General features: G+C 73.5%; 47 protein-coding genes and 1 other RNA gene (2 of these 48 only partly in view). 23 read left to right on the forward strand and 25 right to left on the reverse strand.

Features of this window, described 5'->3' with window-relative positions; all coding sequences use genetic code 11:
- On the reverse strand, nucleotides 1–840 hold the 5' portion of the coding sequence (locus CXR44_RS25175) for a copper resistance CopC family protein (protein WP_101788583.1). It extends 51 nt beyond the left edge of the window; 840 of the gene's 891 nt are visible here — the first part of the coding sequence; the start codon lies at nucleotides 838–840; its stop codon lies beyond the left edge, outside the window.
- Between the two features lie 133 nt (nucleotides 841–973).
- On the opposite strand from CXR44_RS25175, the gene CXR44_RS25180 reads away from it, so the two are divergent.
- A complete protein-coding gene (locus CXR44_RS25180; protein WP_101788584.1) occupies nucleotides 974–1,186 on the forward strand; it encodes a hypothetical protein in 213 nt (70 codons plus the stop codon).
- Between the two features lie 17 nt (nucleotides 1,187–1,203).
- Here the strand turns inward: CXR44_RS25180 and CXR44_RS25185 are convergent, their stop codons facing one another.
- Together CXR44_RS25185 and CXR44_RS25190 are read right to left on the reverse strand one after the other, a co-directional pair.
- Nucleotides 1,204–1,803 (reverse strand): TetR/AcrR family transcriptional regulator, encoded by a 600-nt coding sequence (locus CXR44_RS25185; RefSeq protein WP_101788585.1) that lies wholly within the window; start codon nucleotides 1,801–1,803, stop codon nucleotides 1,204–1,206.
- Between the two features lie 81 nt (nucleotides 1,804–1,884).
- On the reverse strand, nucleotides 1,885–3,225 hold the full coding sequence (locus CXR44_RS25190; protein ID WP_245899387.1) for a sensor histidine kinase: 1,341 nt from the start codon (nucleotides 3,223–3,225) through the stop codon (nucleotides 1,885–1,887).
- A gap of 160 nt (nucleotides 3,226–3,385) precedes the next feature.
- Between CXR44_RS25190 and CXR44_RS25195 the strand changes: the two genes are divergently transcribed.
- Genes CXR44_RS25195 through CXR44_RS25205 form a run of 3 tightly spaced genes read left to right on the forward strand, consistent with a single transcriptional unit; the run spans nucleotide 3,386 to nucleotide 7,162 of the window.
- A complete protein-coding gene (locus tag CXR44_RS25195) occupies nucleotides 3,386–4,552 on the forward strand; it encodes an acyl-CoA dehydrogenase family protein (RefSeq protein ID WP_101788586.1) in 1,167 nt (388 codons plus the stop codon).
- Nucleotides 4,553–4,595: 43 nt separating this feature from the next.
- Nucleotides 4,596–5,660 (forward strand): acyl-CoA dehydrogenase family protein, encoded by a 1,065-nt coding sequence (locus CXR44_RS25200; protein WP_245899388.1) that lies wholly within the window; start codon nucleotides 4,596–4,598, stop codon nucleotides 5,658–5,660.
- Nucleotides 5,660–7,162 (forward strand): AMP-binding protein, encoded by a 1,503-nt coding sequence (locus CXR44_RS25205; protein ID WP_101788587.1) that lies wholly within the window; start codon nucleotides 5,660–5,662, stop codon nucleotides 7,160–7,162. Before CXR44_RS25200 ends, CXR44_RS25205 begins: the two co-directional genes overlap by 1 nt.
- On the opposite strand, the gene CXR44_RS25210 is transcribed toward CXR44_RS25205, so the two are convergent.
- The 6 genes from CXR44_RS25210 to CXR44_RS25235 all read right to left on the reverse strand — a co-directional run bounded on the left by CXR44_RS25210 (nucleotide 7,148) and on the right by CXR44_RS25235 (nucleotide 14,010).
- Nucleotides 7,148–8,260, reverse strand: coding sequence for a C45 family autoproteolytic acyltransferase/hydrolase (locus tag CXR44_RS25210; protein ID WP_219601982.1), 1,113 nt, complete (start codon nucleotides 8,258–8,260; stop codon nucleotides 7,148–7,150). The genes CXR44_RS25205 and CXR44_RS25210 overlap by 15 nt on opposite strands.
- Nucleotides 8,261–8,295: 35 nt before the next feature.
- On the reverse strand, nucleotides 8,296–9,276 hold the full coding sequence (locus CXR44_RS25215; RefSeq protein ID WP_101788588.1) for a helix-turn-helix transcriptional regulator: 981 nt from the start codon (nucleotides 9,274–9,276) through the stop codon (nucleotides 8,296–8,298).
- Between the two features lie 143 nt (nucleotides 9,277–9,419).
- Nucleotides 9,420–10,211: a GNAT family N-acetyltransferase gene (locus tag CXR44_RS25220; protein ID WP_101788589.1), complete on the reverse strand. Its 792-nt coding sequence runs from the start codon at nucleotides 10,209–10,211 to the stop codon at nucleotides 9,420–9,422.
- Nucleotides 10,208–11,485, reverse strand: coding sequence for a helix-turn-helix domain-containing protein (locus tag CXR44_RS25225; protein ID WP_101788590.1), 1,278 nt, complete (start codon nucleotides 11,483–11,485; stop codon nucleotides 10,208–10,210). The genes CXR44_RS25220 and CXR44_RS25225 overlap by 4 nt, the downstream gene beginning before the upstream one ends.
- Nucleotides 11,486–11,507: 22 nt before the next feature.
- Nucleotides 11,508–12,536, reverse strand: coding sequence for a dipeptidase (locus CXR44_RS25230; protein ID WP_101788591.1), 1,029 nt, complete (start codon nucleotides 12,534–12,536; stop codon nucleotides 11,508–11,510).
- Between the two features lie 40 nt (nucleotides 12,537–12,576).
- Nucleotides 12,577–14,010: a flavin-containing monooxygenase gene (locus CXR44_RS25235; protein WP_101788677.1), complete on the reverse strand. Its 1,434-nt coding sequence runs from the start codon at nucleotides 14,008–14,010 to the stop codon at nucleotides 12,577–12,579.
- A gap of 111 nt (nucleotides 14,011–14,121) precedes the next feature.
- Here CXR44_RS25235 and CXR44_RS25240 point away from each other — a divergent pair, with 111 nt between their 5' ends.
- The 5 genes from CXR44_RS25240 to CXR44_RS25260 all read left to right on the forward strand — a co-directional run bounded on the left by CXR44_RS25240 (nucleotide 14,122) and on the right by CXR44_RS25260 (nucleotide 18,459).
- A complete protein-coding gene (locus tag CXR44_RS25240) occupies nucleotides 14,122–14,922 on the forward strand; it encodes a Nif3-like dinuclear metal center hexameric protein (protein ID WP_101788592.1) in 801 nt (266 codons plus the stop codon).
- A 2-nt stretch (nucleotides 14,923–14,924) separates the two neighbouring features.
- Nucleotides 14,925–15,665 (forward strand): zinc ribbon domain-containing protein, encoded by a 741-nt coding sequence (locus CXR44_RS25245; RefSeq protein ID WP_101788593.1) that lies wholly within the window; start codon nucleotides 14,925–14,927, stop codon nucleotides 15,663–15,665.
- Nucleotides 15,662–17,065, forward strand: coding sequence for a bifunctional RNase H/acid phosphatase (locus tag CXR44_RS25250; protein ID WP_101788594.1), 1,404 nt, complete (start codon nucleotides 15,662–15,664; stop codon nucleotides 17,063–17,065). The genes CXR44_RS25245 and CXR44_RS25250 overlap by 4 nt, the downstream gene beginning before the upstream one ends.
- Before the next feature lie 174 nt (nucleotides 17,066–17,239).
- Nucleotides 17,240–17,626: RNase P RNA component class A (gene rnpB, locus CXR44_RS25255), an RNA gene on the forward strand.
- A 134-nt stretch (nucleotides 17,627–17,760) separates the two neighbouring features.
- Nucleotides 17,761–18,459, forward strand: a complete 699-nt coding sequence (locus CXR44_RS25260) for a hypothetical protein (RefSeq protein ID WP_101788595.1) — start codon at nucleotides 17,761–17,763, stop codon at nucleotides 18,457–18,459.
- 77 nt (nucleotides 18,460–18,536) lie between these two features.
- Here the strand turns inward: CXR44_RS25260 and CXR44_RS25265 are convergent, their stop codons facing one another.
- From CXR44_RS25265 to CXR44_RS25275, 3 genes are all read right to left on the reverse strand, one after another.
- Nucleotides 18,537–20,756 (reverse strand): SulP family inorganic anion transporter, encoded by a 2,220-nt coding sequence (locus CXR44_RS25265; RefSeq protein WP_101788596.1) that lies wholly within the window; start codon nucleotides 20,754–20,756, stop codon nucleotides 18,537–18,539.
- 89 nt (nucleotides 20,757–20,845) lie between these two features.
- The gene (locus CXR44_RS25270) at nucleotides 20,846–22,372 is read right to left on the reverse strand and encodes a hypothetical protein (protein WP_101788597.1); all 1,527 of its coding nucleotides are present in this window, start codon (nucleotides 22,370–22,372) and stop codon (nucleotides 20,846–20,848) included.
- Between the two features lie 183 nt (nucleotides 22,373–22,555).
- Nucleotides 22,556–23,068: a YbhB/YbcL family Raf kinase inhibitor-like protein gene (locus tag CXR44_RS25275; RefSeq protein WP_245899389.1), complete on the reverse strand. Its 513-nt coding sequence runs from the start codon at nucleotides 23,066–23,068 to the stop codon at nucleotides 22,556–22,558.
- A gap of 606 nt (nucleotides 23,069–23,674) precedes the next feature.
- On the opposite strand from CXR44_RS25275, the gene CXR44_RS25280 reads away from it, so the two are divergent.
- Nucleotides 23,675–26,884: an AfsR/SARP family transcriptional regulator gene (locus CXR44_RS25280; RefSeq protein ID WP_245899390.1), complete on the forward strand. Its 3,210-nt coding sequence runs from the start codon at nucleotides 23,675–23,677 to the stop codon at nucleotides 26,882–26,884.
- 13 nt (nucleotides 26,885–26,897) lie between these two features.
- Here the strand turns inward: CXR44_RS25280 and CXR44_RS25285 are convergent, their stop codons facing one another.
- Both CXR44_RS25285 and CXR44_RS25290 read right to left on the reverse strand, forming a co-directional pair.
- Nucleotides 26,898–27,707: an ABC transporter permease gene (locus CXR44_RS25285; RefSeq protein WP_101788600.1), complete on the reverse strand. Its 810-nt coding sequence runs from the start codon at nucleotides 27,705–27,707 to the stop codon at nucleotides 26,898–26,900.
- Nucleotides 27,704–28,678, reverse strand: coding sequence for an ATP-binding cassette domain-containing protein (locus tag CXR44_RS25290; RefSeq protein WP_101788601.1), 975 nt, complete (start codon nucleotides 28,676–28,678; stop codon nucleotides 27,704–27,706). Before CXR44_RS25290 ends, CXR44_RS25285 begins: the two co-directional genes overlap by 4 nt.
- Nucleotides 28,679–28,796: 118 nt before the next feature.
- Between CXR44_RS25290 and CXR44_RS25295 the strand changes: the two genes are divergently transcribed.
- Together CXR44_RS25295 and CXR44_RS25300 are read left to right on the forward strand one after the other, a co-directional pair.
- Nucleotides 28,797–29,318 (forward strand): PH domain-containing protein, encoded by a 522-nt coding sequence (locus tag CXR44_RS25295; RefSeq protein ID WP_101788602.1) that lies wholly within the window; start codon nucleotides 28,797–28,799, stop codon nucleotides 29,316–29,318.
- Nucleotides 29,319–29,446: 128 nt separating this feature from the next.
- Nucleotides 29,447–31,357: a PH domain-containing protein gene (locus CXR44_RS25300; protein WP_245899391.1), complete on the forward strand. Its 1,911-nt coding sequence runs from the start codon at nucleotides 29,447–29,449 to the stop codon at nucleotides 31,355–31,357.
- Here the strand turns inward: CXR44_RS25300 and CXR44_RS25305 are convergent.
- Entirely contained in the window at nucleotides 31,349–33,442 is a 2,094-nt protein-coding gene (locus CXR44_RS25305; protein WP_101788603.1) for an MMPL family transporter, read from the reverse strand. The genes CXR44_RS25300 and CXR44_RS25305 overlap by 9 nt on opposite strands.
- 75 nt (nucleotides 33,443–33,517) lie before the next feature.
- On the opposite strand from CXR44_RS25305, the gene CXR44_RS25310 reads away from it, so the two are divergent.
- On the forward strand, nucleotides 33,518–33,988 hold the full coding sequence (locus tag CXR44_RS25310; RefSeq protein ID WP_101788604.1) for a MarR family winged helix-turn-helix transcriptional regulator: 471 nt from the start codon (nucleotides 33,518–33,520) through the stop codon (nucleotides 33,986–33,988).
- A 198-nt stretch (nucleotides 33,989–34,186) separates the two neighbouring features.
- Here CXR44_RS25310 and sepH read toward each other — a convergent pair whose 3' ends face one another.
- Together sepH and CXR44_RS25320 are read right to left on the reverse strand one after the other, a co-directional pair.
- Entirely contained in the window at nucleotides 34,187–36,790 is a 2,604-nt protein-coding gene (gene sepH, locus CXR44_RS40260) for a septation protein SepH (RefSeq protein ID WP_219601983.1), read from the reverse strand.
- A 161-nt stretch (nucleotides 36,791–36,951) separates the two neighbouring features.
- A complete protein-coding gene (locus CXR44_RS25320) occupies nucleotides 36,952–37,818 on the reverse strand; it encodes a S8 family serine peptidase (RefSeq protein ID WP_101788605.1) in 867 nt (288 codons plus the stop codon).
- Between the two features lie 152 nt (nucleotides 37,819–37,970).
- On the opposite strand from CXR44_RS25320, the gene CXR44_RS25325 reads away from it, so the two are divergent.
- Nucleotides 37,971–38,882: a hypothetical protein gene (locus tag CXR44_RS25325; protein WP_101788606.1), complete on the forward strand. Its 912-nt coding sequence runs from the start codon at nucleotides 37,971–37,973 to the stop codon at nucleotides 38,880–38,882.
- Between the two features lie 71 nt (nucleotides 38,883–38,953).
- Here CXR44_RS25325 and CXR44_RS25330 read toward each other — a convergent pair whose 3' ends face one another.
- From CXR44_RS25330 to CXR44_RS25340, 3 genes are read right to left on the reverse strand one after another with little or no spacing between them, the layout of a single operon-like run.
- Nucleotides 38,954–40,231: a D-arabinono-1,4-lactone oxidase gene (locus tag CXR44_RS25330; protein ID WP_101788607.1), complete on the reverse strand. Its 1,278-nt coding sequence runs from the start codon at nucleotides 40,229–40,231 to the stop codon at nucleotides 38,954–38,956.
- A gap of 39 nt (nucleotides 40,232–40,270) precedes the next feature.
- Entirely contained in the window at nucleotides 40,271–41,029 is a 759-nt protein-coding gene (locus CXR44_RS25335) for a polysaccharide deacetylase family protein (protein ID WP_101788608.1), read from the reverse strand.
- 54 nt (nucleotides 41,030–41,083) lie between these two features.
- Complete coding sequence (locus tag CXR44_RS25340; protein WP_245899392.1) at nucleotides 41,084–42,307, reverse strand: MFS transporter; 1,224 nt, start codon at nucleotides 42,305–42,307, stop codon at nucleotides 41,084–41,086.
- A gap of 76 nt (nucleotides 42,308–42,383) precedes the next feature.
- On the opposite strand from CXR44_RS25340, the gene CXR44_RS25345 reads away from it, so the two are divergent.
- Nucleotides 42,384–43,595 (forward strand): lytic transglycosylase domain-containing protein, encoded by a 1,212-nt coding sequence (locus tag CXR44_RS25345; protein ID WP_101788610.1) that lies wholly within the window; start codon nucleotides 42,384–42,386, stop codon nucleotides 43,593–43,595.
- Here CXR44_RS25345 and CXR44_RS25350 read toward each other — a convergent pair.
- Nucleotides 43,586–44,548: a ferrochelatase gene (locus CXR44_RS25350; protein WP_101788611.1), complete on the reverse strand. Its 963-nt coding sequence runs from the start codon at nucleotides 44,546–44,548 to the stop codon at nucleotides 43,586–43,588. The two genes, CXR44_RS25345 and CXR44_RS25350, sit on opposite strands and share 10 nt — an antisense overlap.
- 56 nt (nucleotides 44,549–44,604) lie before the next feature.
- On the opposite strand from CXR44_RS25350, the gene CXR44_RS25355 reads away from it, so the two are divergent.
- A complete protein-coding gene (locus tag CXR44_RS25355; protein WP_245899393.1) occupies nucleotides 44,605–46,599 on the forward strand; it encodes a S9 family peptidase in 1,995 nt (664 codons plus the stop codon).
- Nucleotides 46,599–47,438: an inositol monophosphatase family protein gene (locus CXR44_RS25360; RefSeq protein ID WP_101788613.1), complete on the forward strand. Its 840-nt coding sequence runs from the start codon at nucleotides 46,599–46,601 to the stop codon at nucleotides 47,436–47,438. Before CXR44_RS25355 ends, CXR44_RS25360 begins: the two co-directional genes overlap by 1 nt.
- Nucleotides 47,439–47,571: 133 nt before the next feature.
- Here CXR44_RS25360 and CXR44_RS39665 read toward each other — a convergent pair whose 3' ends face one another.
- The gene (locus CXR44_RS39665) at nucleotides 47,572–47,736 is read right to left on the reverse strand and encodes a hypothetical protein (protein ID WP_180903696.1); all 165 of its coding nucleotides are present in this window, start codon (nucleotides 47,734–47,736) and stop codon (nucleotides 47,572–47,574) included.
- 237 nt (nucleotides 47,737–47,973) lie between these two features.
- Between CXR44_RS39665 and CXR44_RS25365 the strand changes: the two genes are divergently transcribed.
- From CXR44_RS25365 to CXR44_RS25380, 4 genes are all read left to right on the forward strand, one after another.
- Nucleotides 47,974–48,627, forward strand: coding sequence for a response regulator transcription factor (locus CXR44_RS25365; protein ID WP_101788614.1), 654 nt, complete (start codon nucleotides 47,974–47,976; stop codon nucleotides 48,625–48,627).
- A gap of 97 nt (nucleotides 48,628–48,724) precedes the next feature.
- On the forward strand, nucleotides 48,725–49,996 hold the full coding sequence (locus CXR44_RS25370) for a sensor histidine kinase (protein ID WP_101788679.1): 1,272 nt from the start codon (nucleotides 48,725–48,727) through the stop codon (nucleotides 49,994–49,996).
- A 286-nt stretch (nucleotides 49,997–50,282) separates the two neighbouring features.
- Complete coding sequence (locus CXR44_RS25375) at nucleotides 50,283–50,582, forward strand: DUF4193 domain-containing protein (protein ID WP_020542847.1); 300 nt, start codon at nucleotides 50,283–50,285, stop codon at nucleotides 50,580–50,582.
- A gap of 91 nt (nucleotides 50,583–50,673) precedes the next feature.
- Nucleotides 50,674–51,465: a hypothetical protein gene (locus tag CXR44_RS25380; protein ID WP_180903697.1), complete on the forward strand. Its 792-nt coding sequence runs from the start codon at nucleotides 50,674–50,676 to the stop codon at nucleotides 51,463–51,465.
- A gap of 6 nt (nucleotides 51,466–51,471) precedes the next feature.
- Here the strand turns inward: CXR44_RS25380 and paaK are convergent, their stop codons facing one another.
- Together paaK and paaI are read right to left on the reverse strand one after the other, a co-directional pair.
- On the reverse strand, nucleotides 51,472–52,779 hold the full coding sequence (gene paaK, locus CXR44_RS25385) for a phenylacetate--CoA ligase PaaK (RefSeq protein ID WP_101788615.1): 1,308 nt from the start codon (nucleotides 52,777–52,779) through the stop codon (nucleotides 51,472–51,474).
- Complete coding sequence (gene paaI / locus CXR44_RS25390; protein ID WP_101788616.1) at nucleotides 52,766–53,149, reverse strand: hydroxyphenylacetyl-CoA thioesterase PaaI; 384 nt, start codon at nucleotides 53,147–53,149, stop codon at nucleotides 52,766–52,768. Before paaI ends, paaK begins: the two co-directional genes overlap by 14 nt.
- 462 nt (nucleotides 53,150–53,611) lie before the next feature.
- On the opposite strand from paaI, the gene CXR44_RS25395 reads away from it, so the two are divergent.
- Nucleotides 53,612–55,045 (forward strand): alpha,alpha-trehalose-phosphate synthase (UDP-forming), encoded by a 1,434-nt coding sequence (locus CXR44_RS25395; protein ID WP_101788617.1) that lies wholly within the window; start codon nucleotides 53,612–53,614, stop codon nucleotides 55,043–55,045.
- Here CXR44_RS25395 and CXR44_RS25400 read toward each other — a convergent pair.
- On the reverse strand, nucleotides 54,978–55,262 hold the full coding sequence (locus tag CXR44_RS25400) for a DUF4235 domain-containing protein (RefSeq protein ID WP_101788618.1): 285 nt from the start codon (nucleotides 55,260–55,262) through the stop codon (nucleotides 54,978–54,980). The two genes, CXR44_RS25395 and CXR44_RS25400, sit on opposite strands and share 68 nt — an antisense overlap.
- Before the next feature lie 78 nt (nucleotides 55,263–55,340).
- Here CXR44_RS25400 and valS point away from each other — a divergent pair, with 78 nt between their 5' ends.
- A protein-coding gene (valS, locus tag CXR44_RS25405; protein WP_245899395.1) for a valine--tRNA ligase crosses the window boundary here: on the forward strand, nucleotides 55,341–57,671 show its 5' portion. Its footprint extends 225 nt past the window's final position; only the first 2,331 of its 2,556 coding nucleotides appear in the window; it begins with the start codon at nucleotides 55,341–55,343; the stop codon falls past the right edge of the window.

The following is a 57,671-nucleotide window of genomic DNA, read 5'->3' on the forward strand; positions in this document are numbered from 1 at the left end:
CCGGACGGCTGCCGTGCCGTCTGCGGGTCGGGTGGCGCCCGTCCCCTCATCGGGCGGGGCGGCGGCCGTGCCGTCTCCGGGTCGGGTGGCGGTCGCTCCCTCATCCGGCGGGGTGGCGGCCGTGCCCTGCCCGGGCGGGGTGGCGGCCGTGTCCTCGCCGGGCAGGGTGGGGACGGCGTACGGGGCAGGGGAGGGGCGGGAGCGGCGCAGGGCGACGGCGGTGCCCGCGGCCAGCACCAGGAGCGCCCCGACGATCCAGACCACGGCCATCCCGGCCCCACCGTTGGCGGCGGCCTCGTAGGCCTCGGCCCGCTGCGCCTCGTCGGCCGGAAGGGCGTCGGACGCGGTGGCGCCGTCGGGTGCGGTGGTGGGCACCTGGGTCTCGGGCACCGGCTGCCCGCCGCTCGTGGGCGGCACCGGCTGCCCGGCCCCCGTGGACGGCGTCGGCCCGGGCACGGGCTGCCCTGTGGTGGCGGGCGCGACGGCCTTCAGGGTGAAGGTGATCTTGCCGGTGATCGGGTGGCCGTCGGCCGACAGGACGCGGTAGCCCACCGTGTACGCGCCGTTCGCCGGCAGCGGCTCGACCTTGACCGACACCTTCTCGGCCGCCACGACCGCCTCGCCGTCCACGTGCGACGCCCCGTCGGGGCCGGTGACGCTGACCTGCGCGTAGCCCTTCCGGGCCGGCTGGTCGAACACCAGGGTGATGCGGTCAGGCGCGGACGACAGCGTCGCCCCGTCCTTCGGGTCGCTGCCCACCAGCACGTTGTGCGCCAGGGCCGGGGCCGGGAGCCCCGCCACGGCGCATGCCAGCACCAGGACCGTGAGTAGCCGCCTCACCGATCACTACCTTCCGTCAACGCAGCACAAACCTGTATATGGTCGCATCCATGCGGCACCTGTTCGGCGGTGCGGCCCCCTACTACGCCCGCTACCGCACCGATCGCGGAGAGCGGGCTCGGCGTTCGGCCGGGTGAGCGCCGCGCGGTTCGAGCGGCGGCTCACCTGGCGGGTCGACGAGCTGGTCGGCCTCCAGCTGTCGTACTCGTACGCCTCTCCCGCCCGGCTCGGTGACCGGGTGGAGGAGTTCCCGCGGGCCGCTCGGCGGGCCCTGCCGGCCGACAACCCGTCGGGCGTCTGGAGCCACGTGGAGGTGACCGAGGTCCTCGTCGCCCGCCGTCCCTGACCCCGGGCGCCGGCGTGTCACAGGTCGGCCGGTGTCACCCCCAGCTCCACGGCCGCGGCCGTGCGGACCAGCTGGGCGGCGCGGCGGCGCGACAGCGCCTGCGGGTGCACGTGGATCTGGATCGCCAGGCCGTCGATCAGCGCGAAGATCCGCCAGCTCGACGCCTCGGGGTCGGCGCAGGCGAAGTCGCCGGTGCGCACCCCGTCCTCGATGATGGCCCGCAGCAGCAGCCTGCCCTGCTGGTCGAGACGGCGGGAGATCTGCTCCAGTTCGCGGCTGCGGATCGACTCGGCCCAGGCGTCGATCCACAGCCGCCAGCCGTCCGGCGCCGCGCCCGGCGAGCACCGGCGCAGCAGCGTGCGCAGGCGGTCGAGCGGCGGCCGTTCGAGCCGTTCGATGGACTCCAGCGCGGTGCGGTGGATCTGGGCCGCGTAGGCGAACGCCTGGGCGAACAGCTGTTCCTTCGTCTCGAAGTGGTAGAACAGCAGCGCCTGGCTGACGCCGGCGGCGCGGGCGATGTCCAGGGTCCTGGTGTGCCCGAACCCCCGCTCCGCGATCACCTCACAGGCCGTCTTGAGCAAGTCCTCACGCCGTAATCGACTGAAACCTGATGTCACAGCGGGCCACTTTAACCAGTGGCCGGAGCAGGAGTAAGGACAAACCGGGCGGGGCTATGGGAGCGTTACCAGGGAGTTCGGTCAGTCGGCCCTGGCCGGAAGCCGCAGCACGAACCGCGCGCCGCTGTCGCTGTCCTCCAGTGTGAGGGTTCCGTGGTGGGCCTGCGCGATGTCCCTGGCGATGGACAGGCCCAGCCCGGTGCCGCCGGCGTCGCGGCTGCGGGAGGCGTCGAGGCGGGTGAAGCGCTGGAAGACGACCTCGCGCTGCTCGGGCGCGATGCCGCCCCCGTCGTCGAGGACCTCCAGGAGAGCCTGGCCGTCGATGCGCCGGACCGTGACGATGATCGTGGACTCGGCGTGCCGTTCGGCGTTGTCGAGGAGGTTCGTCAGCAGCCGGGCGAGTTGGAGCCGGTCACCGGTGACGCGCACGCCGGGCTGCAACGTCGAGATGAGCTTCTTGGAGCGCTGCCTGGCCGTCTCGGCGGAGACGAGGTCGGCCAGGTCGAGGGGCTCGCGGCTCATCGGAGCGCCGGCGTCGAGCTTGGCCAGCGTCAGCAGATCGGTCACGATGGCCTGCAGCCGGTCCAGGCTCGCCAGCAGCGCCACGCCGATCTCCTCCCAGTCGGCGTCGCCGGGATGCAGCATGGCCTCCTCGACCTGGGCCCGCATCGCGGTGATGGGGCTGCGCAGGTCGTGCGAGGCGTCGGAGGCGAACCTGCGCTGCTGCTCCACCGCCGCCTCCAGCCGGTCGAGCGTCTGGTTGGCGGTCTCCGCGAGCGATCGGATCTCGTCGGCCTGCCCTGTCACGGGCAGCCGCATGCCGAGGTCGCTGCTGGTGATCTTGGCGAGCTTGTCGCGGATGTCCTCCACGGGGGCCAGGGTCCCGGCCACCACCCGCGACGTGCCGAACGCGGCCAGGGCCACGAGCAGCACCGACAGCCCGGCGAGGGCGGCGAGCACGCCCGGGTGGACGTACCAGGGCGCCAGGGGGTCGGCGGCGTACACCAGCCAGTCGCCGTCCTGCTCGTACACCCGGAAGACCGCCAGGAACTCGCACCTGCCGGGAAAGTGCGGCAGGTCGCAGTCCACGGTGGTGCGGTGGGCTCGGAACGCGTCGGGCAGCATCATGCTGATGCGCGGCCGTCCCTCGAGATTGGGGGTGGAGGCCACCACCTGGCCCGAGGCGTTCACGACCTGGACGATGTCCAGGCCGCTGTCGATCACGGTGGGCAGCTCGCCGCGCTTGACCCGGTGGACGATGTCCAGGCCGGTGTTGATCACTTGGGTCTTCCGGTAGTCGTCGGCCCCGCCGTGCAGGGAGTACAGCACGAGGCCGTTGACGACGAGGCTGAGCAGCGCCGCGCCGATCGCGGCGAGCAGCGTCAGCCTCGTCCGGATGGACCTGCCGAACCGTGCGATCACGCCTTTCCCCCTGGTAATCAGGTGATCACACTAGGTCGCTCCAGCTCTAATTAACGGAGATTCGCCGACAAATCCGGATAAAACGTGCAGGACATTCGGTGCTAGGCGTCTCCCGCGGGGCTGGTTATTGTAAGTGAACACTGATGCCCGAGGAGGCGACGTGAACCTCGACGCGTACCGGCGCGAAGCCCGCGCCTGGCTGCAGGCGAACACCCCCTCCGAGGTTCCCCCCGGCGACGACGGCGTCGCCCGGGCCAAGGAATTCATGGCCAAGCTTTACGACGCCGGATACTCGGGCATCACCTGGCCCGAACGCTGGGGCGGGCAGGGACTCACCCAGGCCGAGGAACGCGCGTTCGCCGCCGAGGCGCGGCACTACGCCCTCCCGACCTATGTCTTCTCCATCGGGCTCGGGATGACCGGCCCCACCCTCGTCGACCGGGGCACCGACGAGCAGCGCGCGCGCTTCGTCCGGCCGCTGCTGCGGGGCGAGGAGATCTGGTGCCAGCTCTTCTCCGAGCCGGGCGCGGGCAGCGACGTCGCCGCCCTGCAGACCAGGGCCGTACGCGACGGGCAGGGCTGGCTGATCAACGGCCAGAAGGTGTGGACGTCGGTCGCCCAGCACGCCGACTGGGGGTTGCTGCTGGCCCGCACCGACGTCGAGGCGCCCAAGCACAAGGGCCTGACCATGTTCGTCGTCGACATGCGCCATCCCGGCGTGACCGTCCGGCCGCTGCGCGACATGACCGGCCGGGCCCACTTCAACGAGGTCTTCTTCGACGACGTCCCGGTTCCCGACGAGCACCGCGTGGGGGACACGAACGACGGGTGGAGCGTCGCCGTCACGACCCTGCTGCACGAGCGGCTGTCGATCTCCGCCGGGGTCGGCATGAGCGGCGGCGAGGACGACCCGTCCGGGCTGGAGGCGCTGCGCCGGACGGCCGACACCACGGACCCGCTCGTCCGCGACGAACTGGTGGAGCTCCACATCCGCACCCGCGCCCTGGCGCTGTTCAACCAGCGCCTCGCGCAGGAGGCCGAGGCCGGCATCTTCCCCGGCGCGCGCGGCAGCGTCGCCAAGCTGCTGCTGGCCGAGCTGACCATGTACCGGGCGGACCTCGCGACCCGGCTGGCCGGACCGGCCTGCGTGGTCGGCGGCGACCCGCTCTCCCACGCGATCAGCTTCGCCCCGGCCATGTCACTGGGCGGCGGCACCAACGAGATCATGCGCAACATCATCGGGGAGCGCGTGCTGGGGCTGCCGCCCGGACCGCGCGTGGACAAGACCGTGCCGTTCAAGGACCTGAAGGTGGGGACGCAGGAATGACGCTCACACGCGGCGGGCCCGCGCCGGCGAGGACGGAGGCCCGATGGTGAAGCTCGTGCTCGGGGAGGAGCAGCGACAGCTCCGCCAGGCCGTCCGGTCGTTCCTGGCGGCGGCCTCGCCGCCGGCCAGGGCGCGCGACGGCTACGACCCGGCCGTCTACGCCCGCCTCAACGGCGAGCTGGGCCTGTCCGGCCTCATCGTGCCGGAGGAGTACGGCGGGGCCGGCGCGGGCTTCGCCGAGCTGGCCGTGGCGCTGGAGGAGACGGGCGCCGCGCTGCTGCCGGGCCCGTTCCTGGCCACCGTGTTCGCCACGGTCGCGCTCACCCGGGTGCCCGACAAGGACCTGCTGACCGGCATCGCCGAAGGCCGCACCACCGCCACCCTCGCTCAGCCGCCCGGCGGCGGCCAGCTCGCCGACGTGACCGCCGCGCCCGCTCCAGGCGGGGGCGTGGCCGTGCACGGCGAGCTGGCGCAGGTGCTGAGCGGCATGGAGGCGGACGTGCTCGTGGCGCCGGCGCTCACCGGTGACGGCGTGGCACTGGTGGCCGTGGACCTCACGGCCGGCGGGGTCACGCGGACCCCGCTGGAGGCGCTCGACGTCACGCGCGGACAGGCGCGCGTGGAGCTCGACGGCGCGCCCGGCAGGGTGCTCGGCACGCCGCCCGCCGGCGACGCCGTCGGCGACCGGCTGGCGGTGGCCCTGGCGGCCGAGCAGCTCGGGGTGCTGCGCGGATCGCTGGACGCCATCGTCGCCTACGCCAAGATCCGCGTGACGTTCGGCCGGGCCATCGGCTCCTACCAGGGCGTCAAGCACAAGCTGGCCGACATGCACGGCAAGCTCGAACAGGCCGAGTCGATCGTCCGCTACGCCGCCTGGGCCGCCGACGAGTCGCCGGGCGAGCTGCCGGCCGCCGCCGCGCTCGCCCAGGCGTACGTGGGACGTGCCTGCTTCGAGGTGGCCCGCGACCATCTGCTGCTGCACGGCGGCGTCGGCTTCACCTGGGAGCACGACGCGCACCTGTTCTACAAGCGGGCCAAGACCGACGAACTGCTGCTCGGCCCGCCCCGCGTCCACCGCGCCCGCCTCGCCGGCCTGCTGGAGCTGTGATGGCAGCCGACCTGCCGCCGGGCTTCTACGCCATCGCCGCCGCCGACCCCGGCCGCCCGGCGCTGATCGACGACGACGGCACGCGCTATACCTACGGCGAACTGCTCGCCCTGGTGCACCAGGTCTCCCACGGGCTGCGGGCGCGCGGGCTCACCACCGGCGACGTGGTGGCGGGAGTGCTGCCCAACGGCGCCGAAGCCGTCGCCCTGCTGATGGCCACCGGGCAGATCGGCCTCTACTACGTGCCGGTCAACTGGCACCTCACCGAGCCGGAGATCGCCTACATCCTGGGCGACTGCGACGCCCGGCTCGTCGTCGCCGCCCCCGAGTACGCCGCCAAGGTCCCCGGCGCCGCGTCAGGCGTCCGCGCCCTGGCCGAAGGACAGCCGGCGACGGCGCCCGACGGGCGCACCGCCGGAGCCGTCATGTGGTACACCTCCGGCACCACCGGCTTCCCCAAGGGCGTGCGGCGCCCGCTGTCCGGCGCCGAGCCGGAGGCGGTCGTCCCGCTCTACACGTGGTTCCTCGGCGAGGTGGTCGACCTGACGCCGGGCGACGACGTCCACCTGGTGACCTCGCCGATGTACCACTCGGCGCCGTGCGCCCACACGCAGTTCGCGCTGCACCTCGGGCACACGGTGGTGATCACCCGCAGGTTCGACCCGGAGCACGTCCTGGAGCTGATCCAGCGCCACCGGGTGACGAACGCGATGATGGTGCCGACCATGCTGCACCGCATGCTCCGGCTCCCGGAGCAGGTGCGGGAGCGCTACGACGTCTCCAGCCTCCGGCAGGTGATCCACACGGCCGCCGCCTGCCCGGTCGAGGTCAAACGGCAGATCATGGACTGGTGGGGCCCGGTGCTGTACGAGTACTACGGCTCCACCGAGTCCACCATCGCCTTCGCCGTCAAGCCGCACGACTGGCTCGCCAGGCCCGGCACCGTCGGCCGACCGACGCCGACGTTCGAGGCCCGGATCCTCGACGAGGACGGCCGTGACCTGCCCCCCGGCGAGCCGGGCCTGATCCACGTCAAGTCCGGCCTCGGCCGGTTCGAGTACCACAAGGACCCGGCCAAGACGGCGGCCAGCATGCGCGGCGAGTGGTACGCCCTCGGCGACATCGGCTACCTCGACGAGGACGGCTTCCTGTTCCTGTGCGACCGGCGCACCGACCTCATCGTCTCCGGCGGGGTCAACATCTACCCCGCCGAGATCGAGGCGGCGCTGCTCGACCACCCGGCCGTCGCCGACGTGGCCGTCATCGGGGCGCCCGACGCGGAGTGGGGGCACACGGTGGTCGCCATCGTGCAGCCCGCCCCCGGCGTCGCCCCGGGCGAGGAGCTGACCGCCGAGCTGCTCGCCCACTGCGAGCCGCGCCTGGCCAGGTTCAAGCACCCGAGGACGGTCGTCTACCGCGACACCCTGCCGCGCACCCCGACGGGCAAGTTGTCGCGCTCCCGCGTCCGCGAGGCGTACCTGTCGGACCTAGCGGGCGGCTGAGAACACCAGGTCCTCGGTGTAGCGGCCGTCGCCCAGGTAGAACGAGGCCGACAGCGTGCGGGAGGCCGGATCGAACACCGTGCTCCAGAGCGTCCGGAACGGCGAGTCCGGATCCTCGTCCTGCCGGACCGCGCGCAGCCCGTCGCGCAGGTCGCGCTCCGACATGGTCAGGCCCGCGCTGCGCTCGTGCAGCGTGCGGATCCGGTCGAACGTGCCGAACGTGTGCGCGTTGTCGGCGGGCAGGTCCTTCGGGTCCGGGTGCAGGTGCAGCAGGTGGTTGGTGACGCACAGCGGCGCGTCGCCGTACTCGACGACGTGCTCGCGGCCGTCCCTGCCCCGCTCCCACACGAACGCGCCGCCGTTGGCGTCGACGACCAGGTAGTGCAGGGGAACACCGTGGTCGTACTGCTTGGCCTGCAGCAGCGCCTGCTTGGCCTGCTCGACGTTCTCGCAGGTGTCCAGGACGTACCGGGGGAGCTGGACGGCGCTGACGCCCACCTGGGGGGCGGCGTCCTCGGACGGGGTGGCCTGCTCGAAGTCGGCGACGAGCAGCATGACGGCGAGCCCCGCCTCGTTCATGCCGTCCATGCAGCCGTCGAGGTCGGACATGGTGATGACGGTGGCGGCCAGGCCGTCGTCCGGCCGCGTGGTGATGACGTACGGGCGGGAGGCCATCGGCAGCTCGCCCTCCTGGGGCTCCCCGCCGAGGATCCGGCTCGTGGGGAGCGTGAAGAAGTCGTAGTTGCGCGCCGCGCGGCCGTGGCCGTCGGCCGACGCCGACGGCGGGCACCACAGCGCCGAGCAGCCCGACCCCCGTGGGACGAAGGCCAGCCCGTCGAGGGCCACGTCGTCCTGGTCGGGGTCGAGGCCGAGCGCCTCGGCCGCGCCGTCCAGGCGGGCGTGGTGCTGGGGCCAGGCGTGTTCGAACCACGTCCGCCGGGCCCGGTTGACCACCGGGTTCACGGGCACGGGCGTCCAGCCCAGCCGCCGGGCCTCCTCGGTGAGTGCCCGGCCGATCTCGACCTGCGTGCCGGTCAGCGTGAGACGGTGCACGATCTGGAAGTCGTCGCGGGTGCCCGCGATCTGCGTCAGCTTCATGCTCCGCAGAGTCTCGCCCGGCGCTGACCGCTGCCTTACCGTCCGCTGACGGCGTCCCCCGCGCTCCCGCCCGCCGCCCGGCGGTAGCGCTCTGACAGCTTCAGGACGACGTCCGCCAGCTCGGGCGGATCGAGCACCTCGAAGTCCACGTCCAGGAAGCCCACCCAGACGGCCATGCCCGCCAGGTCCTCACCGCCGAGCCGCAGCAGGCAGGTGCGCTCGTCCACCGGCTCGACCTCCAGCTCCGGCGGCAGATGACTCAGCCGGTCGGCGGGGGCGTGCAGCAGCACCGTGGCGCGGTGCCGCCACATCGCCGTGTTGACGCCGCGCTCCACCCACGCGGCCATGTCGCCGTCGCCGGGCAGCTCGCGCGGGGTGAAGCGCGGCCCCGACGGGACGCGCGGCGTGAGCCGGTCCACCCGGAACGTCCGCCAGTCGCCCCGTCCGACGTCGTAGCCGACGAGATACCAGCGTCCGCGCCGGTGCACCAGCCGGTACGGCTCGACGTCGCGGACCGTCGTGGCGCCGTCATGGCCGGTGTAGTCGAAGCGGAGCCGCTCGTGGTCGCGGGCGGCGTTGGCGATGCCGGTCAGCACGCCGGGCGCGACGGACGGCGCCTGACCGGGGATCTGCACGGTGTAGGTGTTCAGGGCGTTCACCCGGCGCCGCAGCCGCGACGGCAGCACCTGCTCCAGCTTGGCCAGGGCGCGCACCGACGTCTCCTCGATGCCTTCGACGCCGCCGCCCGCCGCCCGGCCCAGCCCGACGGCGACCGCCACGGCCTCCTCGTCGTCCAGCAGCAGCGGCGGCAGCGCGGCACCCGCCCCCAGCCGGTAGCCGCCGGCCACCCCGGGGGTGGCGTGCACCGGGTAGCCGAGGCTGCGCAGCCGTTCGACGTCGTTGCGAATGGTCCGCGTCGAGACCCCGAGCCGCTCCGACAGCTCCGGGCCCGACCATTCCTTGTGCGCCTGCAGCAGCGACAGGAGCTTGAGCAGACGCGCCGAGGTTTCCAGCATGCCGCCAGTCTGCCCGCTGTCGCGGAAGGAGCGCTTCCGCGATAACGACGGTCTCGCCTCGAACGCGACCCGGCCGGCCGCTCGGCGGCGCCCGAGGCGGTGGCCGGTGTAGTCGCGCCGGTGCGCGTCGGCGGCCCGCCCGATCAGGGGCGGAACCGCCGGTCGACCACGATGTAGGAGCCGTCGCCGGTGAGACCCGCCACCCGCCCGCCGCGCGCCATCAGCCCGCCGAGCACCTCGCGCACGGCCAGCCGCCACGCCTTGCCCGCCGCCGGGTCCTCCCGGCGCAGCGTCTCGATGTCGCGCGGCGTCGCCACCAGCACCGCCGGCCCGTCCGCACGGCCGGCCACCGGACGCTCGTCCCGCGCCGCCACGCCCACGGCGTACGGCGGGTCCGGCGGCGCGGCGGGCGTCCCGGCCAGCTCCCACACCGTCATCAGACGGTCGGACTCGTCGCCCCGGTTGATCGCGTCGTCCAGCGCGCCGTAGAACCCCTCCAGGTACGCGACGGGCCGGGCGCCGAGCTTGACCAGGTTGAAGCGGGCGTTCCGGCGCACCAGCGGGTCGAACGTCCAGCTGATCCGGTCGAGGCCGCGATCCAGGCACCAGGCGCGCTGGTGCAGCTTGAGCGCGTAGCCGATGCCGCGCCCGATCCGCGCGCCGGTCACGTGGGAGTGCAGGGTCCGGTCCTCCGCCCGGAAGCCGACGGACGCGCCGGCCAGCTCGCCGCCCTGGAAGGCGCCGGCCACGTAGCCGCCCGCGTGCGCGAAGGTCACCATGAGCTCCACGGGCACCGGCGGGTCGCCGGGGCTGAAGTGCCAGATGTCGTCGAAGAGCTGGTACGCCTGCCGGAACTCGCCCATCCCGCGCAGCTCGCGGACCGTCACCCCGGCCCGGTCCGCCGCCTCGCGAGCGGCCTGCCACTCCGCCGTCATCGCGGCCCCCCTTCCCCCGTCCCGCGGCCCACGCGGCCGTCCGGGCCGTCGTTCATGCGGCCGTCCGGGCCGTCGTCCATGCGGCCGTCCGGGCCTTCCCCGTACGGGTGCGTGGCGAGCACGTGGCCCGCGCACCGGCCGTCGGCGCGGGCGGCCAGGCGCCCGCCGCTCACCCGTACGGCCGTCTCCGTGTCGTCGCCCGGCGAGGGCAGCCCGGCAGCCGCGGCGACGGCGCCGAGGTCGTCGACCACCACCCGCACCGGCGGCCAGGCGGCGGGCGGCACCGCCGGCCGCAGGTGGTCGCCGAGCCGGGCCAGCACCAGCCGGGCCAGCGGCCCCAGCTCGGCCGGGTCGCCGGTCACCGCGACGGCCGCGACAGGCGCGTCCGGCGGCACGGCGCGCAGGACGTCCTCCAGCGCGGACAGCCGGCGCAGCCCGAGGAACACGACCAGGCCGTCGCCGCCGAGCCCGGCCGGTGCGCCGCGCAGCGCCTCGGCGACGGGCGGCGGGGCCCACGGCAGGTCGACGGGGTAGGGGCGCACCCGGGCCGGCGGGGTCAGGGGACCCGGACCGAAATCGAGATCGGCCAGCCGCTCGCAGGCGCTCACCACGTCGGCCGGCCGGACCAGCTCCGGCGAGACCGCCGCCAGCTCGGCCGCCCCCTGCAGCAGGGTCAGGGCCGCGCCGGCCACCCGCACCAGCCGCCGCCCCCGCGCGTCGCCGAGCCGCTCCAGCGCCAGCCCGAACAGCGTCGCGTGCACGGTCATGAGCTGCGCGTACGCCTGCCGGCTCGACTCCTCGGCCTGCACCAGCGGCAGCAGGTCGCGCTCCATCCGGCCGGACACGGCGCGGTCGCCGCCCGTCCCGGGCCGGACGTCCGCCACGCCGCCCGCCACCACCTGGTCCATCCACGACCGGGCGACGGCGCCGAGCGCCCCGCGCACCGTGCCGTCCGCCCCCCGCCCCCTCCCGCCGCCGACCGGCCGATCGGAAGCGGCCTGGTCGAGGGCGGGCCGGTCTGCGGCGGGCAGGTCGAGGGCGGGCCGGTCGGGGAGGGCAGGCCCGGGGGCGGGCCGGTCGGCCAGGGCCGCGAAGAACAGGGCGCGCTTGCCCGGGAAGTTGGAGTAGACGGCTCCCCGCGTCAGCTCGGCCCGCTCGGCGATGTCGTCGATCCTGACGTCGCCGAACCCCCGCTCCGCGAACTCCGCGCGCGCGGCGGCCAGGATCCTCGCCCGGTTGCGCTCCTGGGACTCGGCCCGCGTGATCCTCGCCACCGCACCACGATAGCGCCGGAGGTCAGGCCAGCCGCTCGCCCAGGAACCGGTGCACGTTCCCGCCGATGATCTTGGCGACGTCCTTCTCCGGAAGGCCGCGCCCCAGCAGGCCCTCGGTGACCATGGGCAGCCCGGCGGGCCCCTCCAGGCCCGGGACGGCCGTCTTGGGGTCGACGCCCCGGGTGTTGACGCCCTCGCAGCACGGCGGCGTCAGGTCGTCCATGACCTCGCGGATGAAGTCGGGCCCGAGCCCCACGTGGTCGATGCCGGCGACGCCGGCGACGTGCTCGATGTGGTCGAGCAGGTGGTCGAGCCGGGCCTCCGCTGGCCGGTCGGTGAGGAACGGGGCGAAGAAGTTCACGCACACCACGCCGCCCGTCGCGGCGACGCCGCGCAGCTGCTCGTCGGTGAGGTTGCGGTGATGGTCGCGCAGTGCCCGGGCCGAGGAGTGGGTGGCCATGACCGGCTTCGTGGCCAGCTCCAGCACGTGCGCCACGCCGGAGGCGCCCAGGTGGGAGATGTCGAAGACGATGCCCAGCCGTTCCATCTCGCGCAGCGCGGCGACGCCCGCGGAGGTCAGGCCGCTGCCGGTCGCGTCCTCGCCGCTGCCGTCGGCGAGCGGCGTGCGGCCCCAGTGCGCGATCGAGGCGATCCGCACGCCCAGGCGGTGCACGGTCGAGACGAGCTCCACGTCCGCGTCGAGGCCGGGCATGCTCTCCATCGCGATGACCAGCGCGATCAGGCCCTCGTCCAGCGCGCGGTCGATGTCGGCGCCGGTCAGGCAGATCCGGACCCGGTCGGCGTTGCCCTCGGCGATGACGTGCGCGCACTCGATCATGCGCAGGGTCTGCCGGAGCGCGCCCTCGGGACGGTACTGGTCGTCGATGTACACCGGCAGCACCTGCAGCCCGACCCCGCCCTCGACGAGCTGGGGCAGCCAGCGTGCGCGGAAGAACGAGGCCCACTGGTCGGCAGGCCGGGCCGAGACCGCCATCAGCAGGTCGTTGTGAGTGTCGGCCACCACGCTCCGGCGGTGCAGGGGTGTCGTCATGGGATGGACCTTACCCCCGCAGCCGGGTCCGGCGGGGCGCTCAGACCCGGCGGTAGGCGGGCAGCGGCGGCCTGGCCGTCAGCCGGCGGTACAGGGTGGCCCGGCCCGGCCAGTTGTTGGTCACGCGGCCCTCGGGCGTCTTGTACCAGCTCCGGCAGCCGTCTCCCCAGACCATGCGGCCCATCGCGCGGTCGAGCTGGCGGGTCCATGCCGCCATCGCGTCTGGTCGCACCTCCAGCGGTCCGTCGCCGGGCAGCTCGCGCAGGCAGGCCAGGATGTGGCGCACCTGGCATTCGATCATGAAGACGATCGAGTTGTGGCCCAGGTTGGTGTTCGGCCCGTACAGCAGGAACAGGTTGGGGAAGTTCGGCACGGAGATGCCGAGGTAGGCGTGCGCGCCGCCGGTCCACTGCCGGGCGAGTTCCTGGCCGTCCCGCCCGGTGACCTCGATCGGGGCGAGGAACTCCGTCGCCAGGAACCCGGTGGCGTAGACGATCGTGTCCGCCTCGTGCGTGCCCCCCGTCGTCTCGACGCCTCCGGGGACGATCCGGACGATCGGCTCGGTGACGACGTCGACGTCCGGCCGGGTCAGCGCGGGGTAGAAGGCGCTGTCGATGACGACGCGCTTGCAGCCCACCGGATAGTCGGGGGTGAGCCTGGCGCGCAGTTCGGGGTCGGGGACCTGGGCCCGCAGGTGCTCGCGGGCGCGCCGCTCCAGGACCGCCGCGCTCCAGCCCCCGGCGAGCGCGGGGTGGAGGGTGCTCTCCATGTAGCGGAAGAGCCACTCCCGGTACGCCCGCTGGAGGCCGGGGACCAGGCGCAGCGCCAGCCGGGCGGCCGGGCCGAAGGCGGCGTCGGGCTTGGGGATCACCCAGTTGGGGGTGCGCTGGAAGACCGTCAGCCTGCGGGCGCGCTCGGCGACGCGCGGGACGAGCTGGGCGGCGGAGGAGCCGCTGCCGATCACGGCCACGTTCCGGCCGGTGACGTCGTGGTCGTGGTCCCAGCGGGCGGAGTGGAACGCGGTGCCTCCGAAGTCGTGCATGCCGGGAATCTCGGGCATGTGGGGTCGGTTGAGCTGGCCCACCGCCATGACGACCGCGTCGAACGTCTCGCCGCCACCGCCCGCGGTGCCGACGTGCCAGCGGGCGCCGTCGAAGGAGGCGCGCACCACCTCGGTGTTGAAGCGAATATGTCGCCTGACGTCGTATTTATCAGCGCAATGTTCTAAATAGGCCAAGATCTCGGGTTGTTCGGGGTAGCGGCGCGTCCAGCTTCCGTACCTCTCGAACGAGTACGAGTACAGGTGCGACGGGATGTCGCAGCCCGCGCCCGGATAGGTGTTGTCGCGCCAGGTGCCGCCGAGCCCGCCTGCCCGCTCGAAGATCGTGAACGAGCCGATCCCCGCCCGGCGCAGGCGGATGGCCATGCACAGCCCCCCGAACCCGGCCCCGACGATCGCGATCCTGGGTGCCATGCCGCCCTCCGGGTGGTACGTCAGGAAGCCCGTACAGATGCCCACACGGTACGCCGAACGTCATTCGGACGATACCCCCTCGGTTCCCGATAGTCTGCGCAGGTGGCTGCAGTGACGCTGGCGGATGTGATCAGAGAGCTCGAGGCGGCCTACCCGCCCGCCCGGGCCGAGTCGTGGGACGCGGTGGGGCTGGTGTGCGGTGACCCGGCCGCGCCCGTACGGCGGGTGCTGTTCGCGGTCGACCCGGTCGGCGCGGTGGTCGAGGAGGCGCTGACCTGGGGCGCCGACCTGGTCGTCACCCATCACCCCCTCTACCTGCGCGGCACCACCACCGTCGCCGCCGACACGCCCAAGGGCAGGCTCGTCCACACCCTCATCAAGCACGACATCGCCCTCTACACCGCCCACACCAACGCCGACGTGGCCAACCCGGGCGTCTCCGACGCGCTCGCCCGCGCCGTCGGGCTGGTGGGCGACCTGGTGCCGCTGCGACCGTTCCCCGACGACCCGTGGTCCGGGCTCGGCCGCATCGGCGACCTGCCCGCCGCGACCACCCTGGAGGAGTTCGCGACGCAGGCGGCCGCCGGGCTGCCGAAGACGGCGTGGGGCATCCGCGTCGCCGGCGACCCGTCACGCCGCGTCTCGCGGGTCGCCGTCAGCGGGGGAGCGGGCGACTCGCTGCTCGACACGGCCCGCGCCGCCGGGGTGGACGTCTTCCTCACGGCGGACCTGCGCCACCATCCGGCCAGCGAGTTCGCCGAGGCGGGCGGCCCGGCTCTCATCGACGCCGCCCACTGGGCCACCGAGTGGCCCTGGCTCGACAGCGCGGCGTCGATCCTGCACGACGCTGGCGTTACGGTTGAGACGCGCGTCTCCGCCACGGTCACCGATGCTTGGACACGAGGATACTGATCATGAAAGCAGCCCCTGAGGCCCAGAAGCGACTGCTCGACCTGGCAGAGCTCGACACCGCTGCGGACCGGCTGGCCCACCGCCGCCGCACCCTGCCCGAGCTGGCCGAGATCGAGGAGCAGTCCAAGCGCTACGCCAAGCTCGCCACCGAGGTGATCGAGGCCGAGACCGAGGCCGGCGACCTGGCCCGCGAGCAGGCCAAGGCCGAGAGCGACGTCGACACGGTCCGCGCCCGCGCCGAACGCGACCAGAAGCGGCTCGACTCCGGCGCCGTCACCTCGCCCAAGGACCTGGCGGGCCTGCAGTCGGAGATCGTCTCCCTGCAGCGCCGCCAGGGCGACCTGGAAGAGGTCGTGCTGGAGATCATGGAGCGCCGCGAGGCCGCCGACACCAGGGCAGCCGACCTGCGCGCGCGGCGCGACGAGCTGGCCGCCACCCGCGCCGCCGCCGAGGACCGCCGCGACGCGGCCCTCGCCGAGATCGACAAGGAGGCGGCCGAGGTCCGCGCCCGCCGCGGCGAGGTCTCCGCCGACATCCCCGCCGATCTGCTGGCGCTGTACGAGAAGCTGCGCGAGCAGTACGGCGTGGGCGCCGCCATGCTGCACGGGGGGCGCTGCCAGGGCTGCAAGGTCGCGTTGTCCATCGCCGAGATGAACCGCATCAAGGCCGCCCCGCACGACGAGGTGCTGCGCTGCGACGAGTGCCGGCGCATCCTCGTCCGCACCCCAGAGTCCGGACTGTGACCTCCTACGTCATCGAGGCCGACGGCGGCTCGCGCGGCAACCCCGGGCCGGCCGGTTACGGCGCCGTGGTCCGTGACGCCGCCGACGGCCAGGTCCTGGCGGAGGCGGCCGAGGCGATCGGCGTCACGACCAACAACGTCGCCGAGTACCGAGGGCTGATCGCCGGGCTGCGGGCCGTGCTCGACCTCGCGGGCGAGGGCGCGTCCGTCGCCGTGCGGATGGACTCCAAGCTGGTCGTCGAACAGATGGCCGGCCGCTGGAAGATCAAGAACGAGGGCCTGCGCCCGCTGGCGCTGGAGGCCGGCGCGCTGGCCCGGCGGCTCCGGATCACCGAGTGGACCTGGATCCCCCGCCACCGCAACGACCACGCCGACCGCCTGGCGAACGAGGCCATGGACGCCGCCGCCCAGGGTCTCACCTGGAAGGCGGGCGGCACCGCGGGCGCGTCCGGGACCCCCGGCACGCCCGCGCCCGGCGGCACGCGCTCCGCAGACGGCACGCGCTCCGCAGACGGCACGCGCTCCGCAGACGGCACGCGTTCCGCAGGTGGCACGCGTTCCGCAGGTGGCGCGCGCTCCGCAGAGGGCGAGCCCTCCACGGGCGGCGCGCCCTCCGCAAGTGGCTCGCCCGGCGGGGCGGAGCAGACGGACCTGCTCGACGTCGCCGCGGCGGTCCCACCCGGATCGCCGGCCGGCGACGTCTCCGGCCCGGCCGCCTCGGTGGCCGCCGCCCAGCAGCGGGCCACGGGCCAGGCCAAGGGCACCGGCTGGGCGCCGCCCACCCGGGTGGCCACGTCCCTGCTCCTGCTCCGGCACGGCGAGACCCCGCTGTCGGCCGAGCGCCGGTTCTCCGGCCTGGGCGACGCCGAGCTGACCGCCAACGGGCTCGCCCAGGCGGCCGCGGCGGCCAGGAGACTGTCCCGCGAGCCGTACCAGGTCGACGCCGTCGTCTGCTCGCCGCTCAAGCGGGCCCGGCAGACCGCGGAGGCGGTCGCCCGGAGCACCGGCCTCGACGTCGACGTGGACGAGGACCTCAGGGAGACCGACTTCGGCGCCTGGGAGGGGCACACGTTCACCGAGATCCAGCGCCGCTGGCCGGCCGAGCTGGCGTCCTGGCTCGCCGACCCCGAGGCCGCGCCGCCCGGCGGCGAGAGCTTCGCCGCGGTCGCCGACCGGGTGCGGCGCGCCGAGGAGCGCCTGGTGGAACGGTACGAGGGCCGGACGGTCGTGGTGGTGTCGCACGTGACGCCCATCAAGACGCTGCTGCGCCTCGCCCTGATGGCGCCGCCCGAGGCGCTCTACCGGATGCACCTCGACCTGGCCTGCCTGTCGCTGATCGAGCACTACGCCGACGGCCGCAGCGTGGTGAAATCGTTCAACGACACCTCCCACCTGCGCTGAGGCGAGCATCGCGGCTGCGCCGGTGGGAGTGGCGGTGGCGGCCGTGCCCAGATGCACCCGGCACGGCCGCCGTTGCGCCATCGTCCCCCTCAGGCGATGGACCCCCGCATTCCACCGCGGGGATCTTGCACGCTGCTAGGAGATCACTTGAGTCCTGGTAACCTTCCCAGTGGACGAGCCGGTCGGGCGACCGCGTCGGGCCGCACGGCCCGCCGAGGAAGGTCCGGGCTCCACAGGGCAGGGTGGTCGGTAACACCGACCCGGGGTGACCCGCGGGACAGTGCCACAGAAAACAGACCGCCTCCCGCTCGCGGGAGGTAAGGGTGAAACGGTGGTGTAAGAGACCACCAGCGCCCACGGTGACGTGGGCGGCTCGGTAAACCCCACCCGGAGCAAGGTCAAGAAGGGCCGCTCTTCGGAGCGGCCCGCGCGCGGCGCCTGAGGGCTGCCCGCCCGAGCCGCGCGGGTAGACCGCTCGAGGCCGCCGGCAACGACGGCCCTAGATGGATGGTCGCCCCTTCGTACGAAGGACAGAACCCGGCCTACAGACCGGCTCGTCCCTTTCCGTCTCTCTCCGGCCGTCAGGGCGGGTGCCTCCCCGAGCGCGGGTGGAAGGCCGGTTCCGCCTGCGGAGGGATGCCCGGTCCGCCCGCAGGGGGACGACCGCCCGGCGGTGCGCGCCTAGCCTCTGGCGGGTGTTGAACGACCATGTCACCTTCCGCCGGGTCAGCGCCGGCATCCTCATCATCGTCGCCCCGCTGCTGCAGGCGGTGGCCGTCGTCGTCGACCCGGGCACCTGGGGGGACGACAGGGAGGCGGTCAGCTTCGGCGACAACCCCGCCCTCGCCCAGACCCAGTCGGTCCTCTACCACTGGAGCTGGATGCTCATGGCCGTCGCCGCCGTCGGCCTGGTCCATCTCACCCGGCTCCGGGCCACCAGGCTCGGACACACGGCCGGCGCCATGACCGTGGTCGGCTACATGGCGCTGTCCGGGCTGCTGCTCAGCGACCCCGTCGAGTGGTGGCTCGGCAGGCGCTACCCGCCCGAGCAGGCCCAGCGGATCCTCGACGAGATGATGAACCTGCCGGGCGTGGTCTACGGCTTCCAGATGCCGTGGATGTTCCTCGGCGTCCTCGGGCTGCCGCTGCTCCTCGTCGCCGTGTCGCGGGCCGGCTTCGTCGGCTGGTGGGTGCCGGCCACGGTCGCCCTCGGGTACGTGGGGTCGTTCGGGTTCGGCTACGGCCCGCTGACCGCCGCCTTCTGGATCGCGCCCACCGTCGCGCTCGGCTGGACCGGGCTGAAGGTGCTGCGCCTGGACGACGCGGGCTGGGCCGCGTACTACCGACCCGCGGTGCGGGGCGAGGCCGCCCCCGCCCCCGTCGGCGAGCCGTAGCCGCGGACCGGCGTCCGGACGCGGACCGGCCGGCGGCGGGCCGGCCTCTGGACGCGGGCCGGTCGCAGGCGGATCGGCTAAATGCGGACCGACACCGTGGACGGCAGCGGCGGCACCATGTGGACCCGCGCCGACCCGATGTCGAAGTACAGCCCCACCAGCTCCAGCCGCCCCTCCCGGACCTGCTCGTCGACCTTCCGGTACGTGCGCAGGTTCTCGAGTTGCTGCTGGACGTTGACCCGGCAGAGCTGGTCGAGCGCCCGGGAGTCCAGCGGCCCGTCAGCGGTCTCGATGAACCTCGCCAGGCTGTGGTGCCCGTGCCGCAGCCAGCGGCGCATCCCCGGCAGGCTGCCCGCCTTCACCCCGCCGCTGAGCAGCCCTGCCATCGCCCCGCAGCCCGAATGCCCGCACACCGTGATGGTGTGCACGCCGAGCACCTGCGTCGCGTACTCGATCGCTGCCACCACCGAGTCGTCGTGCGGCTCGGCGCCCTTGCGCGGCACCAGGTTGCCGATGTTGCGCACCGTGAACAGGTCACCCGGGCCGCTCGCGGTGATGAGGCTCGGCACCACCCGGGAGTCGGCGCAGGTGATGAACAGGTGCGTCGGCTGCTGCTTGCGGGCCAGCTCGGTCAGGATCGGCCGGACCAGCGGAGCCGTACGCCGGTGGAACTCCCGGGCGCCGGCGGTCAGCTGGCACTCGGCCGGCGGGCGCGGGCCGGGCTCCGGCTCGTCCCGCGACGGCCAGGAGGTGCGGCGGCGCCGGTGCGCCCACGGCAGCCACCACCGGTCGGGCGTGAGTGGCGGGGTCTTGACCGTGTTCAGGCGGGCCCCGCTGGCGGCCAGCGCGTACCACTCGTCGTGCAGTTCGTCGATGTCCACCGTGCCGCCTTGCCGTTCGTGGCCCAGCCGCCAGGAGTGAATGGTCTCGAAGGCCGCGTTGTCCATGAAGTCGATGTTGAGATCGAGGTCGACGGCGGCGCCCGCCGGGATGGTGCGCAGTTCGTGCGTGAGCCGGGGAACGCCGAGGAAGGTGAGCGAGCCGCAGATCGAGGCGTGCCAGCGGCCGTCCGGCATCTCCCGGACCCGGACCGTGACCCAGGTCAGCCGCCGCAGCGCCAGCAGCGCCGCCAGCGCCAGCCCGGCCAGCACGCCCTCGGCCAGCCCGAGCAGGATCACCGCGCCCATGGTGACGATGTACACGGGCACCTCGCCGTGGCCGTGCACCTTGCGGACGTGACCGAGGTTCACCATCTGCACGCCGATGAACACCAGCAGCGCCGCCAGCGCCTCCATCGGGATGAGCTGGATCGTCCAGCCGAAGCCCAGCGCGAACACCAGCACCCACACGCCGTGCAGGATCGCCGACCAGCGGGTCTGCGCGCCCGCCTGGGCGTTGGCGGTGCTGCGCACGATCACGCCCGCCACGGGAAGTCCGCCCAGCGCGCCGGTGACCATGTTGGCCGCGCCCTGGCCGGTCAGCTCCTGGTCGAGGTCGGCTCGGGGACCGGAGTGCATGCCGTCCACCGCGACCGAGCACAGCAGCGACTCGACGCCGGCCAGCAACGCCACCAGCAGGACGGCGGCCACGACCTGGTGCCAGTCGCCGTTCGGCAGGACCGGGAAGGCCAGCTCCCCGAAACTGCCCGACAGGTCGACGCGGGTGACGTCCCACCGGAACACCCACGCCGTCACCGCGGCCACGAGCAGCGCCGCCAGGGGCGCGGGCACCGCCTTGACCTGCTTGGGCAGCCGCGTCCACAGGGCCAGCACCGCGATCGTGAGCAGCCCCACCGCCACCGTGTGGCCGTGCATCGCGGCCACCTGCGAGGGCAGCTCCAGGATGTTGGCCAGCGCCGAGCGCTGCGGGCTGCCGCCGAGCACGATGTGCAACTGGGACAGCGCGATCACCACGCCGACGCCCGCGAGCATGCCGTGGATGACGGCGGGGGAGACGGCCAGCGCCGCCCGTGCCGCGCGCAGCAGGCCGAGCAGCAGCTGCACGGCCCCGGCCAGCAGGGTGATCATGCAGGTGGCCCGCCAGCCGTACGTCTGCACGAGGTCGGCGACCACCAGGGACAGGCCCGCCGCGGGCCCGCTGACCTGGATGGCGGACCCGCCGAGCGAGCCCGCGACGATGCCGCCGACGACGGCGGCGATGAGTCCCGCGGCGAGGGGGGCACCCGAGGCCATCGCGATGCCCAGGGACAGGGGCACCGCGATGAGGAAAACCACGAGGGAGGCAGGCACGTCGTACCTGAGAGTCCTCAGGAGGTTACGCTGAGTGTCGCCGGTCATGCGGCAAACCCTAGTGCCCGGTCGGGCCTCTGCCCGGGGGGTCACGAACGGGTTTTACGCAATCCATGGCCTGGTGAGGGCCGCGCGTGTCACCGGTAGTAGTCAGGGAGATCGTGCTCGGTGGCGCGGCGTCGACCGCCGTCGCCCGGCCGTGCGCGGCCGTGCTCGCCCGGGACCTGCGCCTCGGTGTACGCCGACCAGCCCGGCGTGCCGGCCGGCGGCTCCGGCCACGGAGCCTGCGACGGAGCGGTGAAGTCGCCCGTCTCGTACGCCACGGGCGGCGCCGACAGCACGTCGTCACGGGCGGAGACCGCCCGCGTCGGCGTGGTGGGGACGCCGGTGGCGGGCGACGGGCCCGTCAGCGGGTCGGAGTCGTCGGCCACCGCCCAGCCGGCGCGCACCTCGTAGGAGGCCCGTGACGGTGTGGCGGCAGCCTGCTGCGGCTCGAACCCCGGCCACGAGGCGGCGGCCGGCGCGGAGTCGTCGAGGATGTCGGCCACGGGCGCCGCGGGCCACGACCCGGACGTCGCGGCGGGGGCCGGGGTGGCCCAGGTGGAGTCGAGCGGGTCGGCCGCGCGGCCGTGGGCGGCCGCCGGGAACGGGTCGCTGGTCGGCGCGCCGTGGATGGGGGCCACGGGCACGGCCGGGAAGGAGCCGCTGCCGGCCGGGGTGAACGAGCCGCCGGGAAGCACGCCGGGTGCCGTGGAGGACAGCGGGTCGGCCACCGGAGCCGCGGCCGGGCCGGCCGTCTGGGCTGCGGCCGCACGGGATCGGCGTGCCGAACGCGAACCGCTGCGGCCCGAGCCCGGAGCGGCGGCGGGGCCGGTCGCGCCGGGGGCGGGGGTCGCCGGGCGTGAGACGGCAGGGTCGGGCCGGCCGGCCGGAGCGGCCGGCTGCGCCCCGGCGCCCAGGATGCTCATCACGTCGGGGGTGGGGGCGGCGAACGTCACCGTGCGCTGGTCGGCCAGGTCGGAGGCGGAGGCGGCGGGGCGCTGCGCGGGAGCGGGCTCGACCAGGTCGGCCAGTCCGGCGGAGGCGGCGGGCGCCGCGGGGCGGGCGGGCCGCTGGGGCAGCGGGGCCTGCACGGTGACGGCGTCGGGGTCGGCGCCGACGGCGGCCTCACGCCTGGCGGAGCGCCGGCGCTCGGCCGGTCGCCTGGGCTCGGCCGGCCGGTCGGCGGCCTGGGCGGGAACCTTGTCGGGGGAGCCTTCGACGGGGCGGGCAGCGCCCTTGCGGGCCGCCACCGTGCCGTCGGCGCCGAAGCCGCCTTCGGCCGCGTCGCTGCGGATGGTCGCCCAGAACTCCTCGTCGTCGTCGTCCGAACGGGGGTTGCCCCACTCGTCGACGCCGCGCTTGCCGCGCTGGCCGGTGCGCACCGGCTTGGGCTTGGGCTCGTCGATCGGGCTGAAGTCGGGGCTGAAGTTGGTCATCCGGGGTTCGTGGGCCGCGAACTCGTCCGTGGACCGAGCGTGGGTCTGCTCCTCTTTCTCGATCATCTGCTTGAGCCGTTCCGGGGGAAGCGAGCTCTCCCGGCGGTTCATGGAACGCATGCCCAGTGCCACGACGACGAGCACGAGGAGCACGATAGCGACCAAGCTGACGACGACCGCTGTCATTGCACCACCCTCAAAGCCATGGCCTCCCTGTGGCACCGGTGAGATCGCGCGGCCATCGACGCGATCTGCCCCCTTTGATCACCAGCGCCTGACAATTGGATCTGATTGTGTCGGACCACTGCGAGCGTTGTCACACCCTAAGCCAAGAATTGGTAACGATTATTACCCCTGGTGTTTGATTTCTCACTCGATGTGTACCGCGGTGAGCCGTCCGCGGGCGATGGTCTTGTCGGCGATCTCCTTGAGAACGGCGGAGAGGGGGGCGCCCTCCTTCGCCTGGACCCTGCCCTGCAGCGTGTAGACGGTGAAGCGGTAGCTGAGGCTCTTGTCGCACGGAGGCTGGTAGCCGGCCTTGCCGCTGGTCGCCCGCGCCTGGGAGGAACCCTCCGGCGGGCTCTCCGAAGCCCCCGGGCCCAGCTCGGTCGTGGTGGCCGGGATGTTGTAGAGCACCCACTGCACCGCCGACTCCGACGAGGTGTGGGAGTCGACCACGATCGCGGTCGACCTGGCCTCCGGCAGGGGCTCGCTGGACCAGCGCAGCGGCGGGCTGCCCTGGCGGCCCTCGCACCCGTACTCGCGCGGCAGCGGCTCGCCCTCGCGCAGCTCCGGGCTCGAAACGTTGATCTCGGCGATCTCCTTGGCCTCCGACCTGCTGATGAAGCCGGCGCAGCCCGACACGAGAAGCGCGAGACCCACTGCCGTCACACTGACGGCGGTGCGTCCCAGGCGTCCTGTCGTGTTACACAGCCCCATGCCGGATGATGCTACGCGGCTATCGGGCATGCGCCGACCGTTTCGCGATGGTCCGTGGACGGTAAAGGACGCAAAATCGGCCACAATCGAGGCATGAGGGGGGTGGGCACGGACGCGGATGCGGCTTTCGGCATCCTCGGTCCGCTGGAGGTACGGAGGCACGGCCAGGCCGTCGAGATCTCCGGGCAACGCCTGCGCGCCCTCCTGACACTGCTCGCCCTCGACGCCGGGGTGACAGTTCCGTTCGACCGGCTGATAGCGGGGGTGTGGCGGGATCGGCCGCCCGCCGGTGTGGGCAACGCCCTCCAGGCGCTCGTCTCCCGCCTGCGCACGGCCCTCGCCAAGCCCACCGCCGATCCCCCTGCGGACCTTTCTACGGACCTTTATCCGGGCCCACCTGCGGACCTTCGTACGGGCCCGCCTGCGGATCCGCCTGCGCATCCGCCTGCAGGCCCGCTTGCGGATTCGCCTGCGCACCCACCTGCGGATCCGGCCGCCGGACCCGCCCGCCGGGTCGTTCCGCCCGGTAAGGACGGGAGCCGGGAGGCCGTGGTCAGGCAGACCGTGGTGGCGGAGCCCACCGGCTACCGGCTCGTGGTGGCCGTCGGGCAGGTGGACGCGCACCGCTTCACCGCGCTCGCCCGCGACGGCAGGTCCGCCCTGGCGTCGGGTGACGCGCGGACGGCAGCCGAAGCCCTGCGGGAGGCGCTGGCACTGTGGCGCGGCCCCGCGCTGGCGGACCTGGGCGAGGACGGCGTGGCCGCGGGTGACGCCGCCCGTCTGGACGCTCTCCGGCTGGCCGCCACCGAGGACCGCATCGAGGCCGACCTGCTTCTCGGCAGGTACGCCGAGGTGCTCGACGATCTGACGGAACTGCTCGCCGCGCACCGCCTGCGGGAGCGCCTGCACGGTCAGCTCATGCGGGCGCTGTACGGCGCGGGCCGGCGCGTGGAGGCCCTGGCCGCCTTCGAGTCCGCGCGCCGGACGTTCCGTGACGAGCTGGGCGCCGACCCGTCACCCCGGCTCACCGACCTGCACACGGCGCTCCTCCGCGGCGACCCCCCGCCCACTCCGCGGCCCGGACGAGGAGCCCACACCCTCACGAGCCCCGAGCCACCCGGCGACACCGCCCCCGAGCCACCCGGCGACACCGCCACCGAGCCGCCGGGCGATGCCGCCACCGAGCCGCCGGGCGATGCCGCCGGCGGCGAGACGTACGGGGCTGCCGTGGCCGATGCGTCTCGCGATGCCGACGACGAGGCGCCCCGCGCTTCGCGGCCAGATGCGGCCCGTGCGCTCCGTCCCGGAATCCCCGCCGTGGGTGAGGAGGGGGTGCCGCGTCCCGGGTGGGACGGCGGCGCGACGTTCTCACCGCGCCGGGGGAATCTGCGCGCCCGGCTGACCAGTTTCGTCGGCCGGGAGAGCGATGTCGCCCGCATGGGCGAGCTGCTGACGGGCCACCGGCTGGTCACGCTGCTCGGACCCGGGGGAGCGGGCAAGACGCGGCTCGCCCTGGAGGCGGCCGAGACGATGGGCGACGCCATGCCCGACGGGGTGTGGGTGGCCGAGCTGGCCACCGCCACCGACGCCGCCGGCGTGACGCAGAGCCTGATCAGCGCTCTGGACGTGCGTGACGGCGTCCCCGCCGCCCCGTCCGCCGCGACCGCACCGCTGGATCCGGTGGACCGGCTGGTCAGGACGCTGCACGGCAAGCGGCTGCTGATCGTGCTGGACAACTGCGAGCAGGTGATCGAGCCCGCGGCGTTCCTGGCCGACAGGCTGCTCGCCGAATGTCCCGGCGTCACGATCCTCGCCACCAGCCGCGAACCGCTCGGCATCACCGGGGAGATCACCTGCATCCTCCCGCCGCTCGCCGTGCCGCCGCCCGGCGCGGGCGCGGCGGAGGCGGCGGACTACCCGGCCGTCCGGCTGTTCGCCGACAGGGCGGCCGCGGTACGGCCCGGCTACCGGGTGGACGAGGACGCGGCGGCCGTGATGAGCATCTGCCGGTCCCTGGACGGGCTGCCGCTGGCCATCGAACTGGCCGCCGCGAGGCTGAGGTCCATGACCGCGGGGCAGCTCGCGGCGCGGCTCGGCGACAGGTTCCGGTTGCTCAACGGCGGCAGCCGCACCGCGCAGCCGCGCCACCGGACGCTGCGTTCCCTCGTCGAGTGGAGCTGGGAACTGCTCGACGACGACGAACGCGTCCTCGGCCGCCGCCTGGCCGCCTTCTCGGGCGGCGCCACCCTGGAGACGCTGGAGCAGGTCTTCGGCGACGCGCTCGACCCACTGTCACGGCTCGTGGACAAGTCGCTGGTCGGGTACGACGCGGGCAGGTACCGGATGCTGGAGACGATCCGGGCCTACGCCGCCGAACGTCTCGCCGAGTCCGGTGAGGAGAGCGCGGTACGCCGGGTGCACGCCCGCCACTTCACCGAGCTGGCCGAGGCCGCCGAACCGGTGCTGCGTACGGCCGCCCAGCTCGACGCGGTGGCCCAGCTCACCGCCGAGCACGAGAACCTGTCGGCGGCGCTGCGCTGGGCGCTCGACAACGGCGAGCACGAGACGGCGCTGCGGCTCGTCGGCGCGCTCGGCTGGTACTGGTGGCTGAAGGGGCACCGGCTGGAGGGCGCGGTGCGAGCCCGCGAGGTGCTGGCCGCCACGCCCGGCGCCCCCGGCGAGCTTCGCGCGCAGGCGCTGGCGGTGCACAGCATCAACGCGGTGGGCGCGGCCCTGGAGTGGGAGGAGAGCGTCGCTTCGGGGCAGGAACTACGCCGGCTCGTCGGCCTGGTGCACGAGGCCCACCCGATCGTCGCCATGGCCGTGCCGTCGCTGGCGATGTACGGGGTGGCGGAGCCGGACGACGAGCGCCACATCGACGAGATGGTGGGGCACGCCGACCTGTGGGCGAGCGCGTCGGGCCTGATCTACCGCGCGCTGCTGCACTACGCGGCCGGGCGGGTCGCGGAGAGCGAGCGCGACACCCGCGAGGCGTTCGAGCGCTACAGGCGGACGGGCGACCGGTGGGGGATGGGCACGGCGCTCGGCACCCTGTCGGACGTCCACCTGCTGCGCGGCGACGCCGAGGAGAGCGTGCGGGTGATGCGCGAGGCGTTGCGCCTGATGGACGAGCTGGGCGTGGTCGAGGACACCGCGTACATGCGGGCCAGGCTGGCGCTCGGCCTGAACGCGCTGGACCGGCGGGCCGAGGCCGACTCCCTGCTGGCGGAGGCCGAACGGATCGTGCTCACTCTCGGCGACCGGGTCGGGGAGGCCGGCGTCGTGGGGGCGTGGGGGGAGTTCGCCCGGCAGCGAGGCGACCTGGAGACCGCCCGGCGGCAGTACGCGCAGGCGCTGGCGCTCCTCGACGACGTCGCGGCCGCGCCACCGCAGATGACGGCGGCGGTCAGCTCGTCGCTCGCGCTGCTCGCCGTACAGGAAGGGGACCTGCGGCGGGCCAGGCGGATGGCGGCCCTCGCCGTCCGGCAGGCGGAGGACTCGCGGGACGCGCAGGTCCTCGGCGGCGCGGTGATCGCCTGCGCGGGGCTGGCGCTGGCCGCGGGCCGTGCGCGGGACGCGGCGACACTGCTCGGCGGCGCGCAGACGATCCGGGGGACGGCGGCCGTGATCGAGTGGGACCACATGCGGATCACCGCGGACGTCGCGGCCGCGCTCGGCGAGGGCGCGTTCGCCCACCACCTGGAGCGCGGCCGCGGGCTGCGCCGTGCGGACGTGCTGGCCCTGGCCACCGGCCCGTGACAGCACGCCGGCGTCAGATGTGGTTGCGGAAGACCCTGATGGCCAGCGGCGCGAACACCACCGTGAAACCGGCCGACCACAGCAGCGACACCAGCATCGGGCCGGCGACCTCGCCACCGATCAGCAGGCCGCGGATGGCGTCGGCCAGGTGGGTCACCGGGTTGACGTCGGACCAGGCCTGCAGCCAGGAGGGGAACGTGGCCGACGGCACCAGGGCGCTGCTCGTGAACGTCAGCGGCATCATCACCGAGAAGGAGAACATCTGCACCTTCTCCGGGTTGGAGGCCTTGAGCCCTATCAGCACCGACATCCACGACATCGCCAGGGCGACCACCACGAGCAGGGCCAGCGCGCCGAGCAGCCCGGCCGCGCTGGTCGTCACCCGGAACCCCAGCACCATGCCGAACCCGACCAGCAGCGCGAACGCCCACACCTGCTTGAAGGTGTCGGCGAGGACCCGGCCGGCCAGCGGCGCGACGCGCGCGATCGGCAGGCTGCGCAGCCGGTCGAAGACGCCCTTGGTGATGTCGGTGTTGAGGCCGATGGCCGTGGACAGCGTGTAGAACAGGGCGTTCTGCACCAGCAGGCCGGGCAGCGCGAACTGCAGGTAGTCGCCCGTCGAGCCGGAGATCGCCCCGCCGAACACGTAGGTGAACAGCAGCAGGAACATGATCGGCTGGATGCTGAGGTCGAGCAGCTCCCACGGGTTGTGCTTGATCTGCACCAGGCTCCGCCAGGCGAGCGTCAGCGTCTGCCGGCCGGCGGCGCCCGGCCCCACGCGCCTGGCCGCGACGGGCGGAGCGGTCGTCGTCACGGCGGTCATACGAGAGCCTCCTCGGGCTTGGTGTCATCGGCGGTGGTCTCCTCGGCGCGGTGCCCGGTCAGGGCCAGGAACACCTCGTCGAGGGTGGATTTGCGAAGCGTCAGCTCGGAGGCGACGACGCCCAGGTCGTCGAGGCGCCGCACGACGGCCGGCACCACGGACGGGTCGTGCACGGCGGCGGTCACCACGCCGCCCACCGTCTCGGGAGCGGTCTCGATGACGTCGGAGACGACCTTGGCCACCAGCTCCAGGTGGTCCGCGCTGAGCGGGCGCACCTCGAGCACCTGGGCGCCGGTGGTCGCCTTGAGCTGGTCGGAGGTGCCCGACGCGATCACCCTGCCGTGGTCGAACACCACGATGTCGTCGGCGAGCTGGTCGGCCTCCTCAAGGTACTGGGTGGTCAGCAGCACCGTCACCCCGTCGGCCATCAGGCCGCGCACGACCGCCCACAGCTCGGTGCGGCTGCGCGGATCGAGGCCCGTCGTCGGCTCGTCGAGGAACAGCACCTGCGGCCTGCCGACGAGGCTCGCCGCCAGGTCGAGCCGCCTGCGCATGCCGCCTGAATAGGTCTTGGCGGCGCGCCCACCGGCCTCGGTCAGGGCGAACCGCTCCAGCAGGGCCGTCGCCCGCGCCCTGGCCTCGGCACGCGACATGCCGAGCAGCCGGCCGATCATCATGAGGTTCTCGACACCGGTGAGCATCTCGTCGACCGCGGCGTACTGCCCGGTCAGCCCGATGAACGAGCGCACCTGGTGGGCCTCGCGGCGCACGTCGAACCCCAGCACGGTCGCCCTGCCCGCGTCGGGGGCGAGCAGGGTGGCGAGGATGCGCACGGCGGTCGTCTTGCCGGCGCCGTTGGGGCCGAGCACGCCGAGCAGCCGGCCCGGAGGCACCACGAGGTCGACGCCGTCGAGGGCCTTGGTGTCGCCATAGTGCTTCACGAGGCCCTCGGCCTCTATCGCGTAGCGCATGACTTCCCCTTCAGTGGTCTGTGCCTCCACTGTGGCGTACGTCACTGACATTTCCCTGACCGCGGCGCCGGGGCCGCTGAGAGATCGCTGACGTGCCGCGCGGCTTAAGCTGGGATTCGTGACCCTTACTGGCCCGCTCCGCGATCCGGCGCACCGCGTCTCGCCGAAGGCCGTCAAGCTCTGGCTGCTCGAGGCACTGATCGCCTTCGTGATCATCGTCGGTGGTTCCGGGCTGGCCGCGGCCTGGGTCGGCGGCAGCGGCTGGTCGTGGGTGCCCGCCTGGTTCGCGGCCCGGCCGTGGTCGCTGCCCGCGGCGGTGGCGGCGCTGCTGACGCCGTTTCTGGTGGCGGAGCCGTTCGTGCGCTACTCGGTGCACCGGTGGGAGCTGTCGGGTGACGTCGTGTACGCGCGGACCGGATTTCTCACCCGGGAATGGGTGTTCGTGCCGGTGAGCCGCATCCAGACGGTCGACAAGGCGCAGGGCTGGCTGGAGCGCATGCTCGGGCTGGCCACCCTGGAGATCCGCACCGCGTCGCACGCCGGCTCGTCCACGATCCAGGGGCTCGACTTCCACGTGGCGGCCGGGCTGGCCGACCAGTTGGCGCACCGCGCCGAAGAGCTCAGGGACGATGCCACGTGAACGGCCGGGCCGAGCCTCCCGAGCCTGCCGAGGCGCCCCGCCGGCGACACCCTGCCACACCGGTCCAGGGGCCCGCGCCGCACGACACCGCGCAGGAACCCGCGCCGCACGACACGGCGCAGGAACCTGTGCCGCACGACACCGCGCAGAGGTCGGTGCCGCACGACGCCGCGCAGGGGCCCGTGCCGCATGACGTCGCGCAGGGGCCTGTGCCGCATGACGTCGCGGCGCCCGGCGGCGCGTCCCAGGACGCCGTCCCGCACCACGAGCGCGGGCCCCGGAGCGCGGCTCAGGCCGGTGCCGGTGCGCCGCCGTACGGGCCCGTCACGCCCCCGCACGGGCCGGTCGGGGAGGCGCCTCACGGCGGTCGGGCCGAGATGCCGCACGGGCCGGTCGGGGAGACTCCGTACGGCGGGCGGGCCGTGCCGCCGTACGCGCCGGCAGGGCCGCCGCGGGGGCTCGGGCCCGGCGGGCGGGCGCCGCTGCGGCTGAGCCCCAAGGTGCTGCTCATCGACCCGGTGCGGATGCTGCCCAACCTGCTCCTGCCGCTGGTCGGCGTGCTGTTCGTGGGCGGCTTCTCCGGCTCCTCGTACGTGTGGGCGGCGGCGGGCGCCGTGGGAGCCGTGGTGTTCGCGCTGATCCGGTGGGCGACGTTCACCTACGAGATCGTGGGCGACCGGCTGGAGATCAACCGTTCGCTGATCAGCAGGTCGCTGCGGACGATCCCGCTCGAACGGGTGCGCGGCGTCGACGTGTCCACCCCGCCCCTGCACCGGCTGCTCGGCCTGGCGGTCCTGAAGATCGACACCGGCGCGAGCGGCGGCGACGAGGAGGGCAAGCTCGACGGCGTCACCCTGGAGGAGGCCGAACGTCTCAAGGCCGCCCTGCTGCGTCGCGTCGCCGTGGCCAGGGCGCGGGCGGGCACGGCCGCGCCGGCCGGTCCTGCCGCGACCGCCGCCGGCGAGGCCGCTCCCCTGATGCCGGGCGGCCTCACGGGCGCCCGGGGGGTCCCGGAGGAGCACTCCCACGTCCCGTCGGAGCGGACGATCATCACGGTGCCCCGGAAATGGCTGCTCTACGGGCCGTTGTCCGGCGCCTACCTGTTCACCCCGTTCGCCCTCGCGGGCGGCGCCATCGGGCTGGCGTTCCAGTGGGGCAACGAGCTGGGCGTCGGCCGGGACGCCGCCTGGCAGGCGGGCCGGTGGCTCTGGGACCGGCCCTATCTGCTGCTGGTCACCGTGCTGCTCCTGGTGGTCGCCATGCCGTTCGCGGGCGGTGTGATGTACGCGGTGTTCACCTGGGACTTCCGGCTGAAGGACCGCGACGGCTACCTCGTCGCCGAACGCGGGCTGGTCAACCGGCGCAGCGTCTCGCTCGAGACGAGGCGGGTGCGCGGCTACGAGATCGTGGACGGCCTGGCCGAACGCCGGGCCGGGGTGGTGCGGGCCTGGGCGATCGTGACCGGCCTCGGCGACTCCTCGACGCGGGGCCAGCTCCTGCCCGTCGTGCCCCGGACGGTCGCCACCGAGGTGACGGCCGGGGCGATCGGCCCGTACCGGGCGGAGCTACGCCCCCACCCGCCCGTGGCCCGCCGTCGCCGCCTGTTCAGGGCGATCGCGCCGTGGGCGGCCGTGGGCGTCCTCGCGCTGGCGGCGGCCGCCTCCTCCGGGCTGCTGCTCTGGTGGGTCCTCGCCGTGCTCGCCCTCGCGCTCGCCGGGCTGGGGGTGCCGCTCGGCCTCGACCGCTACCGGTCGCTGGGGCACGGCTACGACGGGACGCGCCTGTCGGTCCGCTCGGGTTCGCTGCGGCGGGCCCAGGCGGTGGTGGAACGCCGGGCCGTGGTCGGCTGGCGGATCAGGCAGACGTGGTTCCAGCGGCGGGCCGGCGTGTACACGTTGATCGCGGGAGTGGGCGCGGGCGAGGGCGGCTACCCGGCGGTGGACGTCTCGGCCGAGCAGGCCAGGGACTTCCCCGCCGAGGTCACCCCCGAGTGGCTGGCGCCGTTCCGGGCCGAGCCGCCCGGGCCGCGGTCATCCTGACACGCGGGCCGGCTCCCGCGACTCCTCCGGCGAGGCGGCGCGGTCCGGGCGGCTCGGCCACCAGGCCCGCGCACCCAGGTCCCGCACCAGCGCCGGGACCAGCAGCGAGCGGACCACCAGGGTGTCGAGCAGGACGCCGAAGGCGACGATGAAGGCGATCTGCGCGAGGAACGCCAGGGGGATCACCACCAGCGCGGCGAAGGTGGCGGCGAGCACGACCCCCGCGGACGTGATCACCCCGCCGGTGGTGACCAGCCCGCGCAGCACTCCCTCCCTGGCCCCGTGGCGGGCCGTCTCCTCGCGGACCCGGGACATGAGGAAGATGTTGTAGTCCACGCCCAGCGCCACCAGGAAGACGAAGCCGTACAGCGGCACGGACGCGTCGCTGCCGGTGAAGCCGAAGACGTGCGTGAACATCAGGGTCGAGACGCCGAGGGTGGCGAGGAAGTTCAGCGCGACGGTGGCGACCAGGAGCACCGGCATCATCAGCGAGCGCAGCAGGGCGACCAGGATGAGCAGAATGATCGCGAGCACGACCGGGACGATGAGCAGCGTGTCCTTCTCGGCGGTCCGCGTCGTGTCGTACCGCTGGGCGGTGTAGCCGCCGACCATGACCCCGTCCTCGCCGGACAGGGCCGCGCGCAGCCGCCGGATCGTGTCCTGGGCGGAGTCGCCGTCCGGCGCGTCGAGCAGCGTGGCCTCCACCAGTGCCCGGCCGCCGACGACCTTGGGCGCGTCGTCTGGGCGTCCGCTCCGCGTCACCGTCGCGGCGCCGGACACGCCCTCGACCCCGCGGGCCGTCTCCGCCACGGCCGCGGCGCGCCCGGCGGGGACGACGATCACGGCGGGCTGTCCGGAACCGGCGGGGAAGTGCTCGCTCAGCGTCGCCTGCGCCGCCACCGACGGCGCGTCGTTGACGAACGTCTCGTCCAGGGGCACGCCCCGGGCGTTCAGCTGCGGAGCGAAGAGCGCCAGGCCGGCGAGGGGCAGGACGGTCGCGATCCACAACCGGCGCGGGTGACGGTCGACCAGGGCGGCCACCCGGCCCCAGATCCCGCGCGCCCCGGCCCCGGAGGCGCGCGGCTTGGCCGGCCACAGGGCGGCGCGGCCCAGCAGGACGAGGACCGCGGGCAGGAAGGTCAGCGCGCTGAGGGCGGCGCACGCGATGCCGATGGCGCCCACGGGCCCGAGCGCGCGGTTGTTGGTCAGGCTGCTGAGCAGCAGCGCGAGCAGGCCGAGGGCGACCGTGGCGGCGCTGGCGACGATCGGCTCGACCGAGCGTCGCAGCGCGACACGGCCCGCGGCGAAGCGGTCGCCGGTCGCGGCCAGCTCCTCGCGGAAGCGCGCCGTCAGCAACAGTGCGTAGTCGGTGGCCGCGCCGATGACGAGGATGAACAGGATGCCCTGCACCTGGCCGTCGACCCGGACGATGTCGCGGTCGGCCAGGAAGTACACCACGGCGCACGCCAGGCCGAGGGCGAAGACCGCGCCGATGATGATGACGAGCGGCAGCAGCACGCTCCGGTACACCACCAGCAGGATGATCAGCACGGTGATCAGCGCGACCCCGAGCAGCAGGCCGTCGATGCCGGCGAAGGCGTCGGACAGGTCCGCCCGGGTGGCCGCCGGGCCGGCCAGCTGGGCGCGCAGGCCGTCGACCGCCACGGCCGGGCCGATCCGGTCGAGGAACTCGCCGAGGGACCCGTCGACCTCGGGGCTCAGCTGGACCACGCCCTGCAGCGCCTCGCCGTCGTCCGACCGGAAGGCGGGGGTGGGACCGCCGGCGACGCCCGGCGTGCCGCGCAGCGCGGCGAGGGCCCGGGTCGCCGCCGCGGTCTGGGCAGGGGTGATGTCCTTGCCGTCCGCGGTCCACACCACGATGAGCGGCTGCGTCTCGCTCTGCCGGAACGCCTCCTGCGCCGCCAGCACCCGCGTGGACTCGGCGCTGCTGGGGAGGAACGCGGCCTGGTCGTTGGTGGACACCTCGGTGAGCTTGCCGGCGAACGGTCCCAGCCCTCCGCCCACGGCCAGCCAGGCCAGCACGAGCAGCGCCGGAATGAGCCGGCGGATCGGTCGCCGCGCCATGAGATCGCCCTTCCGTAGCGACTGATAACTCAATCGATAAGATACTCAATGAGTGAGATAATGTAGCATGACGTCATGAACGGCGACCGCGGGGGGGACACCGACCTACGGTCCTTCGCGGTGAAGCTGCGGCGGATGACCGCCGAGTACAACCGCATCGCCCACGAGTTCGCGGCCGACCACGGGTTGCACAACACCGACGTCCAGGCCCTCATCATGATCTTGGACGCTCCGTCGCCGATCACTCCGGGCCGGCTGCGCGAGGAGCTGAACCTCACCTCGGGCGCGATCACCGCGTGCCTCGACCGGCTGGAGCGGGCCGGGCACATCCGCCGCGTCCGCGACGTGCACGATCGCAGAGTGGTCCACGTGCACTACCTCGACGCGGCGAAGGACGTCGCCGCCGCCTTCTTCCGCCCGCTCGCCCGGAGCACCGACCACGTGCTGCGGCGTTTCAGCCCGGAGGAGTTGCGCACGGTGGCCGCCTTCCTTGACGCCGTGAACGACGAGCTCGGCGTGCTGCGAGCCACGCCGGGATCTACCTGACGCCTCCTCTTCGGCTTCGCGACCCCGAACGGTTGCATTCCCGGGCGATCGGGGCTCTTCGGGCGATCGGGGCTGTGCCGCCGGTGGACGCGGGTACGGCCGACCTCCCGGAAGGCGGCCCACCATCGGCCTCCGGGAATGCGAAAGGGCGGCGGGGCACGTTCTCGGAATCGTGTCCCGCCGCCCTGTACGGCGGCGTCAGTCCTGGCGGCGGGCGCCGAACATGATCTCGTCCCAGGTGGGCACCGAGGCGCGGCGGCCCCTCGAACCCTTGCGCGGCTGGCGGGCCGCAGGGGCGGGCGGCGGTGACGGCACCGGCACCGGCGCCTCCTTCGCGGCCTGCTTGCCCTTGTCACCCTTGCCCGAACCGTCCCTGCCTGAACCGTCCCTGCCTGAACCGTCCTTGCCGCCATCGGCCGCGTCGTCCCTGCCCGGACGCGCCGCGGGCACCGCGGCGGCCGGCGCCGGCTTCGGCTTCGGCGCGGGTGGCTTGGGCACCGGCTTCGGGGCGGGGGCGGGGGCTTCGACGGGTGCGGCCTCGGCCTCGACCCCGTCCGCCGTGGTCACGCCGGTCTCCGACGTGTCCGTCTCCGGCGCTGTGGCGGGCGCGGGCGTGCCGGTCGCCGCTGCCTCGGGTGCCTCCGTTGCCTCGGTGGCGTTCGTTGCCTCGGTCGCCTTCGTGTCGGGAGCGGACGGCTCCGGCGTGGAGGGCTCCGTCTGAGGTGGCTCGGCCGCTGCTGCGGCCTCCGTCGCCTGCGGCCGGGGCGTCTCGGCCGGCGTCGGCTCCGGTGCTGGAGTGTCGCCCGCGTCCGGCCGCGGTGCTGCGGCGGCCTCCGGTGCGGCCCGCTCGGGAGCCTTCCCGGTGCCGGGGTCGGCGGGTGGAGCCTCGGCCACGGCCCCGGCGGGCTGCGACGGCGACTCGGCCGCGACCTCAGCGGGCTGTGACGGCGACCCGGCCGTGGGTTCCGTGGCGGACGGGACCGGCGCTGCCTGGTCGGGGACCGCCACGGGCGCCTGGTCGGCTCCTGCCTGTGGTGCCTCGTCAGGTGCCGCCACGGGCGCCTCGTCCGATGCCGCCACGGGCGTCTGGTCGGCTCCTGCCTGTGGTGCCTCGTCAGGTGCCGCCACGGGCGCCTGGTCGGGCACCGTCGCGGGCGGGGCCGCGGACGCCTCGTCCGGTGCTGTCGTGGGTGCGGCGTCGCTCGCTGTGTGCGGTTCGGCCGTGGTGTCGTCGCTCGCGCCGGGCGCGTCCTCCTCGGTCGCTGTGAAGGCGTCGTCCTGTGCGGCCATGGCGGGGGTGTCGGGGGACGCGTCCCGCACCTCGGGGGCGTCAGCGGGCGCGCCGGCGGTCGAGGGCGTGTCCCGCACCTCGGACGCACCGGTGCCCGGTGCGCCAGTGGCCGTCGGGGTGGACTCCTCGACGCCTGTGACGATGTGGGCGGGCGCCTCGGTGGCCGGTGCCGTGCTCTCCGCCGGGGCGGCGGGCAGGGTCTCCGCCGGGGCGGCCGGTACGGGCTCCTCCGGGACGTGCGGCGCGGTCCCGGGCTCGGCGACGGCCGCCGGCTCGCCCATGGGCTCCGCGGCACCGGCCTGCGCGACACCGGCCTGCGCGACACCTGCCTGCGTGGTGTCGGCCTGCGTGGTGTCGGCCTGCGTGGTGTCGGCCTGCGTGGTGTCGGTCTGCACGGCGTCGGTCTGGACGGAGGTGATCCGCTCCGGGCTCGTGGACGGCTCGGGCCGGTGGGTGGGGTCGTGGCTCACCGGGGCGTAGAAGGCCTCGGCCTCGCGGGCGCCACCGCGCTCCTCCGTACGGCTCAGGCCGAAGTCCGCGGGCCAGGCCGCGGGCGCGCCGCGGCGGGCGGGCGGCTCGGGCGCCGAGCCGGCGCCGGGACCGTCCTCGCGCCCCGGAACGGCCGGTGCGGCGGGAGCGGAAGCGGCCGGCGGCGCCGTGGAGGGCAGCGGCGGGGCGGGGTCGCGCGGGGCGACCGGGGCCGGCGGGAAGGCCGGGCGGCGGTCCGGGGGCGTGCCCGGGGACCGCTCGAAGGGCGGCGGCCCGAAGTCGGCGCCGCGCGGCGGCCCGTGGTGCCCGACGGCGGGCTCGTCCGGCTCGCGGCGCGCCGGCGGGAAGGGCAGCGGGTCGGAGCCGAGCGGCGGCACCGGCTGCAGCTTGGCCACGCGCGGCGCGAACGGCGTGACCGTGGTGTCCTCCACCGGAGGGCTCGGGTCGAAGTCGGCCGACGACAGCCGCATGGCCTCGTCGTCGTGCGGGGTGACGTGGCGGCGGCGCGGGTCGAACAGCCACTCGGCGTGCCGGGTGTGACCGTTCCACACGTAGCCGAGCTTGACCCGCCACAGGCCGTCGTCGCGCTTGGCCGAGTCCCAGTCGATCTCGTCGGTGGGCACGCCGCGCCGGGTGAGCCGCTCCGCGACGAGCTCGCCGAGGGTCGGCCCGGCCGACGACTCGCCGGGCATCCGCACGGCCACGCGCTGCGCCTGCTGGGCGACGTACTCGCGTTCCTGCAGCACCGGCCCCTCGAACCAGCGCACGCGTTCGACCGGGATGCCGGCGGTAGCGGCGATCTCCTCCGCGGTCTCTCCGGCGCGGATGCGCGCCTGGATCTCCTTGGGGCGCAACGGGCTCTCCACTTCGATCTCGTACTGCCCGAGACGGGAGAAGTTGCCGCGGACGGCAGCACGGAGCCGGTCGTCCACGGGAAGTGTGAAGCGTGTACCCCGCCCGGCAGTCGCCAGCACGAGATAGGTGCCGTCCTCACTCACCGCGACGAGTCGGAGCTCCTGCATGCGAGTCCCTTCGTCAGCGTGCTCATTCTTCCCCCGGACCCTTGAGTCTCTCGCGTGTGCCGGTTGCCTGCCAGCACCGTACCCGGCATGTCCGAACATCGCCTTCATGGGATAGGCCCCGGGCGATGTGACGCCGATCACATTTGGCGATTCCATCCCCATCAGAGCTCTCCGGTCCGAAGAGTCCCCGACGGATTCTGTCGGACTAGGGGGTGTGACGCACCGTGGTCGGGCGAAAACGCCTGACGGACCGGATGCGCGAGCGAGGCCCCGATGACGGGGACGCCGGATCGTTCGAGCCGCCGCACGGCCGTCGCCAGGGCGGCGGAGCCGGCGCCGTCGACGGCGAGCGTCGCGACGGCGGGCCTCCTGGCGTGCCTGCGCACCCAGTCGAGACCGGCGACCACGTCCGACAGGGCGCCCGTGCCGCCGCAGCCGAGCACGCGGACCGAGGCGAGCCGAGCCCGCGGCGCCACCCCGTGGACGCGTCCCGCGGCCTGGCGGGCCACCCGCGTGCCGTGCCCGGTGCAGTCGTCGCCCGTGCCTCCGGTCGCGTCGAAGGCCCGCCAGGCCCGGTCGCCGAAGTCGCCGCGGGCCGGGTCCAGGCCGCTGTCGACGACGTACACGGTGATCCCCGGCACGGTGATCTCGGGGTCGCCGGCGCCCGTGGGCGGCCGGTGGGGGCCGGGAACGGGCAGGACCAGGCGGTCGGGCTCCACCGCGCGCACCCGAGGGTCGGCGAGCAGCTCGGCGGTCTCGGCGGCGGTGAGCCAGGTGGCGAAGCCGGGCAGCGCGGCGGTGTAGTAGCGGCGCACCCGCCAGCGCACCTCGCCCACGAGGTCGCGGGCCGCGGCGCGGTCACGGGCGGTGACGATGTACGCGCGGGAGGGTTCGCTCGCGGCGGCCCGGCCGGCCAGCCCGGAGGCCGGCGTCATGGCGAGGGGCACCGCGGTGGTCACGGCTGTCGCGACCGCCGTCGCGGCGGCTGCGGCGAGGTAGACGGAGGGCAGGCCGAATCGTCGGGGCACGAGCCAGAAGGGTGCCTGTCACCTACGTCACAGGAACAACGGGACACGCGCCCGCGTCTATTCACGAGGAAGCTCTTTACCCGGCGCATGACGAACGGCGCTCGCGGGCGATTCCACGACACGCACACCACGAGGGAGGACTGGTTTCAGGCATGGGCGGCGAGCAGCAGAAGTTCGAGCTGAGCCTGCCGCAGATCGGGGGAAGCGCGCTCGCGGCGGTGACGGCCGCGGTGGCCGCCTCCTACCTGGGGGTCGCGGGGACGGTGATCGGAGCCGCGGTGATGAGCGTCGCCAGCACGATCGGCACCGCCGTCTACACGCACTACCTCAAGCGCACCGGCGACAAGGTCAAGCAGCGCACGGTGATCGTGTGGCGGCATGGTGACGAGGAGCCGGAGGGCGCCGGGGGCGAGCACGGTGCCGGCGCGGGCGGGGACGGGCCGGTGACGGCCGTCCCCACCCTGGTCCACGGCACGGTTCATGACGGGGACGACGCGGGCAGGGACGCCGCCACCCTGGTCCACGGCACGGTCCACGACGGGGACGACGCCGAAGGAGGCCCCTCCACCCTGGTCATGGAGCGGCCGGTGCCGGCGCGTGCCGGGCTGCCGTGGAACAGGATCGGGGCGGTGGCGGCGCTGGTGTTCGCGATCAGCATGGGCGGCATCCTCGCCTACCAGGGGCTGACCCAGGCCACGGTGCACGAGCAGGTCACCGGCCAGACGCGCGACGAGCGGCCCGACCCGGCGCCCGTACGGCAGGAGCGGCGGTCCGAGGAGCCCGAGGCGCGGACCGCGACGACGCCGGCCGGTTCGCAGGAGACGCGGACGCCGTCCGCCACGCCCAGCGTGACCGCCACCCCCACGCCGTCGCCCACGAGGTCGTCCACCCCGTCGGCGACGCCCACGCCCCCGCGTGACACGGCGCAGCCGTCGGCTCCGGCCACCGAGCCGCCGACGCAGGACACGGACGAGACCCGGGCGCCCGCCGTGACGGAGCCCGCGCCCCAGGTCAGCGAGCCGGAGGCGGACCCGGAGCCCGACACGGACCCGATCCCCCAGTGACGGGGGCGTTCCCCGATCGCCCGGTGAGCGCCACGGCCGGGGGCGTTCCCCGGTGACGCGGACCAGGGGGATCAGCCGAGGACGCGGTCGAGGTAGGCGTTGCCGAACAGCCGGTCCGGGTCCAGCCGGTCGCGCAGCGCGACGAAGTCGGCGAACCGCGGATACACCGTGGACAGGTAGGCGGCGTCGCGGGTGTGCAGCTTGCCCCAGTGGGGCCGCCCCTCCAGCCGCGTCATGATCTCCTCGACGCCCTCGAAGTAGGCCTGGTGCGGCGTCGGCCGGTACATGTGGCAGGCCACGTAGCCGGTCGCCCGCCCGTACGCGGTGGACAGCCACGCCGTGCTCGGCGGCGTCACCCGCACCTCGACGGGGAACGTGATCCGCCACCCGGCGCGCTCCACCAGGTCACGCGTCTCGCGCAGTGCCCGGCCGAGGTGCTCGCGCGGCACCGCGTACTCCATCTCCAGGAAGCGCACCTCGCGCCGCGAGGTGAAGACGCGGTACGAGACGTCCACGGCCTCGGAGTCGGCCAGCGCGGCCGCGCTGAGCGCGTTGATCCGGGGGATGAGGCCGGGCAGCCGCGCCCCGGCGGCGCAGGCGAGGCCGAACAGGGTGTTCTCCAGGAAGACGGTGTCCAGCCAGTGCTTGACCGGGCCGGGCGGCCGGGCCGGGCCGGGGTCGCGGTTGGCGGTCTTGACCAGGCACGCGTCGGTGTGCGGCAGCCAGAAGAAGTCGAGGTGCTCGTGGGCCGAGGTCATCTCGTCGAGCGAGCCGAGCATGCCGCTCAGCGCGGCCCGCCGCCGCCGGCTGCGCAGCAGGAACGCGGGTTCCACCCGCAGGGTCACCGCCGTGAGCACGCCGAGCGCGCCCAGCCCGACCCGGGCCGCGTCGAACAGGTCCTCGCCCGGCGACGCCGTGACGACCGAGCCGTCGGCGAGGACCATCTCCAGCTCGGTGATCTGGTCGGCCAGGCCGCCGGTGTCGCGGCCGGTGCCGTGCGTGCCGGTCTGGACGGCGCCGGCGACCGTCTGCTCGGTGATGTCGCCCATGTTGGCCAGGGCCAGGCCGCGCTCGTGCAGCAGCTCGTTGAGCGCCTTCAGCGGGGTGCCGGCGAGCACGGTGACCTGGTCGCCGGTCAGGGAGCGGACGCCGGTCAGCGCGGTGGGGCGCAGCATGATGCCGTCGGTGAGGGCCACGCCGGTGAAGGAGTGGCCGGTGCCGACCATGCGGACCCGGCGGCCGGACGCGGCGGCGTCGCGCACCGCCCGCACGACCTCGTCCGTGGAGGCCGGGGTGCGGACCTCGGAGGGGCGGGCCGACTGGTTGCGCGCCCAGTTGGTGAAAACCATGGCCCCTCCGAGGCTCGTTCGACTAAACGTGAACGATACTCAGTTTTCCCAGCCCTGCGGAAGCGGGAAGACGTCACCAGGCTTCAGTTCGTGCTTCTTGACGACGTCGGACACCTTGACCAGGTGGTAGCCGCGGCCCTGCAGCGTCTTGACGATGGACGGCATCGCCTCGACGGTCTGCTTCACCCAGTCGTGCATCAGGATGATGCCGTCCTGCTCCGCGACCTCGAGCGTCTGCTTCTTGATGGCCTCGACGTCCTTGAGATCCCAGTCGCGGGAGCCGGCCGTCCACAGGACGACCGGCATGTCGAACTCGGCCGCGACCTCCGTCACCTGAAGGTCGGCCAGCCCGTACGGCGGGCGAAGGATCTTGGGCTCGACGCCCGCGGCCTTCTTGATCTCGTCCTGCGTCTTCTGGATCTCGCTGCGAATGGCCCACGGCTCGATCTCGGTGAACTTCGGGTGCTTGTAGCTGTGGTTGCCCAGCTCGTGGCCCTCCTGCGCCATGCGCTTGACGTAGGAGGGGCGGCTCTTCACGTACTGGCCCTCGAGGAAGAACGTCACCTTGGCGTCGTACTTCTTCAACGTGTCGAGCAGCTTGCCCGCGTACTTGCCGGGGCCGTCGTCGAAGGTCAGCGCGATGCACTTGACCTGCGCGCAGTCGACGGGCTTGGCCGTCTTCGCGGTGGCCGCCTTGCCGGCCTGGGGGGTGGGAGTGGTGTCGGCCAGCGCGGGTGCCGGGATGAGGGCGAGGGTGACAGCCGCGATGGCCAGAAGTGAATTGCTTTGTCGGGACATGACAGTCGTATCCAATGTGAAGGGTGTTGCGAGGGATATTCCGACCGTAGCGGATCAGGGTTTGGCGGGTGAAGCCGCGTCGGGAATCCTCAGCAAACTCGAACCTCCGACACCCACCACGACGGCGACCGCCGCGGCGGCCAGCGCGAAGCCGTAGGCGTTGGACGGGCCGAAGGCCTCGGTGAGCCGGCCGCCCGCCCACGCGCCGATCGACACGCCCAGCCCGATCGAGGTCGAGATCCACGCCATGCCCTCGGTGAGCAGCGACGCCGGCACCAGCCGTTCGGTCAGCGAGAACCCGGTGATCAGCGTCGGCGAGATGGCCAGACCCGCCACGAACAGCGCCACGGCCATCACCCTCGGGTCGCCGATGAAGGCGATCGGCAGCAGCCCCAGCGCGAACACGCCGAGCGCGCGCACGAACCGCCCGCGCAGCGAGATCCGCCAGCGCCGCGAGCCGAACCACAGGCCCGACACCATCGAGCCGCCCGCGAACGCCGCCAGCAGGAACCCGGCCGCGCTCTTGACGCCCTTCTCCTCGGCGAACGCCACCGTGATCAGGTCGACCGAGCCGAACACCGCGCCGAGCGCCAGGTAGACGCACGACAGCAGGGCGATGCCGGGGATCAGGATCGGGGTGCCGCCGCCACCGCCGCGGACGGGCCGCACCGGCGGCTGCGTGCCCCGCTGGGCCGCCAGCGCGAGCGAGCCGCCCAGCATGGACACCAGTGCGACCAGCAGCCCCGCGTACGGGTTGATCGCGGTGGCCAGCACGGTGACCAGGGCGGGGCCGGCGACGAAGATGACCTCGTCGGCCACCGACTCGAAGGCGAAGGCCGTGTGCAGCCGGGCCGACCCGGCGTGCAGCGCCGACCAGCGGGCCCGCACCATCGAGCCCAGCGACAGCGAGGTCGCCCCCACCAGCAGGCCGGCGGCGTACAGCGTCCACTCCGGCAGGCCCAGCCGGGCGCACAGCATCAACCCGGCCAGCGCGAGCGCGTTGACCACGGCGAACGGCACGATCACCCGGGCCTGGCCGAACCGGTCCACCAGCCGCCCGGACAGCGGGGCGGCGATCGCGAAGGCGAGGTTGGTGGTCGCGGCGACCGCGCCGGCCACGGCGTACGACTCGGTGAGCGCGGTGATCAGCAGGACGACGCCGATGCCGAGCATGGACATCGGCATCCGGCCGATGAAGCCGGCCAGCACGAACCCCTTGACGCCGGGCCCGTCGAACAACCCCCGGTAAGGCCCGACCACGTACTTTCCTCCTGTCACGCTCCCCGCTTACCTTTACGTGCGATATGTCCGTACGGCAAGTGGTTTTCCCCGTGATTCGGCTAACCTTTCGCGGGTGTCGGGTCTTCCTTCGCTCCGCGCCGTGCTCCTCATGGTCGCCGCCGTGGTCCTCCTGACCGTGGCCGGCGGGGGAGTGGCGGTGGTCATGGGAGACGATCTCTTCCGCACCGCCCGCGAGACGCCCCGCGAGCAGCCCTTACGCGCCGCGCCGCCGCAACGGGAACCCGAGCGGCTCGACCGGCTCGTCCCCACCACGGCCCCGGTCGGCGACTTCGGCGCGGGCGGCCCCGGCGTCACCCCCACCCCGCCCCACATCCTCGCCATCGCCCGCGGCGAGGTGCCCAAGCGGACCCGCCACGCGCTGGCCGCGATCAAGCACGTGCAGAAGGTCGCCGTGGCCGACGCCGGCACGGTCAAGGTGTCGGGCGTCGGCGTCAACCTGCTGGCCGTGGACCCCGCCGAGTTCCGGTCCTGGACGCCCAAGGCGGTCGCCGACCAGCCGGCCGTGTGGAGCGCGCTGGCCAGGGGCGAGCTCGTCGCCGAGTCGGCGGCGACGCGGCGGCTCGGCCTGGTGCTGGGCGCCGGCTACCAGGTGGACGGCGGCCCGCGCCTGCGCCTGGCCGCCGCCGCGCCGCTCGGGCTCAAGGGCATCGACGGGCTGGTCAGCAAGGAGACGGGCGCCCGGCTCGGCCTGGCGAAGGGAGTCGCCGTGCTGCTCCACGGCGCCGGACCCGACATCAGCCAGGCGCGGGTGCGGCGGCTGCTCGGCTCCGGCGCCCAGGTGCTCTCGCTGACCGCCCTGCCGCGCAGGCCCCAGGCGCAGACCGGGCAGACCCGGACGGGCCAGCCCCGGGCCCGGCAGTCGCCGGGCCCCGCCGCGGGCGGCCGGCCCACCAGCTACCTCGACCTCTACAAGCAGTCGGCCACCCGCTGCCCCGGCCTGTCGTGGACCGTGCTCGCCGCGATCGGCCAGGTGGAGAGCTCGCACGGCCGCAACAACGGGCCGTCGAGCGCGGGCGCGCTCGGGCCGATGCAGTTCATGCCCGCCACCTGGAAGGCGTACGGCGTGGACGGCGACGGCGACGGCAAGGCCGACATCTGGAGCCCGTACGACGCGGTGCCCGGAGCCGCCAACTACCTGTGCGCCAACGGCGCCGGCAAGGGCGGCGAGAAACTCCGCAAGGCGATCTGGTTCTACAACCACTCGTGGGCCTACGTGAACAAGGTCATGGGCATCGCCGAGGCGTACGCCCGCGCCTACGCCTGACGGGCGGCGGCGGGACGCACCGGGGCGGGGCAGCAGGTCAGCGCGCAGGGCACCGGCTCGGGCTCGTCCATCAGCGAGCGCACCATCCGGACGAACGCCGGGTGCGTGCCCGGCGTCGCAGCCCGCTCCATCGGCAGCCCCACCTCCTCGGCCACCTGCCTCGCCTCGGTGTCGAGGTCGTAGACGACCTCCATGTGGTCGGAGACGAACCCGATCGGCACCAGCACCACCGCCGGCGCGTCCACCTTGCGCAGGTGGTCGCACACGTCGGGCTCCAGCCACGGCACCTGCGGCGGGCCGCTGCGCGACTGCCACACCAGGTCCCACGGCCGCCCGGCGCGGCCGAGCGCCTCGTTGACCAGCTCGGCCGAGCGGCGCAGCTGCGCCTCGTACAGGCCGCCCTCGGGGCCGGCGCTGCGCGCCATGCTGACCGGGATGCTGTGCGCGGTGAACACCAGACGCGCGTCGTCGCGGCCCAGCCTGGCCAGCGCCTGCCGGGTGTGGTCGGCCATCGCCTCGACGAACCCCGGGTGGTCGCCGAAGTGGCGCATCTTGACCAGCTCGGGGCCGCCCTCGACCGAGATCCTGGCGATGTCCTCGTAGTACTGGCGGCAGCTGGAGTAGCCGGCGAACGCCGAGGTGGCGAAGACCGCGGCGCGGCGCACGCCGTCGTCCTTCATCCGCCGCACGGTGTCCTCGCCGAACGGATGCCAGTTGCGGTTGCCCCAGTAGACCGGCACGCCCGCCACCGGGCGCAGCGCCTCGACCAGGTCGCGGTTCTGCCGGTTGATCGGGCTGACCCCGCCGAAGCCCTGGTAGTGCTCGGCGACCTCCAGCAGCCGCTCGCGTGGCACGCCGCGGCCGCGCACCACGTTCTCCAGGAACGGCATCACGTCGTCGGGCCCCTCCGGACCGCCGAACGACAGGACCAGGAGCGCGTCGTAATTCCCCACGTGACAACCCTATGCCGGGACCGTGACGGTCCACGCCGCGAGGTAGGTTCGATCAGGTGAGCGCATTCAACGACATACGCGACTATGTGGCCATCCCTCGGGTTCTCTCGCTGAAGCTCTCCTCCGACGGTTCACGGCTGGTCTCCGCCGTGCAGTCACTCGATCCCGACGGCAAGTCCTATGGCACGGCGCTCTGGGCGATCCCCCTCGACGGCGAGCCGCCCCACCGGCTGACGCGCTCGGCCAAGGGTGAGAGCGCCGCAGAGTTCACCGTGGCGGGGGACCTGCTGTTCACCTCGGCACGCCCGGACCCGACGGTCAAGGACCCCACCGACGAGGTGCCCGCCCTGTGGCTGCTGCCGCGCGGCGGAGGGGAGGCGCGCCAGGTGGCCTCCCGCCCCGGCGGCGTCGCCGCGGTGCGCACGGCCGGCGACGTGGTGGTGTTCGCCTCCGACGTGCTCGACGGCGAGGAGGAGACCGAGGCGGAGCGGCGCAAGGCCCGCAAGGACGCCGGGATCAGCGCGATCCTGCACGAGAGCGCCCCCGTGCGCTACTGGGACCACGACCTCGGCCCCGGCCGTACCCGGCTGTTCGCCGCCCGGCTCGGCGACGGCGACCGGCTGGAGGACGTCCGCGACCTGACGCCCGACCCCGGCGAGGGCCTGCGCGACGTGTCGTTCGAGCTCACGCCCGACGGCTCCACCGTGGTCGCCACCTGGCGCGTGCACCTGCCGCTCGGCCAGTTCCGCAGCGAGCTGGTCGCCGTCGACGTCGCGAGCGGCGAGCGGCGGGTGCTGTTCGCCGACGACCGCCACGACTTCATCGGGCCGCTCGCGGTCTCGCCCGACGGCGCCCGCGTGGCCTGCGTCCGCGAGCGGCACACCGCCCTGGACGTGTCGGCCCGCGCCGAGCTGTGGATCGGCGGCCTGGCCACCGGCCAGGGTCGTGCCTGCGCGCCCGACCTGTTCCCGGCGGACCTCGCCTGGGCGCCCGACTCCTCGGCCGTCTACGTGGCCGCCGACCACCAGGGCCGCCGCCCGATCTTCCGCGTCACGCTCGACGGCGCCGAGGACGGCACGGTCACCCGGCTCACCCAGGACGACTCGGCCTACCTCGGGCTCAACCCGTCGCCCGACGGGCGGTCCGTGTACGCGCTGCGCAGCGCCGTCGACCGCGCGCCTGGCCCGGCCCTGATCGACGTCGCCACCGGCGAGATCACCGATCTGCCCTCGCCCGCGCCGCGCCCCGAGGTGCCCGGCACGCTCACCGAGATCTCCGCCACCGCCGACGACGGCGCCACCGTCCGCGGCTGGCTCGTCCTGCCCGAGGGCGCCTCGGCCGCGCACCCCGCGCCGCTGCTGCTGTGGATCCACGGCGGGCCCGTCGGCTCCTGGAACGACTGGCAGTGGCGCTGGCAGGCGTGGATCATGGCGCAGCGCGGCTACGCCGTCCTCATGCCCGACCCGTGCATGTCGACCGGGTACGGCCAGGAGATGATCGACCGCGGCTGGGGCGACTGGGGCCCGCGCACCATGGCCGACCTCGACGCCATCGTGGACGTGGCCGTGGCCAGGGACGACATCGACGCCGAGCGGCTGGGCGCGATGGGCGGCTCGTACGGCGGCTACATGGCCAACTGGGTCGCCGGGCACAGCGACCGCTACAAGGCCGTCGTCACCCACGCCTCGCTGTGGCACCTCGACCAGTTCGCCGGCACCACCGACACCCCCATGTACTGGCAGCGGGAGTTCGGCGCGCCCGGCTCCGACCGGTACGCCGCGCTCTCCCCGCACCACTCCCTCGAGCGGATCAGCACCCCGATGCTCGTCATCCACGGCGACAAGGACTACCGGGTGCCGATCGGCGAGGCGCTGCGCCTGTGGTGGGACCTGCAGCGCGTCGGCGCCGAGGCGAAGTTCCTCTACTTCCCCGACGAGAACCACTGGATTCTCAAGCCGGGCAACATCGTCGCCTGGTACGAGACCGTCCTGGCGTTCCTGGCCCAGCACGTGCTCGGCCAGGAGTGGAAGCGCCCGGAGTCGGTGGCGTGATGGCGCACCCCACGGACTCCACCGACGCGCTCGGCTTCCTGCGGCTGGCCGAGGACATCGCGCGCGAGGCGGGCGAGATGCTGCTCGCCAAACGGCCCGGCATGTCCACCGCGTCCGGCGACATCGAGACCAAGTCCAGCCCCACCGACGTGGTCACCGCCCTGGACAAGGCGTCCGAGCAGCTCATCCGCGCCCGCATCCAGGCGGCCAGGCCCGGCGACCGCATCCTCGGCGAGGAGGAGGGCGAGGCGGGCGGCGACTCCGCCGTGCGCTGGATCGTCGACCCGATCGACGGCACCGTCAACTTCCTCTACGGCCTGCCCGAGTGGGCGGTGTCCATCGCCGTCGAGGTGGCCGGGCGGATCGTCGCGGGCGTGGTCAACGTCGTGCCGCGCGGCGAGGTGTTCACCGCGGCGCTCGGCGCGGGCGCCCACCTCAGCGCGGGCGGGCTCGGCGGTGAGCGGCTGCGCTGCAACACCGGCGTGCCGCTGGAACGGGCGCTGGTGGCGACCGGGTTCGGCTACGGCGCCGGACGCCGCGCCGTGCAGGGCGAGGTGGTCGCGGCCGTGCTGCCCCGGGTGCGCGACATCCGGCGCGGCGGCTCCTGCGCGGTGGACCTGTGCTCGGTGGCGGCCGGCCGGGTGGACGCCTACTACGAGCGGGGCGTCAACCGGTGGGACTACGCGGCGGCCGGGCTGGTGGCGAGCGAGGCCGGCGCCCGCATGGGCGGCCTGAACGGCGAGCCGGCCGGGCCGGGGCTGGTGCTGTGCGCGGCGCCGGACCTGTTCGAGGGCCTGCACGACCTGCTCGCCTCCCTCGACGCGGACCGCGACGCCTGACGCCTCTCTCGACGCGGACAGCGACGCCGGACGCCTTCCGGACCTGGACCGCGACGCCTGACGCCGCGCGGCCTGACGGACATGACGGCGGCCGGGGCCCTCCTCCTCCCAGGGCCCCGGCCGCCGTCGTGCCTCAGCAGGTCAACGGGACGCCGTGATCGTCCGCCAGGCGGCGCAGGTCCTCGATCTCGGCGGTGAGGGTGTCGGCGAGGTAGTCGTCACCGGTGCTGCGGGCCTCGCGGAGGCTCTGGTAAGCCTGGTCGAGGCGGTGTTCGATCGTGGTCGTGAACTCGCCCATCTCACCTACTTTCTGCGGGGGTTACAGAAACTCCTGGGGCGAAGTGACCCGGCCCGTGCCGTCGCACGTGGTCAGGGGTGTCCAGCAGGCATACCCACCCCCGTCGTCGCCCCAAACCACCGATTCGCCGCGGATGCGCCGTGCTCGTGGTCCGGGCCGGCCGCCACATGCCTTACCGTGCGCTTATCGACGTGCTGGGCACAATGAACGCGGGAACCGGAAAGAGGTGCATCGGGCGTGCGGGTGCTGGTGGTTGAGGACGAGCGGGTGCTCGCCGACGCGATCGCGACCGGGCTGCGGCGCGAGGCGATGGCCGTGGACGTGGCCTACGACGGCGGCGGCGCGCTGGAGCGCACCTCCTACATCGACTACGACGTGATCGTGCTCGACCGTGACCTGCCGGTCGTGCACGGCGACGAGGTGTGCCGCCGCCTGGTGGCCCAGCGGACCGCCTCCCGCATCCTCATGCTGACGGCCTCGGGCGACGTGGACGACAAGGTGGAGGGGCTCGGCCTGGGCGCCGACGACTACCTCGCCAAGCCGTTCGTCTTCGTCGAGCTGGTCGCCCGGGTGCGGGCGCTCGGCCGCCGCTCGGCCCCAGCGCTGCCGCCGGTGCTGGAGCGCGGCGGCATCCGGCTCGACCCGGGCAAGCGGCTGGTCGAACGCGACGGGCGGGAGCTCAGCCTCACCAAGAAGGAGTTCGCGGTCCTGGAGGAGCTGATGCGCGCCGAAGGCGCCGTCGTCAGTCAGGAGGACCTGCTGGACAAGGCATGGGACGAGAACATCGACCCGTTCACCAACGTGGTGCGGGTGACGATGATGACGTTGCGCAAGAAGCTGGGCGACCCTCAGGTGATCGAGACGGTGCCCGGAGTGGGATACAAGCTGTGATCCCGGCCCTCCGAGGCGGCGCCTTCGGCGGAGGGCCGGCGGAGGAGGCTCGGTGACCGAACGGCAGGACGGGCGTGACGCGGTGCCCACGCACCCCATGATCAGCCCGCACTCGGAGCGCAAGGCGGTGCGCGTCCAGGCGCCGCCGCCCAGCGGCCCGCCCGCCTGGGACGGCCCCCCGCCGCCGACGCACAACCCCCTCCAGCGGACGGCGCGCGAGCGCGTGCGGGAGCTGCCCGCCAAGGTCAGCATCCGCTGGCGGCTCACGCTCACCTACAGCGGGCTGTTCCTCCTGGCGGCCGGCGGTCTGCTGCTGTCGATCTACTGGATCGTCGGCAGCGCGATCGACGAGGCGTGGCTGCCCCTCGACCTCACCGACCTCGGCCTCGACCCGCGGGACGAGCTGCAGGCCCAGCTGCAGTGGAAGGCGGCGCAGCAGTACGCGGTGCAGTCGGCGCGCGCCACCCTGGTGCGCAGCTCCATCCTCGCCCTCGTCGGCGTCGGCATCCTGGCCGTCATCCTCGGCTACTTCGTCGCCGACCGCGCCCTGCGCCCCGTCGCGAAGATGAACGCCACCGCGCGCAAGCTCTCCGACAGCAACCTCGCCCACCAGCGCATCGACCTGCAGGGCCCCGACGACGAGCTGAAGGAGCTGGCCGACACCTTCGACGACATGCTCACCCGGCTCAACGTCGCCTTCGACACCCAGCGCCGGTTCGTCGCCAACGCCTCGCACGAGCTGCGCACCCCGCTCACCATCAACCGGACGGTCCTGGAGATCGCGCTGTCCGACCCGGAGGCGTCGGAGGACCTCAAGGCGCTGGGCCGTACCCTGCTGGAGGTCAACGCCCGCAACGAGAAGCTCATCGAAGGACTGCTGCTGCTCGCCAGGAGCGAACGCGAGCTTGCCGTGCGCAAGCCGCTCGACGTGAAGGACGTCGCCCGGACGGCCGTCGAACAGGTCACGCCTTTCGCCGAGGAGCACGGAGTTACCCTCACCACCGATCTGGTCAGCTCGCCTACCGTCGGCGATCCTGTGCTCCTGGAGCGGTCCGTCAGTAACCTCCTCGAGAACGCCGTGAAGTACAACATTCCCGAAAACGGAAAAGTCTGGGTCCGGACGGGAATGGCGGACGGTGCTCTGGTTGTTCAGGTGGCCAACACGGGGCAGCACGTCCCGGCGTACGAGGTGAACAGCCTGTTCGAGCCGTTCAGGAGGCTCCATGCGGACCGCGTGGATTCGGCCAAGGGAGCGGGTCTCGGGCTGTCCATCGTCCGGGCCGTGGTGCAGGCGCACGGGGGCAATGTGACCGCGGTGCCACGGGAAGGCGGCGGGCTGGTGGTGACCATTCGGTTGCCGAGTCGCTGATCCGGCGTGTTGGTCCGGTGGGGGCGTCTCGTTCTTGCCGCACATGTGGTTGGATGTGCCGTCGAAACACGGTGGTGCGTGACGCCCGGGCTGTGGGTTTCGCCATATTTGGCTAACCATCGCCACTGGCAGCAGGCCCTGACGTGTTGGGAGGTTTCGTTTGCCGTTCTCCAGGGGTACCGATGCACAATCTTCCCCACCGAGCGGGCACAAGACGTACCTCTCGGACGTTAGAAGACGCGCGATGAGCGCGAAGACATATGGATGAGGGGGATGGAGTAGCACCATGGCTACCGACTACGACAGCCCGCGCAAGACAGACGACGACCTCGGCGAGGACAGTCTGCAGGAGCTGCAGGCACGCCGCACCGACAAGTCGTCCGGCAGCATCGACATCGACGAGACCGACCTCGCGGAGTCGCTGGAGCTTCCGGGCGCGGACCTGTCCAACGAGGAGCTCAGCCTGCGGGTCATCCCGCGCCAGGCTGACGAGTTCACCTGCTCGCGTTGCTTCCTCGTGCACCACCGCAGCCAGCTGGCCTCCGAGAAGAACGGCCAGCAGGTCTGCCGGGAGTGCGCGGCCTGACAGGAGCGAGGAAAGCTCGGGGCCGTCGTCCGGCATGAACCGATGCCGGCCGGGCACTGAGCTGTCGCGACCATGAGGACGGAGGCTTCGCGTGGCCGAACCGGACAGGGACCAGCAACCGCACAGTGAGGGCGCCGACTCCGACGTCGGCGAGCTCGTCGGCAGGCTCACCGAGCCCGGTGACCTGGAGCCGGCCGAGCGGCGCAAGCTGCTCGGCCGCCTGACCCGTGCCCTGCGCCAGCGTTCGAAGCAGGCGAAGGCCGAGGGCACCGGGCGGGGCCGGTGGCTGGCCGACGTCTTCCTCACCATCGCACCCCGCATCCCCATCCGTGACGTCCGGACCCTCTCCGAGCACCACCACGGACTCACCGGCGAGCTGCTCGCCGACGACCTGATCCGCACCGCCCAGAAGGCCACCATGACGGTCGGCGCCATCGGCGGAGCGCTCGCGGCGGCCGAGTTCGCCGCCCCGCCCCTGCTGCTGTCGGCCCCCGCCCAGCTCGTCGCCGAGACCCTCGTGGTCGCCGCCATCGAGGTCAAACTGCTGGCCGAGCTGCACGAGGTGTACGGCGTGCGCGTCCAGGGCACCGGCCCGCAGCGCGCGGCCGCGTTCACCGCCGCCTGGGCCAGACAGCGCGGCATCGACCCGCTGGCCCCCACGTCCGTGACGCTGGCGCTCGGCGCCGCGACCAAGACCGCGCTGCGCAACCGCCTCATGCGGACGCTCGGGCGTCACCTCACCACCCTGGGCCCCTTCCTCACCGGCGCCGTCGCCGGCGGCGCGCTCAACCGGGTGGCGACCAAGAAGCTCGGCGAGGCCGTCCGCACCGACCTGCGCGGCAAGCTGCCCCCGCCGCCCGAGCCCAGGCGGCTCGGCCGCTGACCCGGGTCAGCCGCCGCCGCGCCGGTCGACCACGCGCCTGAGCTTGCCCACCGAGCGCTCCAGCGTCTCCGGGTCCACCACCTCGGCCGCGACGCTCACGCCCACCGTGTCCTTGACCGCCCGGCACAGGGCCGCGGCGGCCTCCCGCCGGCCCTCCGGCGTCTCGAAGCCCGGCCGCGCCTCCACCCGGACCGTCATCACGTCGAGTCGTCCGGGCCTGGTCAGGTGCAGCTGGAAGTGCGGTGACAGGCCGGGCGTGCGCAGCACGACCTCCTCGATCTGGGTGGGGAAGACGTTCACCCCGCGCAGGATGATCATGTCGTCGGTGCGTCCGGCGACCTTCCGCATGCGGCGGAACGCGGGCCGCGCGGTGCCCGGCAGCAGCCGGGTCAGGTCGCGGGTGCGATAGCGGACGACCGGCATGGCCTGCCTGGTCAGCGTGGTGAGGACCAGCTCGCCCTCCTCGGCGGGCGCGCCGGTGAACGGGTCGACGATCTCGGGGTAGAAGTGGTCCTCCCACACGTGCAGGCCGTCCTTGGACTCCACGCACTCCTGCGCCACGCCCGGCCCCATCACCTCCGACAGGCCGTACACGTCGACGGCGTGCAGGTCGAAGCGGTCCTCGATCTCGCGGCGCATCTCCTCCGTCCACGGCTCGGCGCCGAAGACGCCGATCCGCAGCGAGCACGCCCGCGGGTCCAGGCCCTGCGCCTCGAACTCGTCCAGCAGCGCCAGCATGTACGACGGCGTGACCATGATGACGTCGGGCCGGAAGTCGGCGATCAGCCGCACCTGCCGCGGCGTCATGCCGCCGGAGACCGGCACCACCGTGCAGCCCAGCCGCTCGGCCCCGTAGTGGGCGCCCAGCCCGCCGGTGAACAGGCCGTAGCCGTAGGCCACGTGCACGATGTCGCCCGGCCGGCCGCCGGCGGCGCGCAGCGAGCGGGCCATCAGCCCGGCCCAGGTGTCGAGGTCGCCGCGGGTGTAGCCGACCACGGTGGGCCGGCCGGTCGTCCCGCTGGAGGCGTGCACCCGCGCCACCTGCTCGCGCGGCACCGCGAACATGCCGAATAGGTAGCCGTCGCGCAGGTCGTCCTTCGTGGTGAACGGGAAGGCGGCCAGGTCGCCGAGCTCCTTGCAGTCGTCCGGGTGGACGCCGTGCTCGTCGAAGGCGCGGCGGTAGTGCGGGACGTTGTCGTAGGCGTGGCGCAGCGTCCGGCGCAGGCGGCGGAGCTGGAGCGCGGCCAGCTCGTCGGGCGAGACCCGCTCGGCCGGGTCGAGCTGTCCGGGGGAGGGCGGGTCACCGAGGCGCATCTGATCTCATCTCCCTGCTGCGACCGCGGAACTCCGCGACCACCTGACCGTCGCGTCCGCGCACTGTGACGTCGTAGATGCCGCTGCGGCCGTACCGGGTGCGCTCGGCGGCCTCCGCCACCAGCTCGTCGCCGGCGCGGGCCGGGGCGACGAACGTGATCTCCGCGCCCGCCGCGACCGTGACGGGGCCGTAGGTGTTGCACGCGCACGCGAAGGTGGTGTCGGCCAGCAGGAAGACGTAGCCGCCGTGGCACAGGCCGTGCCCGTTGATCATCCGGCCGGTTACCGTCATGCGGCACACCGCCCGGCCCTCGGCGAGATCGACCAGCTCGATGCCGAGGGCCGCGGAGGCGGTGTCGGCGTCCAGCATGCGCCGTGCGCTCTCCACTCCAGCCCCTCCCCACTGACCGAATGTTCGGTAAACAAAACATTCGGTGACGCCGCCTGTCAAGAGCCGGTCCCCGGCGCCGGGGGCTGGTGAGGCCGGGGAGGCCTGTGGGACGACGGCCCCGGCGTCCCGGCCTGCCGGGATCCTGGCGACATTTCGGTCCGACCACCATCTGGAATATTTGGGTGAAATGTGTTAATCGCGTTTGTTTATGCAGGTCCTGGGCACGGTGTCTAAGGCGCCGCTCGCCGTCTGCGAGCTCGCGGCGAAGACTGGCACCGGTGGCCCGGCCGAACCCCGGCCGTGGCCGGTCCTCTCCTGGGCCCCACCAGCCGCTCGACCGCCGCGACCGGTCCCGTACGGGCCAGCCCCGTACCAGCCGGCGAGGGTCGCCGTGAAGCCGCGCGTCGCGGCTCACGGACAGCAGAGCCTAGGAGGACTTGGGTGGATGGCCGTAGCTCGTTTCTGATCGTGGCCAACAGGTTGCCGGTCGACCGGTCGATCGAGTCCGACGGAACGGCCTCATGGCGCAGGAGCCCCGGCGGTCTGGTCACCGCCATCGCACCGGTGATGCAGCGCCGTCACGGCGCCTGGCTCGGATGGCACGGCGCGGCGGACGAGACGCTGGAGCCGCTGGAGCAGGACGGCATGAGCCTCATCCCGGTGCCGCTGTCGGCCCGCGAGGTCGAGCTCTACTACGAGGGTTTCTCCAACGCCACGCTCTGGCCCCTCTACCACGACGTGGTCGCGCCCGCGATCTTCGAGCGGGAGATGTGGGAGGCCTACCGCGCCGTCAACGAGCGCTTCGCCGTCGCCGCGGCCGAGGCCGCCGACGAGGGCGCGGTGGTCTGGGTGCAGGACTACCAGCTCCAGCTCGTCCCCGCCATGCTGCGCAAGCTCCGGCCCGACCTGCGCATCGGGTTCTTCCTGCACATCCCGTTCCCGCCGGTGGAGCTGTTCTGGCGGCTGCCGTGGCGCAAGGAACTGGTCGAGGGCCTGCTCGGCGCCGACCTGGTCGGCTTCCAGCTGCCCGGCGGCGCGTCCAACTTCCGGCGGCTGTGCCGCAGGCTGCTCGGCCTGCCGTACAAGGGGAACGAGATCTTCCACGAGGACCGGGTCGTCACCACCGCCGCGTTCCCCATCTCCGTCGACTTCGGCGAGCTGGACACGCTCGTCCGCGAGCCGCACATCATCCAGCGCGCCAAGGAGATCAGGGCCGAGCTGGGCGACCCCGAGCACGTGCTGCTCGGCGTGGACCGGCTCGACTACACCAAGGGCATCGGCCAGCGGCTGGAGGCGTTCGGCGAGCTGCTGAAGGACGGACGGCTCGCGCCCGGCGAGGCGGTGTTCGTGCAGATCGCCACCCCCAGCCGCGAACGGGTGGAGGAGTACCGGCGGCTGCGCGACGACATCGAGCTGCAGGTCGGCCGGATCAACGGCGAGCACTCCACGCTCGGCCTGCAGCCGATCCAGTACTTCCACCAGTCCTACGGCCGCGAGGAGCTCGCCGCCCTCTACCTGGCGGCCGACGTCATGGTCGTCACGCCGCTGCGCGACGGGATGAACCTGGTCGCCAAGGAGTACGTCTCCTGCCACCACGACCTGAACGGGGCGCTGGTGCTCAGTGAGTTCGCCGGGGCGGCCGACGAACTGCGGCAGGCCTACCTCGTCAACCCCTACGACGTCGAGGACGTCAAGCGGCAGATGATGGCGGCCATGCGGGCCACGCCGCACGAGCTGGCCCGGCGCATGCGCACGATGCGGCGCCGGGTGGCCACCTACGACGTGGACCGCTGGGCCAGTGAGTTCCTCAACGCCCTGGAGTCACCTGCTTCAGCGCCCGCCACGAGTCGTAGCGCTTCTTGGCCGTCCGATTGACCACGATCTGCGCCACGGACATGCCCACGCCCATCACGACCGCGTAGCCGATCGCCTCACCCATGCTGACCTCGGGGGAGTCCGGGTCGACCGGCGGCTCCTTGCCCGTCGTCTTCACCCAGACGAACCCGAGGATCTTGCGCGCCGCCCACGCGGTCGCCAGGCCGACCAGCCCGCCGACCACCCGCCAGGCGACATCGGGCCTCTCCTCTGCCATGCGGCGTCTCCTTCCCGTATGTAACGAACCCTAGTCTCCACCGCTTGCGCGACCTTGGAAGCCGTACCATAAGGTGGCATGACTCAGCAGCGACTACGCCATGCGCCCATGCCGGAGAAACCGACTCTCGACGGCTTGGAGCAGGTATGGGTAGCCCGCTGGGAGGACCAGGGCACCTACCGCTTCGACCGGTCGAGGACGCGGGAGCAGATCTACTCGATCGACACGCCCCCTCCGACCGTCTCCGGCTCTCTCCACGTCGGCCACGTCTTCTCCTACACCCACACCGACACCGTCGCCCGCTTCCAGCGGATGCGCGGGCGCGAAGTGTTCTACCCCATGGGCTGGGACGACAACGGCCTGCCGACCGAGCGCCGCGTGCAGAACCACTTCGGTGTCCGCTGTGATCCCTCGGTGCCCTACGACCGCGACTTCACACCTCCCGCCAAACCCGACCCCAAGCGGCAGGTGCCGATCTCGCGCGGCAACTTCATCGAGCTGTGCGAGCGGCTGACCCTCGACGACGAGAAGGCGTTCGAGCAGCTGTGGCGCCGCCTGGGGCTGTCGGTCGACTGGACGATGACGTACGCGACCATCGACGGCCACGCGCGGGCCGCGTCCCAGCGGGCGTTCCTGCGCAACCTGGCGCGCGGCGAGGCCTACCTCGCCGAGGCGCCGACCCTGTGGGACGTCACCTTCCGCACTGCCGTCGCCCAGGCCGAGCTGGAGGACCGCGAGTGGCCGGGCGCCTTCCACCGGATCTCCTTCTACGGTGAGAAGGGGCCGGTCTGGATCGAGACCACCCGGCCGGAGCTGATCCCGGCCTGCGTGGCCCTCGTCGCCCACCCCGACGACGAGCGCTACCGGCCGCTGTTCGGCACGTCCGTGCTGACGCCGATCTTCGGCGTCGAGGTGCCCGTGCTGGCCCACCACCTGGCCGAGCCCGACAAGGGGTCGGGCATCGCGATGATCTGCACGTTCGGCGACCTCACCGACGTCACCTGGTGGCGCGAGCTCGCCCTGCCGACCCGGCCCGTCATCGGCCGCGACGGCAGGCTGCTGCCCGAGCCGCCGGAGGGCGTCGAGGCCGAGCCGTACAAGGAGCTGGCCGGCAAGACCGTGCACAGCGCCCGCGAGCGGATCGTGGAGATGCTGCGCGAGTCCGGCGACCTCGACGGCGACCCGCGGCCGGTGCAGCGGACGGTGAAGTTCTACGAGAAGGGCGACCGGCCGCTCGAGATCGTCACCACCCGCCAGTGGTACATCCGCAACGGCGGCCGCGACGCCGGGCTGCGCGAGCAGCTCCTGGCCCGGGGCGCCGAGCTGCGCTGGCACCCGCCGCACATGCGGGTCCGCTACGACAACTGGGTGCAGGGGCTGGCCGGCGACTGGCTCATCTCCCGGCAGCGCTTCTTCGGCGTGCCGTTCCCGGTGTGGTATCCGCTGGACGAGGCGGGCGAGCCCGACTACACCCGCCCGCTGCTGCCGCGCGAGGACGAGCTGCCGATCGACCCCTCCGCGCAGGCGCCCGACGGCTACACCGAGGACCGGCGGGGCAGGCCCGGCGGGTTCGTCGGCGACCCCGACGTCATGGACACCTGGGCCACCTCGTCGCTGTCCCCGGAGATCGCCGGCGGCTGGGAGCGTGATCCCGACCTGTTCGCCCGGGTCTTCCCGATGGACCTGCGGCCGCAGGCCCACGAGATCATCCGCACCTGGCTGTTCTCCACCGTGGTGCGGGCGCACCAGGAGTTCGGCGCGCTGCCGTGGAAGGACGTGGCCATCTCGGGGTGGATCCTCGACCCCGACCGCAAGAAGATGTCCAAGTCCAAGGGCAACGTGACGACGCCGCTGGGGCTGCTGGAGGAGTACGGCTCCGACGCCGTCCGCTACTGGGCGGCCAGCGGGCGGCCCGGCACCGACACGGCCTTCGACACCGGGCAGATCAAGGTCGGGCGGCGGCTCGCCATCAAGATCCTCAACGCGTCGAAGTTCGTGCTCGGCTTCCCCGAGGCCGAGGTGAAGGACGGGGTGAAGGACGAGGCCGATCAGCTCGGCCTCGTCACCGAGCCGCTGGACCTGTCGATGCTGGCCGCGCTGGGCGACGTGGTCGAGGAGGCGACGCGGGCGTTCGAGAACTACGACTACACCCGGGCGCTGGAGGCGGCCGAGCGCTTCTTCTGGTCGTTCTGCGACGACTACCTGGAGCTGGTCAAGGCCCGCGCCTACGAGACGGGGCCGCGGGCGGCCTCCGCCCACGTGGCGTTGCGCCGCGCGCTCGACGCGCAGTTGCGGCTGTTCGCGCCGTTCCTGCCGTTCGTCACCGAGGAGGTCTGGTCGTGGTGGCGCGACGGCAGCGTGCACCGCGCTGCCTGGCCCGCCGCCGAGCGGGGCCCGGGCGACCCGGCC

This window comes from Nonomuraea indica (assembly GCF_002850745.1).
Classification (GTDB): Bacteria; Actinomycetota; Actinomycetes; order Streptosporangiales; family Streptosporangiaceae; genus Nonomuraea; species Nonomuraea indica.

Coding starts and splice junctions, on each gene's coding strand:
- CXR44_RS25230 (WP_101788591.1), bottom strand. CDS start 12,536: ATGACGACACCCCTGCACCGCCGGAGCGTGGTGGCCGACACTCACAAC.
- CXR44_RS39665 (WP_180903696.1), bottom strand. CDS start 47,736: ATGGGCGAGTTCACGACCACGATCGAACACCGCCTCGACCAGGCTTAC.
- CXR44_RS25305 (WP_101788603.1), bottom strand. CDS start 33,442: ATGGCGCGGCGACCGATCCGCCGGCTCATTCCGGCGCTGCTCGTGCTG.
- CXR44_RS25310 (WP_101788604.1), top strand. CDS start 33,518: ATGAACGGCGACCGCGGGGGGGACACCGACCTACGGTCCTTCGCGGTG.
- CXR44_RS25210 (WP_219601982.1), bottom strand. CDS start 8,260: ATGAAGCTGACGCAGATCGCGGGCACCCGCGACGACTTCCAGATCGTG.
- CXR44_RS25205 (WP_101788587.1), top strand. CDS start 5,660: ATGGCAGCCGACCTGCCGCCGGGCTTCTACGCCATCGCCGCCGCCGAC.
- CXR44_RS25245 (WP_101788593.1), top strand. CDS start 14,925: ATGAAAGCAGCCCCTGAGGCCCAGAAGCGACTGCTCGACCTGGCAGAG.
- CXR44_RS25235 (WP_101788677.1), bottom strand. CDS start 14,010: ATGGCACCCAGGATCGCGATCGTCGGGGCCGGGTTCGGGGGGCTGTGC.
- CXR44_RS25330 (WP_101788607.1), bottom strand. CDS start 40,231: ATGGTTTTCACCAACTGGGCGCGCAACCAGTCGGCCCGCCCCTCCGAG.
- CXR44_RS25200 (WP_245899388.1), top strand. CDS start 4,596: ATGGTGAAGCTCGTGCTCGGGGAGGAGCAGCGACAGCTCCGCCAGGCC.
- CXR44_RS25400 (WP_101788618.1), bottom strand. CDS start 55,262: ATGGCAGAGGAGAGGCCCGATGTCGCCTGGCGGGTGGTCGGCGGGCTG.
- paaK (WP_101788615.1), bottom strand. CDS start 52,779: ATGCGCCTCGGTGACCCGCCCTCCCCCGGACAGCTCGACCCGGCCGAG.
- CXR44_RS25270 (WP_101788597.1), bottom strand. CDS start 22,372: ATGACAGCGGTCGTCGTCAGCTTGGTCGCTATCGTGCTCCTCGTGCTC.
- CXR44_RS25290 (WP_101788601.1), bottom strand. CDS start 28,678: ATGCGCTACGCGATAGAGGCCGAGGGCCTCGTGAAGCACTATGGCGAC.
- CXR44_RS25375 (WP_020542847.1), top strand. CDS start 50,283: ATGGCTACCGACTACGACAGCCCGCGCAAGACAGACGACGACCTCGGC.
- CXR44_RS25215 (WP_101788588.1), bottom strand. CDS start 9,276: ATGCTGGAAACCTCGGCGCGTCTGCTCAAGCTCCTGTCGCTGCTGCAG.
- CXR44_RS25335 (WP_101788608.1), bottom strand. CDS start 41,029: ATGTCCCGACAAAGCAATTCACTTCTGGCCATCGCGGCTGTCACCCTC.
- CXR44_RS25220 (WP_101788589.1), bottom strand. CDS start 10,211: ATGACGGCGGAGTGGCAGGCCGCTCGCGAGGCGGCGGACCGGGCCGGG.
- CXR44_RS25285 (WP_101788600.1), bottom strand. CDS start 27,707: ATGACCGCCGTGACGACGACCGCTCCGCCCGTCGCGGCCAGGCGCGTG.
- CXR44_RS25370 (WP_101788679.1), top strand. CDS start 48,725: ATGATCAGCCCGCACTCGGAGCGCAAGGCGGTGCGCGTCCAGGCGCCG.
- sepH (WP_219601983.1), bottom strand. CDS start 36,790: ATGCAGGAGCTCCGACTCGTCGCGGTGAGTGAGGACGGCACCTATCTC.
- CXR44_RS25325 (WP_101788606.1), top strand. CDS start 37,971: ATGGGCGGCGAGCAGCAGAAGTTCGAGCTGAGCCTGCCGCAGATCGGG.
- paaI (WP_101788616.1), bottom strand. CDS start 53,149: ATGCTGGACGCCGACACCGCCTCCGCGGCCCTCGGCATCGAGCTGGTC.
- CXR44_RS25360 (WP_101788613.1), top strand. CDS start 46,599: ATGGCGCACCCCACGGACTCCACCGACGCGCTCGGCTTCCTGCGGCTG.
- CXR44_RS25265 (WP_101788596.1), bottom strand. CDS start 20,756: ATGACCGGCGACACTCAGCGTAACCTCCTGAGGACTCTCAGGTACGAC.